The organism is Fibrobacter sp. UBA3629 (genome assembly GCF_002374005.1).
Classification (GTDB): domain Bacteria; phylum Fibrobacterota; class Fibrobacteria; order Fibrobacterales; family Fibrobacteraceae; genus Fibrobacter.
The window spans coordinates 58,733-116,403 of the sequence record NZ_DFLC01000019.1 but is presented as its reverse complement, the minus strand read 5'-3'; the positions used below and the strand labels follow the sequence as shown (position 1 = coordinate 116,403).

The 57,671-nt window shown below is 55.4% G+C and carries 40 protein-coding genes and 1 pseudogene (1 of these 41 cut by a window edge); 17 read left to right on the top strand and 24 right to left on the bottom strand.

Translation table 11 applies throughout. The annotated features are described in order from the left end of the window. From B2310_RS06965 to B2310_RS06955, 3 genes are all read right to left on the bottom strand, one after another. Window positions 1-3,024, bottom strand: the 5' portion of a protein-coding gene (locus B2310_RS06965; RefSeq protein WP_290729923.1) for a hypothetical protein. The gene continues 1,155 nt to the left of window position 1, outside the view; 3,024 of the gene's 4,179 nt are visible here — the first part of the coding sequence; its start codon is at window positions 3,022-3,024; its stop codon lies beyond the left edge, outside the window. A gap of 44 nt (window positions 3,025-3,068) precedes the next feature. After that, window positions 3,069-5,276, bottom strand: coding sequence for a fibrobacter succinogenes major paralogous domain-containing protein (locus B2310_RS06960; protein ID WP_290729921.1), 2,208 nt, complete (start codon window positions 5,274-5,276; stop codon window positions 3,069-3,071). 63 nt (window positions 5,277-5,339) lie between these two features. Next, window positions 5,340-9,710, bottom strand: coding sequence for an InlB B-repeat-containing protein (locus B2310_RS06955; RefSeq protein ID WP_290729919.1), 4,371 nt, complete (start codon window positions 9,708-9,710; stop codon window positions 5,340-5,342). A gap of 185 nt (window positions 9,711-9,895) precedes the next feature. Between B2310_RS06955 and B2310_RS06950 the strand changes: the two genes are divergently transcribed. Both B2310_RS06950 and B2310_RS06945 read left to right on the top strand, forming a co-directional pair. Continuing rightward, the gene (locus B2310_RS06950) at window positions 9,896-10,729 is read left to right on the top strand and encodes a transporter (protein WP_290726017.1); all 834 of its coding nucleotides are present in this window, start codon (window positions 9,896-9,898) and stop codon (window positions 10,727-10,729) included. 125 nt (window positions 10,730-10,854) lie between these two features. Beyond that, entirely contained in the window at window positions 10,855-11,454 is a 600-nt protein-coding gene (locus tag B2310_RS06945) for a porin family protein (protein WP_290729917.1), read from the top strand. Between the two features lie 138 nt (window positions 11,455-11,592). On the opposite strand, the pseudogene B2310_RS13350 reads toward B2310_RS06945, so the two are convergent. The 11 genes and pseudogenes from B2310_RS13350 to B2310_RS06890 all read right to left on the bottom strand — a co-directional run bounded on the left by B2310_RS13350 (window position 11,593) and on the right by B2310_RS06890 (window position 20,834). After that, window positions 11,593-11,881: pseudogene (locus B2310_RS13350) on the bottom strand (GIY-YIG nuclease family protein). 96 nt (window positions 11,882-11,977) lie between these two features. Beyond that, window positions 11,978-13,777, bottom strand: coding sequence for an extracellular solute-binding protein (locus B2310_RS06935; RefSeq protein ID WP_290729913.1), 1,800 nt, complete (start codon window positions 13,775-13,777; stop codon window positions 11,978-11,980). Between the two features lie 25 nt (window positions 13,778-13,802). After that, window positions 13,803-14,621, bottom strand: a complete 819-nt coding sequence (gene rnc / locus B2310_RS06930) for a ribonuclease III (protein ID WP_173382342.1) — start codon at window positions 14,619-14,621, stop codon at window positions 13,803-13,805. A 106-nt stretch (window positions 14,622-14,727) separates the two neighbouring features. Continuing rightward, window positions 14,728-14,970: an acyl carrier protein gene (gene acpP / locus B2310_RS06925; RefSeq protein ID WP_173382343.1), complete on the bottom strand. Its 243-nt coding sequence runs from the start codon at window positions 14,968-14,970 to the stop codon at window positions 14,728-14,730. Between the two features lie 47 nt (window positions 14,971-15,017). Continuing rightward, window positions 15,018-15,758 carry a 3-oxoacyl-[acyl-carrier-protein] reductase gene (gene fabG / locus B2310_RS06920; protein ID WP_290729911.1) on the bottom strand — a complete coding sequence of 247 codons (741 nt, stop codon included), beginning with the start codon at window positions 15,756-15,758 and terminating at the stop codon, window positions 15,018-15,020. A 25-nt stretch (window positions 15,759-15,783) separates the two neighbouring features. Further along, on the bottom strand, window positions 15,784-16,704 hold the full coding sequence (fabD, locus tag B2310_RS06915) for an ACP S-malonyltransferase (protein ID WP_290729909.1): 921 nt from the start codon (window positions 16,702-16,704) through the stop codon (window positions 15,784-15,786). A 142-nt stretch (window positions 16,705-16,846) separates the two neighbouring features. Beyond that, on the bottom strand, window positions 16,847-17,326 hold the full coding sequence (locus B2310_RS06910) for a hypothetical protein (protein WP_173382346.1): 480 nt from the start codon (window positions 17,324-17,326) through the stop codon (window positions 16,847-16,849). 293 nt (window positions 17,327-17,619) lie between these two features. Then, the gene (gene plsX, locus B2310_RS06905) at window positions 17,620-18,603 is read right to left on the bottom strand and encodes a phosphate acyltransferase PlsX (RefSeq protein ID WP_290729907.1); all 984 of its coding nucleotides are present in this window, start codon (window positions 18,601-18,603) and stop codon (window positions 17,620-17,622) included. Between the two features lie 36 nt (window positions 18,604-18,639). Then, window positions 18,640-18,828, bottom strand: a complete 189-nt coding sequence (gene rpmF, locus B2310_RS06900; protein ID WP_072813504.1) for a 50S ribosomal protein L32 — start codon at window positions 18,826-18,828, stop codon at window positions 18,640-18,642. 2 nt (window positions 18,829-18,830) lie between these two features. Next, window positions 18,831-19,361 (bottom strand): YceD family protein, encoded by a 531-nt coding sequence (locus B2310_RS06895; RefSeq protein ID WP_073113399.1) that lies wholly within the window; start codon window positions 19,359-19,361, stop codon window positions 18,831-18,833. A gap of 156 nt (window positions 19,362-19,517) precedes the next feature. Continuing rightward, a complete protein-coding gene (locus B2310_RS06890) occupies window positions 19,518-20,834 on the bottom strand; it encodes a GntR family transcriptional regulator (RefSeq protein ID WP_173382348.1) in 1,317 nt (438 codons plus the stop codon). A gap of 154 nt (window positions 20,835-20,988) precedes the next feature. Between B2310_RS06890 and B2310_RS06885 the strand changes: the two genes are divergently transcribed. From B2310_RS06885 to B2310_RS06860, 6 genes are all read left to right on the top strand, one after another. After that, window positions 20,989-21,870, top strand: coding sequence for a glycoside hydrolase family 26 protein (locus B2310_RS06885; RefSeq protein WP_290729905.1), 882 nt, complete (start codon window positions 20,989-20,991; stop codon window positions 21,868-21,870). 116 nt (window positions 21,871-21,986) lie between these two features. Further along, on the top strand, window positions 21,987-22,463 hold the full coding sequence (gene queF, locus B2310_RS06880; RefSeq protein ID WP_290729904.1) for a preQ(1) synthase: 477 nt from the start codon (window positions 21,987-21,989) through the stop codon (window positions 22,461-22,463). A gap of 1 nt (window position 22,464) precedes the next feature. Further along, a complete protein-coding gene (locus tag B2310_RS06875) occupies window positions 22,465-23,181 on the top strand; it encodes a queuosine precursor transporter (protein WP_290729902.1) in 717 nt (238 codons plus the stop codon). 156 nt (window positions 23,182-23,337) lie between these two features. Beyond that, the gene (locus B2310_RS06870; protein WP_290726038.1) at window positions 23,338-24,471 is read left to right on the top strand and encodes a glycosyltransferase; all 1,134 of its coding nucleotides are present in this window, start codon (window positions 23,338-23,340) and stop codon (window positions 24,469-24,471) included. Window positions 24,472-24,473: 2 nt separating this feature from the next. Then, window positions 24,474-27,020: a DNA topoisomerase III gene (locus B2310_RS06865; RefSeq protein WP_290729900.1), complete on the top strand. Its 2,547-nt coding sequence runs from the start codon at window positions 24,474-24,476 to the stop codon at window positions 27,018-27,020. Window positions 27,021-27,035: 15 nt separating this feature from the next. Continuing rightward, window positions 27,036-28,148 (top strand): glycoside hydrolase family 3 N-terminal domain-containing protein, encoded by a 1,113-nt coding sequence (locus tag B2310_RS06860; RefSeq protein WP_290729898.1) that lies wholly within the window; start codon window positions 27,036-27,038, stop codon window positions 28,146-28,148. A 9-nt stretch (window positions 28,149-28,157) separates the two neighbouring features. Here the strand turns inward: B2310_RS06860 and B2310_RS06855 are convergent, their stop codons facing one another. Together B2310_RS06855 and B2310_RS06850 are read right to left on the bottom strand one after the other, a co-directional pair. Continuing rightward, complete coding sequence (locus B2310_RS06855; RefSeq protein ID WP_290729896.1) at window positions 28,158-28,724, bottom strand: 3'-5' exonuclease; 567 nt, start codon at window positions 28,722-28,724, stop codon at window positions 28,158-28,160. 20 nt (window positions 28,725-28,744) lie between these two features. After that, window positions 28,745-29,335 carry a hypothetical protein gene (locus tag B2310_RS06850; protein ID WP_290726046.1) on the bottom strand — a complete coding sequence of 197 codons (591 nt, stop codon included), beginning with the start codon at window positions 29,333-29,335 and terminating at the stop codon, window positions 28,745-28,747. Between the two features lie 275 nt (window positions 29,336-29,610). On the opposite strand from B2310_RS06850, the gene B2310_RS06845 reads away from it, so the two are divergent. Together B2310_RS06845 and B2310_RS06840 are read left to right on the top strand one after the other, a co-directional pair. After that, the gene (locus tag B2310_RS06845) at window positions 29,611-30,480 is read left to right on the top strand and encodes a glutamate--tRNA ligase family protein (protein ID WP_290729894.1); all 870 of its coding nucleotides are present in this window, start codon (window positions 29,611-29,613) and stop codon (window positions 30,478-30,480) included. A 36-nt stretch (window positions 30,481-30,516) separates the two neighbouring features. Continuing rightward, entirely contained in the window at window positions 30,517-34,611 is a 4,095-nt protein-coding gene (locus B2310_RS06840) for a hypothetical protein (RefSeq protein WP_290729892.1), read from the top strand. A 42-nt stretch (window positions 34,612-34,653) separates the two neighbouring features. Here the strand turns inward: B2310_RS06840 and B2310_RS06835 are convergent, their stop codons facing one another. Together B2310_RS06835 and B2310_RS06830 are read right to left on the bottom strand one after the other, a co-directional pair. Further along, window positions 34,654-35,064 carry an SPOR domain-containing protein gene (locus tag B2310_RS06835; RefSeq protein WP_173365803.1) on the bottom strand — a complete coding sequence of 137 codons (411 nt, stop codon included), beginning with the start codon at window positions 35,062-35,064 and terminating at the stop codon, window positions 34,654-34,656. Window positions 35,065-35,134: 70 nt separating this feature from the next. After that, window positions 35,135-39,550, bottom strand: coding sequence for a fibro-slime domain-containing protein (locus B2310_RS06830; RefSeq protein ID WP_290729890.1), 4,416 nt, complete (start codon window positions 39,548-39,550; stop codon window positions 35,135-35,137). A gap of 294 nt (window positions 39,551-39,844) precedes the next feature. Here B2310_RS06830 and B2310_RS06825 point away from each other — a divergent pair, with 294 nt between their 5' ends. After that, on the top strand, window positions 39,845-40,726 hold the full coding sequence (locus B2310_RS06825; protein WP_173365801.1) for a GGDEF domain-containing protein: 882 nt from the start codon (window positions 39,845-39,847) through the stop codon (window positions 40,724-40,726). Window positions 40,727-40,738: 12 nt separating this feature from the next. Here B2310_RS06825 and B2310_RS06820 read toward each other — a convergent pair whose 3' ends face one another. After that, entirely contained in the window at window positions 40,739-41,884 is a 1,146-nt protein-coding gene (locus B2310_RS06820) for a hypothetical protein (RefSeq protein ID WP_290729888.1), read from the bottom strand. A 250-nt stretch (window positions 41,885-42,134) separates the two neighbouring features. Here B2310_RS06820 and B2310_RS06815 point away from each other — a divergent pair, with 250 nt between their 5' ends. Then, window positions 42,135-43,520 (top strand): MATE family efflux transporter, encoded by a 1,386-nt coding sequence (locus B2310_RS06815; RefSeq protein ID WP_290729885.1) that lies wholly within the window; start codon window positions 42,135-42,137, stop codon window positions 43,518-43,520. A gap of 3 nt (window positions 43,521-43,523) precedes the next feature. Here the strand turns inward: B2310_RS06815 and B2310_RS06810 are convergent, their stop codons facing one another. Both B2310_RS06810 and B2310_RS06805 read right to left on the bottom strand, forming a co-directional pair. Further along, window positions 43,524-44,009 carry a hypothetical protein gene (locus tag B2310_RS06810; protein ID WP_173382683.1) on the bottom strand — a complete coding sequence of 162 codons (486 nt, stop codon included), beginning with the start codon at window positions 44,007-44,009 and terminating at the stop codon, window positions 43,524-43,526. A 74-nt stretch (window positions 44,010-44,083) separates the two neighbouring features. Beyond that, window positions 44,084-44,863 (bottom strand): hypothetical protein, encoded by a 780-nt coding sequence (locus B2310_RS06805; protein ID WP_290729883.1) that lies wholly within the window; start codon window positions 44,861-44,863, stop codon window positions 44,084-44,086. Window positions 44,864-44,896: 33 nt separating this feature from the next. Between B2310_RS06805 and B2310_RS06800 the strand changes: the two genes are divergently transcribed. Next, entirely contained in the window at window positions 44,897-45,808 is a 912-nt protein-coding gene (locus tag B2310_RS06800; RefSeq protein ID WP_290729881.1) for a hypothetical protein, read from the top strand. On the opposite strand, the gene B2310_RS06795 is transcribed toward B2310_RS06800, so the two are convergent. Continuing rightward, window positions 45,789-46,652 (bottom strand): GRP family sugar transporter, encoded by an 864-nt coding sequence (locus B2310_RS06795; RefSeq protein WP_290726066.1) that lies wholly within the window; start codon window positions 46,650-46,652, stop codon window positions 45,789-45,791. The genes B2310_RS06800 and B2310_RS06795 overlap by 20 nt on opposite strands. Next, window positions 46,642-48,036, bottom strand: a complete 1,395-nt coding sequence (gene mnmE, locus B2310_RS06790) for a tRNA uridine-5-carboxymethylaminomethyl(34) synthesis GTPase MnmE (protein WP_290729879.1) — start codon at window positions 48,034-48,036, stop codon at window positions 46,642-46,644. The genes B2310_RS06795 and mnmE overlap by 11 nt, the downstream gene beginning before the upstream one ends. A 34-nt stretch (window positions 48,037-48,070) precedes the next feature. Between mnmE and B2310_RS06785 the strand changes: the two genes are divergently transcribed. The 4 genes from B2310_RS06785 to B2310_RS06770 all read left to right on the top strand — a co-directional run bounded on the left by B2310_RS06785 (window position 48,071) and on the right by B2310_RS06770 (window position 55,619). Next, window positions 48,071-49,039: an aldose 1-epimerase gene (locus B2310_RS06785; protein ID WP_290729877.1), complete on the top strand. Its 969-nt coding sequence runs from the start codon at window positions 48,071-48,073 to the stop codon at window positions 49,037-49,039. A gap of 150 nt (window positions 49,040-49,189) precedes the next feature. After that, window positions 49,190-51,484: a glycosyl hydrolase gene (locus tag B2310_RS06780; protein ID WP_290729876.1), complete on the top strand. Its 2,295-nt coding sequence runs from the start codon at window positions 49,190-49,192 to the stop codon at window positions 51,482-51,484. Window positions 51,485-51,713: 229 nt separating this feature from the next. Then, on the top strand, window positions 51,714-53,600 hold the full coding sequence (locus B2310_RS06775) for a T9SS type A sorting domain-containing protein (protein WP_290729874.1): 1,887 nt from the start codon (window positions 51,714-51,716) through the stop codon (window positions 53,598-53,600). Between the two features lie 156 nt (window positions 53,601-53,756). Continuing rightward, complete coding sequence (locus tag B2310_RS06770; protein WP_290729872.1) at window positions 53,757-55,619, top strand: glycosyl hydrolase; 1,863 nt, start codon at window positions 53,757-53,759, stop codon at window positions 55,617-55,619. Between the two features lie 10 nt (window positions 55,620-55,629). On the opposite strand, the gene alaS is transcribed toward B2310_RS06770, so the two are convergent. Continuing rightward, window positions 55,630-57,671: alanine--tRNA ligase (gene alaS, locus B2310_RS06765; protein ID WP_290729870.1), on the bottom strand; the 2,042-nt coding region annotated here is incomplete at its 5' end.

The following is a 57,671-nucleotide window of genomic DNA, read 5'->3' as shown; positions in this document are numbered from 1 at the left end:
ATCCTTCAGCTTGAGAGCGTTGCCGTCAAGCGAATTGTACCAGTAGCCGCGGCCCTGTACCAAGGAATCCTTGGGCGAAAGTTCCTGATACTGCCAGAACTTTCCCGCAGCATTCGATTCGTCCCACCAGTAGAAAATGCCATCATCCGACCACTTGTAACTATCGAAATCGACATTCCAGAGCGAAACCATGTGCCAGGAATCGGCCTTGCCTTCCGCGATTGTCGACTTCACCTCGAAATCCTGCATATAGGTCGCCTTTTGATCGCCATTGAAGATTGTCGCGGTCAGCAGGTAGTTTCCGAATGCCAGCGGGTACTTGGTCCAGCGCGTCTCTTCGGGCCACCAACTTCCGTTATAGATGGTATCATTTACGATCAGCTCGCCATCGTCATTTTCTATCATGATGGCAATAAAGGGGTAATCCTGCACATACCTAAAGTTCCCCGTTTGCGCGACAAACTGAATAGCGTTGCCGGAACTCAGGATTCGCGGCTTCACGATTTCGAGCAATTCAAATTCAGCATCGCCTTCCTTACCGGGCTCGTCATTGCCCGAATCGCCGGAATCCGTGATTCCGTTCGCCTTCTCGAAGCCTTCGGGATAGATGAGCACCGCAACGACGGGTTTCATTTCGCCCTCATCTTCTTGCATCGCCTTCTTGCCTTCGGGCGTTTTCAAAAATTCTTCCATAAGTTCGTCGTTCACCGAGCCCAGGTCGAAATAGCCGTTTTCGTCCGACGGGACAAGAATGCCCGCCCTCGCCCTTTCAAGCAGGACATCCTGATCAGTCGTGAGAGCAAGTGCGGCACGGAGTTTCCAGCCCTTGAACCTGGAGCCATCCGTAATTGCCGGCGTAGAGGAATAGATATAGATGACCTGGCCAATTTCGAAGAACATGGGGGCACTTCCATCGCTAGCCATGCTGCTCACTTCCGTCAATGTGCCCGTCGCCGAATCCTTGGAGAATGTCATGACAGTCACGGGCGACATCATGTAATCCACGCCTTCGCCAAGGAAAATCTCGGCTTCCGAAACCGCATTCGCATTGCAATCGGTAGAAAGCGTATAGTTTTGACTCTGCGTATAGACATTATCCACAGCAAACGGGATCTTGCCCCTGGACATCACCCAACATACGGGAGCGCGATCAGGATTGTCCTGCGTCAGTTCGTAGGCGAACTCGGCCCACTTTTGGTTGATGCGCCCATCATTCGTTTCGAACCTAAAGAGATTCTCATTAATATTGCTCATACGATAGTTGCCGTAGTTGGAAAGCATCCGCTCCTCACTTTCGGTGAGACAGCCAGATTCGACACAATCCATCAAGAAGTAGACCCAAACATCATCAACAATGACCTGACTCTGGTCAGCATACCCCGGCAAGCCCGAAATATAGGGAGTCGCAAGCTTGTCGCCATATTGCCACGAGAGATAGGACACTTCCGTGAAGAAGCGCCGACCGTAGGTGTCCATCGCAGCGGCAAAACTTGCCGACTTCATGGCAGAACTGGATATGACTCCGTTCATAAACTCGCTGCCATCGCTGCCATCCTCTTCCTCGATCCGTACCACATAGGAACTCGTATCGAAAACACCCGCCGTGAGATCGCCGACCGCATTGCGGAAATTGCCCCGGGCAACAGTCATAGGTTGCGGAGCCGTGGCCTGACTGTCTGGAGTCAGCGTGCCCTCGGTATTGAATTCATTCGCAGCCGTCTCTGGATTGGCAAGAAAATCGCTGCTAATTTCACCCATAAAGCCGGCGGCGTCACCGGAATTATCGGAATAATGATAGTTTGCATAGAAATTAAAGAGCCACTCATATTGGCTAGGATTCTGTCCCAACGCCATAGAACCTATTCCAAACCCGATTTCGCACGGTGTCGAGCCATCGCAGCGGATATCGCCCACGGTGAAAGTATTGGTCATCTGGATAGCATAGCCGGAAGTGCCAAACGGCAAAGGATCTGCATAACCCACAAGGCCACCGACTCGGCTTCCACCCGCTTCGGTCTGGTCCGCAACTTCAAGACCTTCTATAGCCACGTTCGCAAAAGTGCCTCCAGAAGCCTTGCCGACAAGACCCCCGATCGAAGCAAGGATAAGTCCATTTTCATTCCGACCATCGCTAAATTTCGCATCCCGATGATGCGTTACGGACAAATTCTTGACAACGACACTTTCCATAGAAGCAAGCGTATCCACTTTTCCAAAGAGACCGCCGATCATCACTTGGTCATATTCATTCGGATTTTCAGTCGCCACCGACGAAACGGAAATATTTTCGCCCTGGAAATTATAAACACTTACATTCACGGCCTGCGAAGCTAAGACCCCAGCAAAGGAATACGACTTGATAACGGCATCTTTCACGGAAACGTTCGTGTATACATACGAACCCACCCCGAAAGTCGAAGCAGTGCCCTGAGACGCTTCATTTATAAGAAGTCCCGCGTATTCATCATTCTCCAGATGGACATCCTCGAAATTGACATTCTCAAGTGTAATTTCGCCCCCATCCCTCCTTGCGACAAAGGCAGCGTAATCACTGGAGTATTCCGATATGCGGCAAAGACCTCGCACCGTGTATGTCTTGCTGTCCTTGCTCCTAATGATGATCGCACCGCTTACCCCTTCAAAAACAAACGGACGGAACTCCTGATTGCACTTTTGCTGCGATTCGTCATAGCCACCGAAGTCGACATCCGACGCCAAGAAGAGACCCATGATAGGGGCATCCTCCTGGTTGATAAGCTCATACAAGGTTTCGTAAATTCCCTGCTCTCCTCCGTCTTCAGGGCCAATCCAGAGAGCGCTGCATGTTTCACCTTCGGCAGGCTGATAGCCGGCCTGTTGCTGCGACAGCTGCACGTAGTATTCGCCGTCGTACCCGGTCCGCTTTACGCAATAGACCTTCCCTTCCTCTTCCTGGTTAGACGTTCCGGCCGCCCACGGCGACACAGCGAGGAGTATCGCAGAAAGCGCGACCGCTGTTTTCAAGAAGGCAAATTTCCTGTCCATACGGAAACTCCTGTTCAAAAAGCTATCCATAAAAAATCGACCCGTCATTCTTCGACCTCCCTGACGCAGCGGACATAATACGCATAGTCATCAATACTATCATAACTAAAGTTTATCACACTGCTATTGTTCAAAGGAAGGAAATAAGCATAGCTCAGAATATCCTTTCTTTCGCTCGTCCAGAATCCCGTCCTGTACCCCTCTTCATAGGAATGGGAATTGTACCGGTAGCCCGCCGGAATACCAGCAAACCCCACAGAATCAGAACCACTCCATCCATCGTTCCAACCGCTAGTCGTTTTCAACTTGGGGCCGACCTTGCTCGAGCCTCCCATAGCATCTACCAGTGTTTTATATTCCGCCTGGGTAGGCAAATGCCACCCCTCAGGGCATGCAGAGTCCACTGCAATTTGCCAGTCATACAGGCGTCCCGCCACCTTGCAATGATCAGCGTTGTCATCATAGCAGTAGCTACCCTCGACAGGCGCATAGTTCATATTCTGGGCCGTCCACTCCAGAGATCCGACAACGATTGTCCTGTACTTTTGTCCATCGCGAGAATCCGTCAGGGTGCCATAGCTTATATCCGGCCTTAAGCGGCTTTCCGTAGGAATATCCCAGTTCCATTCATCAAAATTCACCCAGCCGTTAGCCGTGCAGTAATACCTCACATTCCCCGTCACGACTCCATACTTAATATCACCGACATTTTTCGAAGCACAGTCCAGGCCATAGGTATCATACTCTATTTCCAGGGCTTCGTCCCAGCCGTCTGATTTGCAGATATAATAGGTGGTATATTCCTCGTCGCCAAGCAGAGCGACTTCGCCCTCGTTATCCGATGCGCACTCATGACCGTAAGTATCGTAATCCTGCTGCGATGCGCGCTTCCAGCCAATATCGGAGCACATGTAATAGGAATAGTCCATGTTGCTTTTCAGGACCAACCCTTTGCGTTTTTCCGTGCAGCCACCCAGCCCGAGCATATATTCGCGCGGGGTCGCAACCACCCACTTTTCGAGGGACTCATCGTATTTGTAGCAATCTCCGGTTTCGCTCCACCTGATAGAGCCATCTTCTACAGCCTCCCAATCTTCGAAATCCAGCCTGATATCCGCGACCCATTCGCCGTCGCTGCAAAGGAAGCGGTATCGCGACCCATAGTAGATGCTGAGCTCATTCGCAATCTCGACTCTTTTACCTTCATTTTTCGCATCGCATTTACCAAGTCCAAAGACATTGGCCCAGAACATGCGCACGTGCTTTTCAAAATTCGGAACCTCGTCCAAGCCCCACGCTTCCATGTTCTTGCGCACCGCGATAAGCTTTCCGCCCAGATCCGCCTGCATCGCCCAATCCGCCATTTCTGTCTTGACCGTCGAATCGTTCCATTTGCCCTTGCGTTCGATATCGCCCGCAAAATTTTTCAACCGGAGCAGAAGCTGCACGTCGCTCGCATCGCCCTGCATGATTACATCGACAGCCAGCAGAATGGCGCTGCCGTCATCGGAATAAGCAATATCCAGGTCCCCGAAATTTTCGACAGAGCCTTCAATGCCGAGAGCGTCCAGGATTTCGGATTCCGCCCGTTGTCTCGCGTCCGCGACACTCTTGCCCGACGCCACCAAGCTACGCACGCGCGCGTATTCCAGATGCGTCAGCAAGTTCACGTTCACCGAGCTGGTTTCAGAGAAATCCACCAAAGCTTTCAAGGTGACGGGAATGTCTGTCACGCTGCCCGATACCGCAAGGCGGTAATTGCCGCTAATTTCGACAGCAGCATATTGCGAAGCAAGCGTCACCCCATGCACCTCATAACCGCCGAGGCCGCCTGTAGACCATCCCCTGTATACGCGGCCCGTCTCTTCGAGCGTTTCGCCATCGAGTTCCAGCACAGAAACTGCCGTGAGGGTTTCAAACGGGCTCATGCCCGTAATAAACTCATCTTCAATCCCGCTTCCGCCATCGGACGAAGAACTCACCGCACTGCTGGAAGATTTTTCATCGCCAGACCGAGTCGTATCATACGCGATCCAGTTTCCGTTCTTGCAGACCAAGAGAGAATCGGCATCCTTCAGGTAGGCCGTCATGCCATCACGGTCTTCGTTGCATTCCTTGAGGCCGTCGGCATCGTCCACCACATAATCGGCAAGCATCAGCTCGTCCAGGATACTCTCGCCATTGTCATCACCGCAGGCCGCAAGAAAAAAAGCGACACCGAAAAGGGGCAGCAAACGACGGGCACAACTCATAACATTCTCCTTTTTTAGGAAGGGGCCTGCTACAAATCTATCTTTTTTCTAAAGAAAGAGGTACTATTTTAGTACAATTCTATGGATTCCGACTTGATTTTCAAGGCGAACCCGTACAAAGTAGAGTCCCTTAACGGATGTTGCGATGTAAGCGGTATTTTCGCCACGACGGGCCACCAGCCGTTCGCTTGCAACAACCTTTCCGTTCACCGAAACGATGTCAACGCGGCCTTCGCTGCCCGCCAGGCCGGGCGCCGCATCGAAAGACACGCCGACTAGCGAGCCCTGCTGCACAAAGCGGAAATTCGAGAATTTCGCCGCCCCCGCTACGGCCACGTTCTCCCTGGAAACACGTAGCGTCACGGGTTTGGCGTTTTTCTCTAGTGAAATTTCCATGGCCTTGCCGTCCGTGGCTTCGAACGTCCTGCCATCTACGACAACGAACACGCGGAGACCCGCGGCCACGACATCTTCGAGACCTTCGAAGGAGAGGGACGCCTTGCGCGCACTCGTGGCACTCGCCTCCATGTTCCATACAAATTCACAATCAACTTCTGCAGCACAGGAGCGGGCCTTCACGCTCTTTGCCAGGCGTTGGTTGTCTTCGACAATGGAGAGGTTCACAAAATCGCCCATGCCGGCAGGCGGTTCCGCCAGCGTCGATTCTTCACCCACGCCAATAAAGTTCCAGCTGTCGCGCTTGCCGTTTTTGTCGGACAGCATCACACGCAAATTCCAGCCACCATTTCCATTTGCGGACTTCGCAAGCATCCGCTTGGAAGCCCCAGCGACAGCAGGGGCCGACTTCGCAGCAGGTTTTGCCGGAATCCGAACCGTCACCGGCCTAGAGACCTTCGCCCATATGGCCTCGTAAGGCGCAAGGGTATCGGCAATTTCGTATTCGCTTGTTTCCGGATTCCACTGCCAGAACTTGACATCACTGTAATCATCCGCATCGAGAACGATGTTCCAGCTGTAGGGATTCGCCACCAGATTCCAACCACTGTAGAGGCTATCGAGTTCCCATTCGATATCGGAAGCCTCCTCGGGGTCGCTGTTCCGGAGTTCGATAGTCTTGCTTTCGAACGTTCCAAACCAGAATCCGCGAGTCGCATCGTAGTTCTCGGTTTCGTCATAACGGCGGTATTGCCAGTATTCGCCGATGGGATTGCGTTCGTCCCACCAGTAGAACGCCGATTCCTCGCCGAAGGATTCCATATCCTTAAATGCGGCGACACTCACCAGCTGCCAGGAATGGGCTTCCATCGTAATGTGTGCGGGTTCCACCGCCCGGTCGCTACTGGATTCCGGCATTCCGACTCCACTGCTCGATTCAGGGACTTCTTCGCTGGAGCTCGAATTTTCGAGCCTTTCGCCGGAACTGGATTCGGCAACTTCTTCGGAAGAACTTGCGGGCTGCATTTCGCTCGAACTCGAAAGGAGCACGCTCGAGCTCGACAGGAGCGAACTGCTCGATTCCGGCACGCTACTGCTAGAAACTTCGGCGCTGCTGCTCGAAACCGGGATTTCTACGGCACGGAAGGTCGCATGGTAAACCGCATCTCCCTTCACCGGCGCCAAAGCCGGTTCCCATCCCGTCCACGTCCACGTATGCAGTTCCGTCGCGGGCTTCGTCGGAGTTTCGCCATCGTACACGGGCATCGTCCCGTACTCGAATTCCTTTTCGAACAGTTTGCGTTCGCCTTCCTTGAACACCACCTTGTAGGTGTTGATCGTATAGCGGGCAGTCACCGTCAAGTCCGATTCCACATTGTCGAAAGCCTTGTCCCAGCCCGCAAAGGTGTAACCTTCGTGTTCCGGGGGCTCGGGCGCGACCGCGGCTTCGCCGCTCTTGACCGTCTGCGTCCCGACAAGCGTCTTGCCGTCCTTATCCATGAAATTCACATGGAAGGCCACCACGGAAATCGGTGCCACGGCCGAATGCGGACCCCACGCGATAAAGGGAAGGCTCCCATTTTCGCCTTGTTCAAAAGCCCACACATAGGGCGACTGGTCCGTATTCATGAACCCGGCGAAAGCGGATTTCTGCATCGTCGCAGAAACCTCCGTACCGTTGCTATTTTCGTCAAGCGACCGGACCGCGCCATTCCTGATCACGTAACCCGAAGCGTATTGGCCGTTCTGAACCTTCCAGGATGCAGTAGCATCGTTGCCGCTATACTTGAAGGCGCCATACGGATATTCCACCGCATCTTCGCCATAATGGTATGCGTAAAACACATCGACCTTCGCAGTGGCATCGAGCTTTCCGAAAAGGTATCCCGTCTTGACGGGAGCCGCATCGACGGAAACGAGGTTCCCCACATAGAAGGCATTCTTCATTTCGACGTCGGCATAGGTGACGGTCGCACCCACAAGGCCACCTGCCAGCAGGCTGTCCGTACCGAACGCGCCTTGAACCGCAATATTGCCGGAGGCTCCCGACTTCTGCATGCTGCGCAGCGCATAGCAATAGCCGCAGATGCCGCCCACCATCGAAGCGGAAGGTTTTTCGAAATTCGATCCCGAAGCGTCGATACGGATAAGGTTATCGTCCGAAGCATCTACCGTGACATCGCGGAACGACACGGACTTGGTTCCCCCGCTGACCGCCCTATTGAAGAACGCCCCCAGAATACCGCCCACGTAAACAGGGCTTACGCTGTCGGCCACCGAGATAGAGCCCGTATAGGTCGAATTCAAAAGTTCGAGGTCATTCTTGGTGCCGTTGCCGAGGATATCGGCAATCCCGAAGAACCCACCGACGAAAATGCTGTCGTATGCCGGGAAATAGCTATTGACCAGTTCGCCTTCATAAGAGGATTTCAGGTTCGAACGGATATCCACATCGCTACGGCATCCCAAGAGCCCCTTTCCGTTTACAGACAAAATAGCAATTCCCGCGAAACCGCCGAGGTAGGCGTTCACATCAAACCCGTCCCCTACCGCAGTCGCAGACCCTGCCACCGAGATAGAACCCTGCGCGCGGGAACCCACGATGGAGACAAAACTGTCGTCGGTGAGGTTAGCGGCATCGGTTTCTCCCGCAAGGCCCAAAAGCCCACCCGCATAGTAGGCATGCGAAACAGCGCGCGTCAAGGAATCCTTCACCATCACCTTCACCGTATCTTTCTGCAGCGAGAACGAAGCCCCCTTGAACACGGAGACCCGCCCGACAAGCCCGCCCGCAAAGACACTGTCCGCATTGCTTTCGCTGATTCCGACAACGCCCGCACTATTCACAATCGAAAGGTTAGCCACCGCCGAAGAAAACGGGCCATTGGTGCCATAGGTGATTCCCGCTTCGCCGAAGATACCGCCCATCGCCATACCGCCCGAAATCTTGGTATACGCCTTGCCGCTGTCGCTGGAATCGAGCTTTATGTTGTCCATAACGACCGACGAACTATCCACCGTCGCATCGACAAAGCCCGCATACGCATAGAGCCCGGCAACGCCACCGAGAGCAGACAACGTTGCAGCCGAAGAGGAATCCTGCACCTTGGCACGGACCGTCAGATTCTTGAAGTCCACCTGGAAAGCAAAACCGGCAATTCCACCCAGGAACACGGAATAGCGGCTGCCCCAGTCAAACAACGTAGAGCCCGCAAAGTTCCCTTTTTCATTCGAGAGTTCGAGCACGTTGCGAATAAGGATGTCGTCGTTCGCCGTAATGTCCGAAACCGTCGATGCGCTGATATTGCCCGCAAGGGCCCCCGCTACGGGCGCCTGGATATCCACATCCTGTAAGCTCACGCGACGCACCGTCGACATCCACACATAACCGGCAAGCGCACCGACCGGATAGTAGTCCGCGCCCGCTTCCGCCACATCGCGGTCCGCACGCGAATCCGACACCACCATGCGAACATTCTTGAAGTTCACGTTCACGGCCTCGTGCTCCTTGATGGAACTGAAGAAACCAGCCGGCTGCGTCATCGCTCCAGACGCGACATCGTGCACATAGCAAAGGTTTTTTACCCAGAACCCGTTGCCGTCGAAAATCACATGCGCTGTCGAAAAATCAAGCGGCACGTGGTTCATAAGGCACGTCCCGGCGGGAGTCGTCTCGTCAAATTCGTGAAGGTCGATATCGGAAGCAAGCATCAGGTTCTTCTCGGCATTGCCCCAATGTTCCTGGACCAAGTCGTAGAGCGCCTGCGGATCCCCGTCATCCGCCACTCCCAGACATTGACCACCCGACGCCTGGAAAAAGCCGCCATTGCCGCTGATTCCGTGGGGACCGCCCGTGTAGGACGCCATGTTCACCACGATCTGCCATGCGGGATCGTTACAGCCCGCGTTCGCATTCTGGGAAAGATACAGGTTGCCGGGGCTAGAGTTCAGGGAAAAGAGGCTATAGAACCCACCCGCAAACGCCGGAAGCGCTACGGAGAACAGCGAAATTGTAAAAAAACGTGAAAAAAATGACATCTCAACCCTCTATTTGCCAAAAGATATATTATATGTTCCCGAATTTAAAGCGACGGACATCACACCCCCGCACGGCAGTGAGCGTGCGCACCCTTTATCGCCCAAAAGACAATCCCCTATATTCCAACTTGGAATAAGAGTATGCATTTTTCTAAATTTTCGCAAGATTCATCAAGGAGTAAAAGATGTTCAAAAAATTCATCCTGGCAGTCGCCCTGCTCGCAGGCGCAAGCTTTGCCACCTGGGACTACTACCCCATCCCGGATTCCTCTCACGGGAGTTTCGAAGCGGGACTCTACTACGACAAGGACCACAACTGGTCTCAGGCTGGCCTCAAGGTCGGAGGCCGGTTTACGATGATCAAGAGCCTCGAAATCTCCTTTACCAGCTGGGGCTACCAGTTCTGGAACGAAGACGACTGCGCCGGCTGCGTCAACGGCGGCGAAGGCCTCCGCGACCTCACCATCGGCGGCCGCTACCAAGTCGCCCCCATGGTAACCGCATTCCTCGACTTCAACCTCCCCGTAGGCGAAGACGAATATGACGGTCCTGGCACGCACGCCCCCTCGAACGGCGAATTTTCCATGTACCTGGGCGCCCAGTTCTCCGTGCCGACCAAGCTCAAGGGATTCAAGTTCGGGACCGAAGGCGGCTTCCTCTGGGGATTCGAATACGACGACCATGAACGCGGGCTTGACCTCCACCTCGGTGCCGAAGCAGCCTACACCATCCCCAATGTCGGACTCACCCCCTACCTCGGATTCCTCCTCAAGTACCGCCTTTCCGAAAGCGAATACTACGTGAAGGGCGAAGACAAGTACCACGGCTACGGCGACCGCAAGTCCCGCCAGTTCAACCTGTGGCTCGGCGCCTCGTACGCCATCAACAAGATGATCGAAGTCAAGGCCGAGTTCATCTTCCGCCACGAAAAGTACAGGGGCTACGAAACTGTCGAGAGCCCGTTCCACCTCGGCGGCAACGCCGACGGCGTCTACATGGGCGTCATTTTCAACTTCTAGCGCAAAAATTCAAGAAAAATGAGAGCGTCCGCACATGCGGGCGCTTTTTTTGCGTCCAACCCGTGCCTTTCGCTTACTTTTATATTATTTTTGTTAGCATACAAACAAAACCAAGGAGTATCCTAATGTTCAAGAAAATCATCCTGGCAGCAGCACTCGCGGCGACCGCCTCCTTCGCACAACTCAGCTTCGGTGTTCACGCCGGCGGCGACCTTAACAACGTCTGGGGCGACGACACCGACAACTCTGAATCCGGCATCGGTTTCAACTTCGGTGGCGCCATCAAGTTCTCCCTGCCGCTCCTGCCCCTCACGGTGGAAGCGAACGTCCTGGCCGACATGCGTAATTACGAATTCGAATACGGCATCACCGATTACAGCGTGACCCAGTGGAACATCGACATCCCCGTGCTCGCTCGCTTCTCCCCGCTCCCGATTATCTTCATCGAGGCCGGTCCGCAGTTCTCCTTCAACATTTCACAGTCCGCCGAAGACGCTTCCGATGACGAAATCAAGAACTTCGACAAACTCCTGCCGATGAACTCCTTCGAATTCGACCTCGTGTTCGGCCTGGGAACCGGGATTATCCCGTTCGTGGATGTCGACTTCCGCGTGGTGCTCGGCATGACCAACATCTACGACGATATCGATGTACCCCTGGTCGGTTCGGACGAAATCAACGCCTCCAACCTGCAGTTCGTGCTCGGCGCCACCTACTGGTTCTAACCGAAACTGCTAGCGCATAGCATTTAAAAAGACGTGCAGCGATGCACGTCTCTTTTTTATACTCGAATGGTCCTGTGGAGCAAGGCTCTGATTGATTGTCACCCTGGAGGGAGTCCGCAGGACGACCGATAGGGTCCACTACAATTTAAAGAACAAGTCCTCCCACTCGGGATTCATCGACTGTATCAGGTCAATCTTCTTTTCTCGGAGTAAGTTTTTCATGGATTTTTCACGTTCTATAGCATGCCGCATATCCGTATGCTCCTCAAAATATCCCAATTTATCTACGCCATATTTTTTTAGTAAAGCCATCATAGACCTTCTCTTTATGTTGCATTACTCGATTTTTCAAATCGCTTGTAACACCAACATATAAGGTCCCATTTTTCTTATTAAATAGAATATACGTATATCCTTTCTTCTGCATAAGCGGGAAAGTACAAAAAAAGACCATTGAAAAACAATGGCTTTAAATGGCTTGGATTCTATCGGCCCCGAAGGGGCCTCCAGAATGACAAGAAGGTTATTTCACGTCGTATTCGGGAATCGGCAGGCTTTCGCCCGCTTTCATGGCCTTGTCGAGGGCGGCGGACTTTTCCGGGTCAAGCCACCAGTAGACGGGGATGGCGTCTTCGCGGTTGAAATGGTCCAGCACCTTTTCGGGCATGCCGTAACGGTTCCAGTAGAGGATGCGGTGGTGGTCGCACTGCCACATGAGCACATACGGCACGATTTCGGCAAGGCGGTTATCCAATGCCTTCAAAATCTCGTTCCGCTTGGCCAAATCAAATTCCGTCTTCTGCAAGTTGATGAGGCTATCGACCACCTTGTCCTGCACGCCGGCGAGGTTGTTCGTGCCTTTCTGCAGGGCCGTTGCCGAAGACCAGCTCGCTTCCGGGTCGCGGAGGCGGCCAGCGCCCCAGTTCACCCAGTAAAGGTCAAAGTCGGCATCGTCCAGACGCTTGCGCAAAGTACTCTGCGACATCTGTTCGATGGTCGCCACCACGCCCACCTTCTTCAGGTCTTCCTGGAACAGCGTGAGGTGGCGCAAGTCTTCCTGGCTCGTGATGAAGTTAATCGCAAACGGCTTGCCATCCTTCTCGAGCACCCCCTGGCCGTTCACCTTGTAGCCCGCCTCCGCAAAGAGGGCGCGGGCGCTATCCGGGTTGAACGTGTAAAGCGGCGCTGTCGGGTTCTTGTTGCCTTCCCACAGGTCGGGGTAGTAGCTGTTCAGCAGGAAGTACTGGCCGAACATGTACTTCTCGTTCATCGCCTCGCGGTTCAGGAGCATCGAAAGAGCGCGTCGAACGCGCACATCCTGGAACTGCGGCTTGCGCAGGTTGATGGCCATGCCCTGAAATCCGATGGGCTCCTTGTTAAAGATTCTCTGCTTCACGGCCCAGCCCTTCTTCACAGCGTCGAAGTCGGTCTGCTTCATCCAAATACTGCTGGTGTAGATGGCGTAGGCGTTGAAATCCTGCTTCTTGAAGGCTTCGAGCGCCTTCGTCTGGTCGTTCATGAAGCGGTAGCGGATTTTCTGGAAGTTGTACTTGCCGCGGTTCCAGTTCTTGTGGAAGCCCCACCAGTCAGCCCGGCGTTCCAGTTCCACGTAGCGGTCCTCGCGGAAGGTCTTAATCTTGTACGGGCCCGAGACTACCGGGAACTCGTAGCGAATCTGGTTGAAGTCCTTCCCTGCCCAAACGTGCTTGGGGAACGCGAGCATGCCCGCGGCTTCCCAGAAGTTGCCCCAGTGGGATTCCTTCGCAGTCATCTTGATGGTCAAGCTGTCCACGACTTCGGGGCGGTCGAAACGGCTAAGCCCGACCTTGAAAATCGGCGTGAGGTTCTTCTCGTCCATGATGACGTCGTAGTAGTACTGCACGTCCTCAGCGGTGACGGGCTTGCCGTCGCTCCACCGGGCCCGCTCATCCACGTGGAAGGTGAACGTCTTGCCATCTTCCGATACGCTCCAGCTGTCGGCGAGGATACCGACTTCGCGGTCCTCGGTGGAATGCAGGCTCACGAGCGGTTCAAACATCATGCCCATGAGTTCGGCGGAGAAACTATTGTAGTCTTCCCACATGTTGAAGGACTTCGGCATCGCGGAGCCCCAGAGGGTAATCGTGCCGCAGGGGCGGGCGTCCTTGGAGGCAATCGGGTCGAACTCGCCCGTGGCGGTGGAATCGACCGGCAGTTCCGGGCAGTTGAGCTCGCTGCCCGCAGCCTTCGCGGACTTGGAGGCGCCCTGCTCGTTGCAGGCGGTAAGGGCCATCGCAGACAGCATCAACGTCGCGGACACGGCAGCCACACGACAAAAATTCATTTTTCCATTCTTCATCTTTATCTCCCTACGGTCTATAATACCGCTTGGGTTTTACGGGTTTCACAGGCGCCACCTCGGCCGGAACATCCTTCGCCTGCGCCGCCTCTTCAGCCTTCAACATTTCAAGAGTCTTGTGGGCCGCTTCCTGTTCGGCCTTTTTCTTGTTGCCACCCTGGCCACGGCCATAGACCTTGCCGTTCACGTGCGCCTCGACGGTAAACAGTTTCTGGTGCTCCGGTCCGGATTCTTCCACCAGAACATATTCAGGAACCGTATGGCGCTTCCCCTGCAGGTATTCGAGCAAGGCGCTCTTGTAGTTCACAAAGTCATCGTCGACAATAATTTCTTTCACACGCGGGAAATGGAACCTGTTGAGGATTGCGCGGACCTCGTCGAGCCCGCCATCGAGGTAAACCGCCCCGAGCACGGCCTCGTAGGCATCGGCAAGAATACTCTCCTTGCCGCGACCACCCATCTTCGCCTCGGCCTTCCCGAGCTTGATATACTCGCTCAAGTCCCATTCCTTCGAAGACTGCGCACAGGCATGCCCCGAAACGATGGCGCTCTTGCGCTTCGAGAGTTCGCCCTCCGGGTCATCGGGATACGTCTTGTACAGGAATTCCGTCGTTAGCATGTTCAGCACGGAATCGCCCAGGAATTCGAGCCGTTCGTTGTTTTCTGTGTAGGGCAAATCCGTTCCGGTCAGGTAAGACCGGTGGACCAGCGCCTGAACCAAGAGTTCCGGTTCGCGGAACCGATATCCAAGCTTCGCCTCAAGTCCGCCGTCGGGCTTCTGGCGAAACCAGAATTTCAGCAATTTCTTCAATACGTTTTCTTCTGGCAAAGGCATCTCCTTTCTGTCTGCGAAAATAGAAAAAGCCCGGCCGCAGGGGCCGGAGCAAATTTCATCGAAAGCCCCAGCGCCATTGCCAGGGCGTTTGCAGAAGCGATTACTTCTTCTTTTCGGCCATGAAGGCAACCACGTCGGCAACCTTCTGGAACTTTTCGGCATCGGAATCGAGGATTTCGACTTCGAATTCGTCTTCGAGAGCCATCACGAGCTCGACGCGGTCGAGAGAGTCGGCACCGAGGTCGTTACCGAATTCAGATTCCATCTTCACGTCTTCGGCCTTGACTTCGAGCTTGGCGACGATGACGTCGGTAATCTTCTTGAAAATTTCTTCTTGTGTCATTGTTTACTCCGTTTGGATTGTTTAAGTTTAAATTTAGTAAAAATTGGCTAGGCGTTCAACCCACCATCTACGCCCAAAATCTGACCCGTGATGTAGCAGGCGTCGTCAGATGCCAAAAAAGCGACCGCATTGGCCACGTCTTCGGGCTTTCCGATACGTCCGAGGGGAATCTGGGCTGCATATTTTTCCTTGGTGGCATCGTCCATGGCGGCGGTCATGTCCGTCCCGATAAAGCCGGGGGCGATGGCGTTCACCGTAATGCCGCGGGAAGCGAATTCCCTGGAATTGGAACGGGTCATGCCGATGATACCCGCCTTGGCGGCAGCGTAGTTCGCCTGGCCGGCCTGGCCACGCAGGGCGTTGATGCTCGAAATATTGATGATTCGGCCGGCGCGCTTGCCCATCATGGTGCGGGCCACGGCGCGGGTGCAAAGGAACACGGAACGGAGGTTCGTGGCAATCACGGCATCAAATTCCTCGTCCTTCATGCGCATCAAGAGGCCGTCGCGGGTGATGCCGGCGTTGTTGACCAGGATGTCGACCGTACCCATGTCGGCAATAATCTGCTTGAACACGTTCTGCACCGTTTCGGAGTCGGCCACGTCGCAAGCATAGCTCTTGACCTGCACCCCAAGTTCGGCGGAAAGTTTGGCGGCCAGTTCTTCCTTGACCGATGTGGAAAGGATAGCGACGTCGGCACCTTCGCTCGCAAGCTTGGTGGCGATGGCGAGACCGATACCGCGGGATGCGCCGGTCACGATAGCCTTTTTACCTGTAAGTTTACCCATTTTTTGTTCCCTGTAATTGAAAGGTTTATCCCTTAAGAGCCTGGAAGGCTTCGATGGTTTCGACCGGCGTGACCTTCACGTCGCGGCTAATCTTCCTCATGAGGCCCATGAGCACCTTGCCCGAGCCCACTTCCACACCCTGGGTAACACCGAGGGAGATGGCCTTGTTCATGCAGTCGTTCCAGCGGACCGGAGATACCAGTTGCTTCACCAAAAGTTCGGCAAGTTCGGCACCCTTCGTGACCGGTTCGGCAATCACGTTGGCGATAACCGGCTTTTCGACATCGTTGAACTTGGTTTTGGCAATCGCTTCGGCGAGGCCTGGCTGGGCAAACTGCATCAGCGGGCTGTGGAACGCGCCAGACACGGCAAGCGGGATGGCCTTGATGCCGGCGGCACCGCAGTTTTCGACGAGCTTGTTCACGCCGGCGACGGCACCGGAGACAACGATCTGGCCCGGGCAGTTGATGTTCGCGGGCACCACGGCGCCCACGTCCTTCACGGCTTCGCAAAGTTCAAGAATCTTGGCTTCGTCCTGGCCCATGATGGCAGCCATCGCACCCGGGTTCTTGGAACCGGCACTGGCCATGAGTTCACCGCGGGTACGCACCAGGCGGAGGCCCTCTTCAAAGCTGAAACCGCCAGCAGCGTAGATGGCGGAGTATTCACCGAGGGAGTGCCCGGCCACGTAGTCGAACGCAAAACCTTCAGACTTGAGGAGTTCCATCACCATCGCGGACACGGTAAAGAGGGCCGGCTGCGTGTTGTCGGTGCTCTTCAAAACATCTTCGGGGCCTTCGGCCATGAGCTTCGAAAGCGAGAAGCCGAGAATCTCGTCGGCCTGTTGCATAATCTTCTTGGCCGGTTCGAAAGTGGAAGCAAGGGTCTGGCCCATACCTACATACTGGGCACCCTGGCCAGGGAAAAGCAAAATCGTCTTAGACATTTCAATCCTTTGCGGAAACCCGCGAAAATTTTCACCCCTAATTTAGAAAATACACCCCCGTTCCAAAGGTTCCCGGAGCAAAAAGCACTATTTCCCCGCAAAAGAAAGATAAAAGGAATATTTTTGCAAGTTTAGAGCCCTACTAGGGGCATTGAGCAGCATCCTTATATAAAGCCGAATCAATGGTATACCTTTTGAACCGGAATCCATCGGCATCCGTCGGGTCAATAAATTCAGAAAATTTTTCTGAACGTATATCATTCTGCTCATCGACATCGCCCACAAAAGAAACACATTTGGCAGGTAAAACATCAAATTCTATATAAGCATCAAAGGTCCCATCAGGATAAGCCAAATTGAAATCTTCCACAAAAGTCTCTGCCAGGTGACCTACGGATTCCGGCAAAACAATTGTATCTCCTTCGGCAACGTCCATCAAGACGGAATCCCTTTTTTCATCATATTGCCATAAGAATTTTACTTTCACATCATAGCCAGAGTTGTTTGCAATTTCATGAAGCAGTGAACCTGTTCCTTCATAGTCGCCATGGGCAACATCATAACCCGAGCAACCAACAAGCAAGGCGTCAAGCAACACTAAAAATAAAAACATTTTTCTCATAGCCACTCCTTCCAAAATTCAAACAGATTCTTTAAATTCGTTTTCGTATAAGACCGCCCATCTTTGCCCGATGGCAATTTATCTAAAATTGCTACATGCCACAATAAACAAAGCCATTACCATATTGGCAAAACAACTATTCACCTTATCGCCTCTTATAAATTTATTTTAAATAACAAAGTAAATTCATTCGAAAGCGAAATCAACAAAATAATTGTTTACAAAAAAAAGACGGAACCTTGCGGTTCCGTCCTCAAAAGCCTTTTACAGACAAATTAGTGTCGGTCAAGCACTTACTTGGTTTCGGCAGGTTCGTCCTTGATGGCGGCAAGGCGTTCGTTGACGTTCTTAGCGACACCCTTCTCGGCGTACTTGGCGGCGACTTCCACAGCCTTCTCGATAGCGAGAGCATCGGAACGACCATGGGCAATAATGCCCGTGCCGTTGAGGCCGAGGAGCAAGGCGCCACCCGTCATACGGTAGTCCCACATCTCGTCGAAGCGACGGCCGTTGGGGGTATCGATGAAACCGAACATCTTCTTGTGGAGTTCGTAGAAACCTTCGAGCATCTTCAGGACAACGTTACCCGTGAAGCCGGAGGTCACCACCACGTCGGCGACACCTTCGATAAGCGTTTCGCCTTCGATGTTGCCGATGAAGTTCACCGGGGCGGACTTCAACAGCTGGTGCGCTTCCTGGAGCACAGCCGGACCCTTGTGTTCTTCTTCGCCCATGTTCAAAAGGCCGACCTTCGGGTTCTGATATCCGAAGTAGGTCTCGGCGAATGCGGAACCCGCGATGGCGAAATCCACCAGCGTGGAGGCGCGTTCATCGACGTTCGCGCCGGCATCGACCAGGATGATCGGACGGTCGGCGGTCGGAATGACACAACCGATAGGCGGACGGCTGAACTTTTCGCTCGACTTTCCGAGAAGCATGAGGCAGCTAGCCATCATGGCACCGGAGTTGCCGGCGCTCACGGAAGCATCGACCATGCCCTTCTTCTGCAGGGCGACACACGTCACCAGGCCGGAGTGGGGCTTCTTCTTGAGAACCTGAACAGGGTGTTCGTCCATGGCGACAGGGTCCGGAGCGTCAATGACCGAAATCCCGTTGCCGGCGTAACCGAGCGACTCGAGTTTAGCCTTGACCACGGCCTCCGGTCCGCACAGGACCACATGCAGGTTTGCATTCTTGTTGACGGCGTTTACCGCACCTTCAACCACGACGTCGGGAGCGAAATCGCCACCCAGAGCATCAAGAGCAACTTTTACCATGAACATCTCCTTGCAACTGAACGCTGCATCAACAAATTAGGCTTCGGCATCCTTCATGTTGACAACTTCGACACCATTGTAGTAGCCGCAAACCGGGCACACACGGTGCGGGCGCTTTGCAGAACCGCAGTGGTCGCAGGTAGCCATCGCGGGCACTTCCATCTTCCAGTGGGTGCGGCGCTTGTCACGACGGGCGGTCGAGGTTTTTCTTTTAGGTACTGCCATTTTTAACTCCTATTTTCCATTTTGCTCTTGAGAGCCTTGAGTTTCTCCCAGCGCGGGTCCATGGGCTTTGCGGCCCCGTCGGAACCTTCGTCGGGCGGATTGTTTGATACAAAGATAAAATCTTCGTCAGGATTTTTCACGGGCGCGACCGGTTCTTGCAGTAAAACCAGCTGTCGGATGCACTCGGATACATCTACGAAGTCCTGCCCCTGGGGAATCTTGTAGGCGAAGACATCTGCATCGTCCTCGTCCAGCTCCTGCTTTGCGATGGGGAGCCTCTCGACCTCCGCCACGATTTCGGTCGTAAACGGGCGGTCGAACAAGTCCAGCGTCCTGGAACAGGTCAGAGTTTGCACTCCGGAGAGCGTACCGGTCACGAGACACTTACCGGGGCCTTCGGGGCTCACCAGCACCTCGGCTACCAGATCGCCCTTGAGGTGCAGTTCGTCGAAGATTTCGGGAGCGTCGGCATGGGACCAGACTGCTCGGCGGTCTTCGGGTTCAGTAAGTTTCTGTGCGATATCGATTCTCAAAGTGGCCCAAATTTAATAAAAAACAAGACTGATTTCAACATTCAGGCTTAAACAATATGCGGGAGGGCGGACAGCTCGGAGTTTTAGCCGTTCTATTTGCTCGGGTCGGGCTGGTCCCAGGGGTAGGCCAGGACCGCAGAATCGGGCGGCAAACCGCTACTTTTCCACGACGGAGCCCGAAAGTTCGCGGAAGTCGTCCTTCTTGTAGAGCGTGACCCCGGGCGACACGATGTGGAATACCGACTGTTCGGCTAGCGTATCGAGATTGAATTTGAAGGAATCCAGACGGATGCGGTAACTGTCCACCGTATTGTCGAACGACACCATGTAAGGCGGGCGCTTGATTTTATGTTGTACAAACATCCGGTGGAGTGCGCAGCCCACTTCGTCGTTCACTACGACCCAGGCATCGGTGTCTTGCGGGACACTCCCCGCAAGGCGCGCGACCACTTTTTCAAAAAAAGCCGGAGGTTCCTTGCTGAACTCGAACGGACTCGCGCGTTCGGCATCCACCGCTTCGAAGACATGCAGTCCCGACTTTTTGAGGCCATTCAGGCGGTCGATGGACCAGGAACTCAAATGATACGGCGAAATGTAGACGATGTTCTTGCAGCCCCGTTCCCGGAGAAAGCGTCCCACCGCCCTTCCCGGGAACTCACCGAAGGCGAGGTTGAAGAAGGCGTACCGCGGTTCTTTCTTGAGGGCACGCGGGATTTCAGAAAGCGGATGTTCCCACCACACCGATATCGGGAATCGGGTCCTCGCGAACAGCGAGAATAGGCGCTGGGGTTTAAAAACGAGCATCGTCGAAAGGATTGCGCCGAACGCATCGCGGAATGTCTCCGGCAACACGGCATTGCCCGCCGAATCCAAGAACTTGCCTGAATCCTCGTGGTAACCCAGCACATGCACGCGCAGCTCGCGCTTTTCAGCCTCGGCGTAAACCTTCTGCATAAATTCCAGTTCACGCTCCCCCAGGCAATAGAAATCCCCCGTCGGGTTCGAACGCATCACCAGGAGGATTTCCTTCGCCTTCGGGGCTTGCGCCGTGCGAAAATAGAAACGCCCTCTGCCCCGGCGTGAAAGGATTCCCAACGCCTGCAGCTTTTCGAGCGTGCGCCTCATGGAACCGACCGACGTCTCGTATTGCAAACAAAGTTCCTTGATGGTCGGGAGCGGGGCATCCGCCGAAAGCCTGCCGGATTTCCAGTCTTCCTGGAGCAATCGTTCCAGCCGTTCAACCACCTGTTCTCGCACGGGAGGTTCCGGCATGGCGACCTTGGCCGCACCCCAGAAATAGCCGTTGCCCTGTTCCCCATAAACCTTCTTCGCGTCAATCAGCTTGCGGTAGGCGCGAAACACCGTGCAAGTCGATGTAGAAAGACGCTCCGAAACACTCCTGACCGAAGGGAGCCTGTCGCCTTCCCTGAATTTCGAAGCCTCCAGCCACTTACAAATTTCTTCCACAGTCATCAAATCCTCCTTCGTTCGATACGCACAAACTCATTTTTTTAGTGTTCCAAATCACACTCGTTTAAAACACTAGATACACTTTGGAAAATACTAAAAAACAAAGGCTTCGTCACCGACTCCCAATGAAATATCTTTGTTTTTGACTGGAGGTTTCATGCAAAAAGAATTCCGCATAGGGGCATGGGTCGGCGGCAACGAACTGCACCCGCAGCCCACGAAAGAAAACATTCAAGCTTTCCAGGCTCTTCAGGGAAGGAATGTCGATCTCGTGAGCCTGTTTGCGCTATTCGATATCAACACCTGGAACTGGGTAGAGCCCTTCGCCGAAACAGCTCGCGAGAACGGTTCAACGCTCGTTGTCACGTGGATGCCCAACGGCTACAACGCAAGAAGGATAAACGAGGGCGAGGCAGATTCCTTCATACGGCACTTTGCAAAAAGCGCCAAGGAATACGGACACGAAATTTGGCTCCGTCCGCTCCACGAAGCGAACGGCGACTGGTACGACTGGGGAGTCGGCAAGCAGGGCGCCGGCAACACCGACGAGAACGTTGCCGAAGCCTTCCGGCACATCGTGAAAATTTTTCGCGAAGAATCCGTCACAAACACCAAGTGGGTTTGGACGACCAATTCTTCGAACGTGGGCGAAAACACGACCTTCACGGGAACCTACCCCGGCGACGATTTCGTGGACTACATCTCCATCGACGGCTACAACTGGGGCGATAAGAAATGCTGGTCCCGCTGGAAAAGCTTCTCGGAAGTTTTCAGGAAGTCGTACAATGCGCTCGCGGGCATCGACAAGCCCATCTTTATCGCCGAGACATCGTGCACGGAATCGGGCGGGAACAAGGCCGAATGGATAGCCGACATGTTCAAGGTACTGCCCGTGGAATTTCCGAGGATTTTCGCCATCATGTGGTTCAACCAGAGCAAGAGCTTCGAAGCGGACTGGGCGCTCGACACATCGAGTGCGGCAGTGGATGCTTGGAAGGCGGGACTCAACGCACCCCACCGAGCTATAACATCACGGTGATGCTGTAGCCGAATTTTCCCGCTTCATCCGGGCTTTGAAAAAAGCCCGGATTTTTTTATCTTTACGCCAGTCAGTTCGAGACCCATCCTGACTTAAAACAAAACTAGGAGACTTCCATGCGTTCAGAAGCAGAACTCGAAGGCGTCACGCTGCTTGGCAACAACAAGACCCAGTACAAGACCACCTACAGCCCCGAAGTGCTCGAAAAGTTCCCGAACAAGCATCCGGGCAACGACTACATGGTCACGTTCAACTGCCCGGAATTCACGAGCCTCTGCCCGAAAACCGGCCAGCCCGATTTTGCCGAAATCAAGATCAACTACATCCCGGACCAGTACCTGGTGGAATCGAAGTCGCTCAAGCTCTACATGTTCTCGTTCCGCAACCACGGGGATTTCCACGAGGACTGCTTGAACATCATCATGAAGGACCTGGTGAAGCTTTTGGACCCGAAATACATCGAAGTCGAAGGAATCTTCATGCCCCGCGGGGGCATCTCGCTCTACCCGTTCGCCAACTACGGCAAGCCGGGCACCGAATTCGAATCTATCGCCAAGACCCGCCTGTTTGCGGCCATCGACCGGAGAAAGTAAAGTGCCGTTCCAGAACGAGATCATCCTTGTCGCCTCCGTCTTCGCGTTTTTCGGAGGGCTCGTCGCCTTCTTCCGCTTTTTCGGCAAGCAGGGCCTTTTCGCGTGGACCGTCATCTGCACCATCGCGGCAAACATCGAGGTGCTTATCCTGGTGCACGCCTTCGGGCTCGATACCACGCTCGGCAACGTCATCTTCGCCTCTTCGTTCCTCGCGACCGACATCATGAGCGAAATCTTCGGTAAAAAAGAAGCCAACCGCTGCGTGAAAATCGGAATCCTCGCAAACATTACCTTCATCCTGATTTCGCAGAGCTGGTTCCTCTACATTCCGGCCGACGGCGACACGATGGCTGGCCCTATCCGCACCGTATTTGCGAACACCCCGCGCGTGATGCTCGCAAGCCTGTTCGCCTATGCCGTCTGCGAGATGTTCGACGTGTGGGCCTACCACGCCTGGTGGAAATGGACCGAGAAGAAGTTTGGCGACAAGCGCAAGTTCCTGTGGCTCCGCAACAACGGTTCCACCCTCGTAAGCCAGCTTATCAACGTGGTGGTGTTCAACCTGCTCGCGTTCGCGGGCGTATTCCCGTGGAACACCATCGGCGAAATTCTCATCTTCGGGTATGGCATCTTCATCGTGACCTCCCTGATGGATACGCCTTTCGTGTACCTCGCCCGATGCATCGCCGAAAAGCACCCGGAACTCGTGAAAGAATAGCGTTCACCCCCAAAAAACGCGTTTTTTCACCGAATTCGCGAATTTTTGCTTCCGTCCGACACAATAACATATATATATGTATCGAGAAATCGACGTCCCGTTCCGGCACCCGCAGTCCCAAATCAGGGTGCGATGAACTAAATTTTGCCCGAAAAAATGTTCTGGACAGTGCTCACATACCTGGTCATCGGCCTTTTGTCCGTATCGGCGCTACTCTACATAGCCCTCGAAGTGCGGCTTTTCCGCGCCCTGGGCACGGTGCGCGACGGGCAGTCCGACGTGGAACCCAAACCGCGCGTAAGCATCCTGATTTCGGCGAGGAACGAGTCGGCGGGCATCCGCGCGACACTCGATTCCGTCCTCGCACAGGAATATGACGGCGAATGGGACGTATGGGTCGCCGACGACCGCAGCGACGATGACACCCCGAAAATCCTCGCGGATTACGCGGCACGCTACCCGCGGCTTCACATTCTCACCATCAACGACATTCCCGACGGCGTCAGCCCCAAAAAGCAGGCCCTTTCGAAACTCGTCGACATCTGCGACGGCGACATCCTCTGCCTTACCGACGCCGACTGTATCGTGAAACCCACCTGGATTGCCGGAATCGTGCGCGAATTCGAACCGGGAATCGAACTCGTGGCTGGGCATTCCTACATCCCGACCGTTCCCGGCAAATCGAGCGTGCTCATATGCATGCAGGCGGTCGAGACGCTCATCTACCGCGTGGCGGGGACTGCCGGCATCGCGATGCACCTTCCGCTCACGAGCACCGGCAACAACTTCGCCTACCGCAAGAGCTTCTTCAAGAGCGTCCACGGATTCGAGAACGTCCTCAAGATCCAGAGCGGCGACGATGACCTCCTGATGCAGAAAATCGCTGACGACCGTCCCTGGGCCATGCGCTACTGCGTTGCCGAATCGACCTTCGTCACCACGAGCGGCAAAGAGACCCTCAAGGAACTGTGGGAACAGCGCAAGCGCTGGGCTTCGGCAACCATATACTATACGCCGAAAATCGTATTCGTGCTCAGCATGGTATTCCTGTTCCTCGTGATGCAGTGCGTCTCGGCGGCACTTTCGCCCTTCAGCTTCGAAATTCTCATCGCGACAATCGTCGCATCGGTCGCCAAGTGCATAGGCGACCTGGTATTAATACTCCGCGGGCTCCGGATTTTCCGGCAGGAGCACCTGCTCAAGTGGTGCATCCCCGTTGAATTCATCCACGCCCCCTTCACCGTGCTGGCCGTGCTCTTCGGCCTGTTCGGACGCTTTAAATGGAAATAACGATGGCAACTACGACCAAGAAAACGACTAAGACAGAATCCACCGCAAAGACTACGGCAAAGGCCTCCGCCAAGACCACGGCGACAAAGAAGGCGACAAAACCCGCCAGCGAGGGCATAACCCTCATCATCGCAGAAAAACCGAGCGTTGCGGCCGACCTCGTGAAAGTTCTCGGTGCGAAGTCGTTCAAGAAGAACAACGGATATTACGAAAGCGATTCGACCATCGTAAGCCACGCCATCGGCCACCTGGTAACCATCGCCGACCCGAAAGATATCGACGAGCGCTACAAGGCATGGGACATGAAGACTCTCCCAATGCTCCCCGAAAAATTCCCGCTCGTTGCCACCCCCTCCACGAAGGCACAGCTTTCCATCGTCAGCAAGCTCATCAAGAGGAAGGACGTGACGACCATCGTGAACGCATGCGATGCGGGCCGCGAAGGTGAACTGATTTTCTTCTATATCCTCGACTACGTGCTCAAGGGCAACTTCAAGAACAAGACCATCAAGCGCCTGTGGATGCAGAGCATGACGCCTGCCGCCATCAAGGACGCGTTCGAGCACCTGCGCACCGCCGAAGAGATGGAAAACCTGAAAAACGCGGCCCTCTGCCGCAGCGAGGCCGACTGGCTCGTGGGCATGAACGGGAGCCGCGGGCTCACCGCCTACAACAGCAGCATGGGCGGGTTCCAGATTACGCCATGCGGTCGCGTGCAGACCCCGACGCTCGCCATCATCGTGAAGCGCGAGGAAGAACGCCAGCAGTTCAAGCCCGAAAAGTTCTGGACTATCGACGCCGACTTCGACAACGGCGGCGTGAACTACCAGGGCAAATGGTTCGAGGGCGACGGCAAGGACCGCAAGAAGCAGATTTTTGACGAGAAGAAGGCAAACGAGATTCTCAAGAAGTGCAAGGGCAAGCCCGGCAAGATCGAGGAATCGACAGCGCCCAGCCAGCAGAAGTGCGGGCAGCTCTACGACCTAACCACGCTCCAGCGCGAGGCGAACAACCGCTTCGGCTTCAGCGCCAAGACTACGCTCTCGATTGCGCAGGCCCTATACGAACGCCACAAAGCAACGACCTACCCGCGTACCGACAGTCGCTGCCTGCCCGAAGACTACGTGGCCCCCGTGAAGGCGACCCTCGGGAAAATCGAAGGCCCGCTCGCCAAGTTCGCGCAGGAGGCACTCGACAAGAACTACGTGAAGCGCACCCCGAAGGTCTTCGACAACACGAAGATTTCGGACCACTTCGCCATCATCCCTACGGGAGTCACCCCGAAGGGACTCTCCGAAGCCGAAGAGAAAATCTACACGATGGTGTGCCAGCGTTTTATCGCGGTATTCTTCCCGCCGGCGCAGTACCTCAACACGACGCGCATCACGACCGTCGAGGGCGAGACGTTCATTACCGAAGGCAAGATTCTCGTGGACCCGGGTTTCAAGGCGGTCTACGGCAAGGACAGCGACGACGAATCAAACGTGCCGCCCCTGAAGGGCAACAATGCGAAGACGCTTGACATGCGCAGTAACGAGGACTTTACCAAGCCGCCTGCGCACTACACCGAAAGCACGCTCCTTTCCATGATGGAAAGCGCAGGCAAGCTCGTCGAGGACGACGAGCTGCGCGACGCCATGAAGGAGCGCGGGCTTGGTACGCCTGCGACACGCGCCGCCATTATCGAGAAACTGGTAAGCGACAAGTATGTTGTCCGTGACGGGAAGGAAATGATCCCGACGGCGAAGGCTTTCGACCTTATCAAGGTCCTCTCGGCCATGAACTGCGAGGCGCTCACGAGCCCGGAACTCACCGGCGAGTGGGAATACAAGATGGACCTCATCAGCAAGGGCAAGGAATCCCGCGAGAACTTCATGAAGGGCATCGTCGACATGACGAAGAACATGGTGAAGAACATCAAGGGATTCAAGGAAGAGAACACCACCGGCGAGGCGAAGTTCAGCCCCGTGAACGGCAAGAAGGTGTTCGAGACCGTGAGCCGCTACACCACCGAGGACGGCATCGTCATCCGCAAGATAATTGGCGGTAAACACCTCTCCGACGAAGAAATCGTGGAACTCCTCACCAAGCGTAAGATTGGCCCCTTGTCCGGGTTCCGCAGCAAGCGCGGTGCGGAATTCACCGCGGTGCTCATCATCAACGACCAGAACAAGATCGAATTCGTATTCGAAGAAAAGCCCGAAGAGATTGAAATCGGCGAAAAGATAGGGGTATCCCCCGTCGACGGGACCAACGTGTTCGAAACGCTCACCGGCTACGTGAGCCAGAGCTACATCGACAAGCAGCCTTCGGGTCTCAACCTGCCCAAGGTGCTCCTCGGAAAGGAAATCCCGCTCGAAGAAATCAAGAACCTCCTTGCAGGCAAGAAAACGGCGCTCATCAAGGGCTTCCGCAGCAATAAGACGCGCAGGCTCTTCGACGCCTACCTCACGCTCGAAAAGGGCAAGATCAAGTTCGACTTCCCGCCGCGCGACTTCAGCAAGGGCAGACGGTTCTTCAAGAAAGCTCCCGCCAAAAGCGAAGGCTAGCACCACGAGGCCAGCATGCGCCTGCGAATTTTCTTTTTCTGTTTGCTTGCCGCATTCGCCTGTTCTTTCGCCGCGGAAGCCCCCCGCGGGCTTCCCAAGGAACTCCGGCCGCTCTGGAATTCGCTCACGCTCGAAGAGAAAATCGGGCAGATGATCATGGTCTACATGGCACCGCCGAATTTCACCGTTACAAACAACTTTGGCGGAATTCTCGTAATGAAGCCGCACCTTTCGAACATGAACCTGTTCCGGAAGAACCTCGAAAAGATTTCTTCGCGCATCAAGGTCCCGCTGCTCGTCACCATCGACCAGGAAGGCGGCACCGTGAACCGGGCCGTGAACATCGACCGCAAGTGGGAAAAGACCCCTAGCGCAAAGGAGATGCGAGAATCGGAGCCCGCAGCAATCGAGCGCACGGCACATGAAGTCGGCAAGACGCTTCACGACGCGGGCTTCAACCTGAACCTCGCCCCCACCCTCGACCCCGCATTCGATTCGCACGGCAAGGAAACCTTCATGGAGCACTGGAACCGCTCATGGAACGGCATCAAGAATGCTGAGAAGGTCCGCGCATTCGTGAAGGGAATGCGGGCTTCCGGCATCATCAGCGCATCGAAGCACTTTCCCGGCTATGACAGCAACAAGAACAGCGACTTGCAGATGGCCGAAAGCGATGCGAGCGAATCTAGAATCAAGGAATACGTCAAGTTCTTCAGGGCTCTCTCCCCGGACATTCCTATCGTCATGATGAGCAGCGTCCGCTACACGAAAATTTCAAACGCTCCCGCCGTATTCGAGAAGAAACTCGTGAAGATGGCCCACGACCTCGACGACGACATCGTGGTCCTCACCGACGACCTCTGGGGAAGCTCCCTGCGCGGCTGGATCAGCGGCCCCGGAACACCGCTCAACGACCCCTACCCCGCATCCGAATTCAAGAAAGTCGTGACAGCCGCTCTCGATGCCGGCAACGACATGTTCATCATCACCTACCCCGCCAAGGCGGTTGATATCAAGAAATTCATTCTCGATCGCGCCATGAACGACAAGGCATTCCTTGCAAGAATCGAGAAATCCGTCGTCCGCATTCTAAAGATGAAACTTCGCGCAGGGCTGCTCTCGCCCTAATAGCGTCAGTCATCTCACAACGTTCGCTTTTTTCGCTTTCGTGAGGTTCTTCACCTCTTTCAATATCTTTCCCGGCCCGACCTTGTTGTAGGCCAGTTTCAGGATTTCTGCACAGGCAAGCGTATCATCCATCGCACGGTGATGCCTAAAGTCGCTGAGGCCAAGAGAATCCGTCAGGTTGTGCAGGCTGTAGCTCGGCAGTCCCGGAAAAAATTTTCGCGATATCTTTACGGTGCAGAGCCTCGGCGGGTCAAACTTCACGCAGCTGCGCTTGAGTTCCGTCAGAATCATGCGGCAATCGAACTGCACATTGTGCGCGACAAAGATTCTGCCCTCAAGCATCGCGGACACTTCTTCCGCTATTTTCGAAAACTGCGGAGCCCCGTTCACCATCTCGTCGGTAATGCCCGTAAGGTTCTTGACAAACGGCGTAATCGGCACGCCCGGATCCACCAGGCTGTGGAACTGTCCCACCTGTTCCATGCCATCGAGCAGGACAATCCCGATTTCGGTAATGCGGTTCGATTCACCCGCACCGCCAGTCGTTTCTACATCGACGACGGCGAATTTCAGCATATCCTCTTGCGGGGCGGTCATCAGCGAATCGGGATATCGATATCGAGCGTGGCATGGTTCTTGCGGTCTTCGACTCTGGCCTTCATGACCTTTGCCTTCGGGCGACCGTAGATAGGGACCACCAACAGATTCGAGATGCCGGCATCTTCACTCGCCGTCGCTTCCGAATCGCGAACCGTCTTCGTAAAGATGGCGTTCTTGCCCGTATCGTAAATAGAATACGTAAGTTCGCGCACAAGGCCGGGTTTAATCTGCTTCGTCGGCACCTGGAAGTAGACATAGCCGCCCTTCGGCACCTTGCGGAGGCTATCCCTGATTTCTTCCTCGGTCGCGAAATCGGCCTCAAGCGCCATGCGCACATTCTTCTTCACCTTGTCCGGACTCTCATAAAGCACGGAAACCTCGAAACGGGCATCCTTCGGCACGGCGGATTCGCGCACGTCCCTGATATTCGCGTTGTTCTGATAGTATTCCCAGCGGCCATTGTCGTGAAGGATGACCGTCGAACCGTTGGAGGTCGTCGCGACAATATCTTCAGCGAAGGAGAACGCCGTACAGACCGCCATTGCGACGAAGGCCAACTTAAAAGCGCGCTTAAAATTCATTTGCATAACCCAAAATCCTGTTTGTGGGCCAGAAAGCCCTCACGCCCTGAATATAAATAAAAAAAGCGGATTCTGCGTCAAAAAAAACACCAAAAGCCGAAAATTGGGGATTAAACAATCTTTTTTCACCCCATCCAATCCCCATTTTATTACTTTGTACGCAACGTATGCGTGAAAAAAGCCCGCACAGTGGGGATAAAAAACCATTTTTTAGCCCAGTTTAATCCCCAAATCCACCAAAAACAGCGCACGCACCCCCTGCTTTTATTACATTTTTGCGCATGGACGGTAAAATCCGCTTTGCGCCAAGCCCCACGGGCTACCTTCACGAAGGCCACCTGCTTTCGGCGCTTTACGTTTGGGCTGCGGCCCGCAAGTGGAACCTGCAAATACACCTGCGCATCGAGGATCACGACCAAAGCCGTGCACGCCCCGAATACATCGAGAGCATCTACGAAGACCTGAAATGGTTCGGATTCCGATTCGACAGCGATAGCATACAAAGTAAGCACCCGGAGCGTTTCGAAGAGGCGCTCCAAAAGCTGCAATCCCAGGGTTTGGTCTACCCCTGCTACTGCAGCCGCAAACAGCTGGAAGCAGAGAACCCCAAAAATTCCACCGGCGAAGTAATCTACCAGGGCAAATGTCGACAGCAGGCAAACCCGGAGGCAATGTCGGACCAGCCCCATTGCCTCCGCGTCTCCATTCCGAACAAAGTCGTGCACTGGCACGACAAGTTTCTCGGAGATTTCGATGAAAATCCGCAACAGCAATGCGGGGACTTCCCGATCCGCGACCGCGACGGACAGTGGACATACCAGTTCGCCGTGTGCGTCGACGATATCGACGAAGGAATCACGCACGTGGTTCGCGGCGAGGACATTCGAAATTCCACCGCAAGGCAAATCGCCCTCATGCGCCTGCTCGGCCGCGACGTTCCACCGATATACCTGCACCATCCGCTCATCGTGGATGCCGCAGGCAAAAAACTCTCGAAACGCGAACGCGCCCACAGCCTGCGTCAGGACCGCGACGCCGGAGTGTCAGCCGAAAAACTGCTGGGCCGGGTATGCTACAGGGCCTCGCTTGTAGCCCAAGACACCTCCCTCTCGCTAGAAGAGGCGATTTCAGTCGTAGCCGGCAAACTGTAAATACTAAAAAACAAAAAAATAACGTATATTCTAGGCATGGCGCACAATACACCGTCATCCACCGTCATGAAAGTCCGACAGGAGGCTGCCCTTTTTGATTCCAAGGACAGGCTGCTGCTCTTTTCGACGAAGAACGAATTTCAGACTCCGCTCCTGCGCGAAGCGAGCGACACTTTCTACGAAAAGTGGAAGCAATCCGCCAACGCTATCCCGCTCGACTCTTTTATCCCGGTATCTGCAAGCTTCACGCCTCAGCAGAAGAAACAGTGCGAGACTCTCTTCAAGACGGTATTCAAGGAGAAAGCCGAGGACTTCGGTACGCCAGACCTTTACCTGCTTGCCGGATTCCTCAAGTGGGACGGCAACGCGCTTGCACCGAGCCTGCTCATCCCGCTCGAGCCCAGTGCAGACGGGAACTCCATAAACCTTTCGAACAGGCCTCCCATCGAGAACACGGTCCTCTCCGAGAGGCTTGCCGGAGTCCAGCTTCCGCGCATCGAAGACGCAACGCTCGACGGCCAGTTCAGCATCCAACTTTACTTTTCCCTGTTCGAAAAGGCCATCGCCGCCGAAAAGAACTGGAAGTTCACGCGCCATGGCATCTGCCTTGCCTTTTTAAATAGCAGCAGGCTCCGCCTCAAGATGGCGATGCGAAACCTCGGAAGCGAAAAGAAAATCGACAGCAACCCCTTCCTCTCCTCGCTCTTCGGCGAAGATGGATTCCAGGTTCGGGAATCCGTATTCGAGGAAGCGGACTTCGACCAAATCTACAACCCGGCCGACCACCATTTCCTCTACACCACGGACTCGCACACGACCAAGGTGACCATCGACGCGCTCGACGAAAATGCGCACGGCTACGCCATCCAGGCGCTGCCCGGCACCCAGAAAGTAAAGGTCGCAACTAACATCGTCGCCGAGGCCCTCGCGAAGGGACATGACACGCTAGTGGTCACGCGGCGCGCCATCTCCAGGCAGACTTTTACGCAGGCATGGAAATCCGACTTCCGCTCCTACAGCGGCCGTCCGCGCGCAGAAGTCGCCGCCGATATCAACAAGACGCGGCAATTCTTTATCAACTACTACAAGGCGGTCAACGGGAAGTCTCCCTCCGACAGCACGAGCCTGACCGACATCCTGCAGTTCTTTGCGCAGGCGCCCAAGCCGAAGGCGAAATTCGTCGAATCCATCTTCCAGGAATCGAACAATCTCCCCTTCAAGGAATTTTCGAACCTGCAGCGGCTCCTGCAAGAAATTTCCGACCTCTATTTCAACAAGGGCGGAATCGCAGCGCGCAAGCTCCTCGAAAACATCAAGGCCGAAAGCCTCACCCAAGAAGCGAAGGCCGAAATCGCCAAGAACATTGACGATACCATCCAAAAAGTCGAAGTCATAAGGCCGCTTGTCGACCTGTTCAAGGAAGAAGGGTTCTTCCCCACCGGCATCTACCTGCCCGCGCTATCCGAAATCATTTCGCTTATCCGCAAGAACTTCGACGAAAACACGCCCGAATTCGAAGGCTGGGATCTCTGTTCCAACAGTTGGAGCGCCTACCAGGATTCCCTCAAGGAACTGCCCGAAGCAGGCGACAAGTGGGTCCGCTACCGCAGGCAGACCTCCGACATATACACGGACGACGCCGTCGACGAGAACATCCTCGCCGCCCGCGAGGAATTTGCCGACAGCCTCAAGGTCACGCTCAAGGGCCTTTCCGACCGCTACCGCAATTCGCGCAAGCGCCTCATGAAGGTGCTCAAGCATCCAAAAGAAGTTTCTTCGGATGCGCACCTGCTCGACCTCATCGATACCCTCCTGGAGCTGCAAGAAAACAAGCGCGCCTACAAGGACACGGCCGTTCTCGGCAACCATCTGCTGGGTCGCGACTGGCTCTACGAAAAATCGAACTGGGTCAACCTGAACAAGAAGATTACCTACATCTACGACTTCCGCGAAAAGCATGCGAACAGCCCGCAGTTCAACCTGATGCTCACGGTTCTCGAGCACTGGCACCAGATCAAGCCGATGCTCCCGCGGTTCGAGGAATTCGACAAGGCCGTGCAGGAACTGCTTTCGGGCATGCGGGTGCTCTCCAAGGAACTTGTTCTCGACATTCCGCTCGACAGTCTCGACCTCGACAAGAGCCTCGAAGAAATCAACCTCTGGAAAGACAACTGGAACGTCCTCAACACGCACCTTAAGCTTTCCTCGCTGTTCCGCGAACTCGAGAGCACCGGTTGCAAGACGCTCCTGCGCTTTGTCCAGAATCCGGCGGCTGTCAACAGCGAACTGCCCCAGGCCACCGCATATTACTGGGCGACCTCCCAAGTCCAGCGCTTCAGCAAGGAATTCCCCGAAGTATTCTCCTGCGCCCCGAAAGTCCATTCCCAGCTCGGCAAAAAATACCGTCTGCTGCTGGACGAATTCTGCAACGCGAACTTCCGCGAAGCGCACGCCACCGCAACCGAGAAACTTTCGGTATTGAGCATCGAAGACGCCCTTGTCTGCGAAAAGAAATTCGACACCATCGTCCTTCTGGACGCAGGCAGCATCTCCGTAGCCGAATCCATCCCGCTTGCATTAAAGGCAAACAAGGTCATCCTCATCGGCAACCCGCACGCACCGGCCCTAGAGCCGTTGCCTTTTGACGCCTACCTCGACATCGATCCCGTACACACGGCGTTCTTCCAGGAAAGCATCATGACGGCCTCGTTGCGCCGCGGCATCCCGACCCGCGAACTCTGGTTCTCGGACAGCTATTCCGATCCGTCCCTTGTAGAATTTGCGAACGAGCACATCTACAACCACGGCATCCGCCAGCTGCCGCCCCCGGTTCGCGATTCCGGCAAGAGCGATTCCATCCAGACGGTTGCAGACAAAGTCATCGACATTGCAAAGGCAGCCATTCACCATGCCGAGACGCATCCGGGGCAGACTCTCGGAATCATCGCATTCCACCAGGTGACATGTCACGAAATCGAGTCGACCATCAAGGCGCTTCTCACCAAGGATGCCCCCTGCGCCAGATTCTTTGCAAACAGCGACCTCTCGACCGGATTCTATATCAAGACTCCAGAAAGGGCTACCGAAAAATACCGTGACGTCATATTCGTCTGCGCAGAGCCCGAAGCCATGGACAAGAGCTCCAGCGAAGGGAAAATCGCCATCAGCGCGACACTCGCACGCCACAAGCTCAAGATTTTCATGACCGAAGCCGACAAGCAAAAGATGACCACCGCCAAGTCTGCCATGCTGCGTGACTGGATGGCCCATCTGCTTCGCAAGGCGAAACCTTCCGACTTCGAAATCAAGCCGGCAGATTCGGCACTCCGCTCCCAGGTCATCGCGCTCCTGCAAAACGAGGGCATCAACGTCTTGCCCAGTTTCGCTTCCGGAGCCATACCCGTCGGCCCTGTCGTCGTGGACGCGAACAACCCCAAGAGGTTCCTCGCCGTCATCGAAGACGACTGCACCACGGAACGCTTCCGCGAATCCATCGAAGACCGCGAATACGTGCGCCCCGTGCTCCTGCGCCAGCTAGGCTGGAAGGTCCTCAACATCTGGACTCCCTTCTGGTACATTTCCAACGCAGACGAAGCGAGCCATATCATCACGACCATCGCCATCGAACAGAGCGTCGCACCGCCGCCTCCCGAAGAACCCAAGGCCGAAGTGGGCACAGCCGAGAACGATTCCGCGGTCGCCGAAATCCAGACAAAGCCCTACCAGGTGGTCCACCCGAAAATCGAAGGAACCGCCCACGACAAGCCCATCGCGGAACTCTCCGCGCTTTCGCTCATCGTGCAGCTCAAATTCTATGTCGATCACGAGGCTCCCATCCACGAGGAAGTGCTATTGTCGCGCCTGCTGGAACTGCACCATGTCGATCGCGCAGGCCCGATGATCCTCCAGGCTCTGAACGACGCCATCAAGCAAGGTTTCCAGCGCCACAAGTTCATCAAGACAGGCAAGTTCTTCTACTCCACGAAGAACCCGCCCGTAGTGTTGCGGGACAGGAGCATGCGTCCGCAAAACGAACGCAAGTTCATCTACGTCTCTCCCGAGGAGAGGGCCCTGCTTCCGGCATCCATGGACGAATTTGCGCAAAAGCAAGCACTCGGGCTCCTAGACTAGGGACCCGCCCATTACGCGGAATTCAGCGAAACAGCTAAAAAGCTACTTGAGCTTCACGACAAGCGCGTTGATGTTGTAGATGGAAAGCTCGCGAGCCTTATCCTCGGCCGCCTTCCTTGATGTCCATCCACCGCCACGCAGCTTGTAGAACGGGGCATCGAACACCACCTGGATGTTGTAGCCCGTCGATGCAGAAATCTGCGCCTTACGACGCTGGGCGGCATCGAAATCGCCCACGGCCTCGAACTGCAGAACGTAATAGCCATTTCCCTTGGATTCCTTTCCGGAACCCTTCGATACGGCGAGAGCCGAAATGTCAGTCGTGTCGCGCAGCGAAGAGCTCAGTTCGGGCTTGTATTCCTTGCCGCGGAAAAGGGAGTCGATATCCGTAGGGTCACCCGCCCACGACAAGGCTATCGCAGCGAGGCAAATCAGGAGGCTAATCTTTTGCATGGTCCAAATGTAGAAAAATCCCCGCCCTCAGGGCGGGGATGCAAGTTCATTTTAGACCGAAGAAGCGCTATTATTTCTTAACAACGCCCGTGCCACGCTTCACGCCCCAGACCTCGGTCTTTTCCTTCTTGCCCTTGGTTCCGACGGAGCCGAGCTTCACGAAGGACGAGTACTTGGTGATATAGGCGCCAGTACCCACGAGGCGGTGCTTGTCAGAGAGCATGTTCCATGCGACGAAGAAGTTGCGCGGGTTCTTCACGCAGTCGCCCACGGCACCTTCCTGGGTCGGGTCGGCCGAGAAGAACGCATCGTCACAGTAGATCTTTCCACTCTGGTGAGCAACGAACGAGCCGAGGTTCGTGTAGTAGTCAACTTCGTAGAAGAAGTAGATGTCATGCGGATTGTTCTGGTACACCCTCGTGAAAGATGTATCGGCACCGATGATGGAACCCATGTCAGACTGCACGAAGTGGCCGAGCGTATTCGGGTGGGCCGACTTGACATCGTCCATATTCTCGCTCGTCTTGACCGGGAAGACTTCGCCCACCGGGGTATTTTCGTCCACGGCCGACGGATCCGCAACGTTATACGGAATCGTGGTCACGTCGATCTTCGCATCACCCACAACCTGCACCCACGGAGACGGCAAGCGGTCCGTAGCATTGTAGTTCGTCGGAGAATTCCAGTGCCAAGAAGCATCGTCGGCAGGCCTGAGCGTATCGGCACCCGGAGCGGCCCCATTCGAGGAGTCGGCCCACACAACGTTATCGGCACGGAAACGGATGTAGTCACCCACGTGCGGAGTCGGCTTCAGCTTGTCATCGTTGTAGTAACGGAGCGTAAGCGTATCCCTCTTGTTCTGGGGAGAGTTCTGGGATTCCACATGGATATACTTGGCTTCTTCTTCCTTGAACGCTTCATCGACAGCAGAGTTCAGATAATAGCTGAATGCCGAGGTCGCCACGGAGCCATCCAGAACCATCACCGGTTCGGAAGCGACAATCTTCACCTGGTCATACACGCCACCGTCTGTTTCTGCCGAAGCGCGAGCCGAAAGGATAATCGGAGCCATACGGTCGGTCAGGTGACCTTCGAAGAACGATTTCACGGTATCGCCCTTCCACTTGTAGGTCGTAAACGATGCAATCCTGTCTTCGTTCAGTACCAAAGTCTTCACATCGGCAGTGAACGGATCGTCGACAGCAAACACGAGCGTCTGGCCGTTATCCGGGCTCTTGTCATAGGCTTCCTTGATTTCGGCAGCACTGAACTGCGTGGAGCAGAACATTTCCTTGTCCTTCGGGTTAGTAGAATAACCCAAATCATAAGGATTGATCTTCACCAGGTGCTTTTCGTCGAAGTTGAGGCACAGGAAGAACGGGATGGAGTCCGGATGAATGGCACGGTCATAGATAACCGCCATGGAGTCCGCCCTACCATCCAAGTAGTCCGCCGATTCCTTGTAGAACTTAGACGAGATGTTCATTTCGCCCGTGGGAGCGCCCTTCACGTCGAACATGTCGACAATGAGCGGCATCGGTGCAGGCGGTTTGTAGAAATGCATGTTGCCATAGGGAGCCGCGACTGCGTTGTTCGCGACAGCACCCACAAGCATGGTCGCCGCGGGCTGACTCGGGTCATCGTAGACCTGGCTCGAACGGATACGCACCAAGGCGACACCGTCTACCAGAGCGCTGACAGCACCCGAAACTCCGCTGGAGGCATCCAGGATATCCAAGGCAAAATTACATTCCGTGCAGAGGGCTCCCGTCGCCGGGTTACGGACAATGAGGTAGAAGTCCACGTCGGCATTCACCCAGTGGAAGTATTCATCGCCATCCTCATCCACATCGGGATCCTGATCCATCGTAGTCCATTCCGTGACGTTGCCGAGGGAGTCGGTCGTCTTGGGCTTGGCAAACGACAGCTGCGGGGCGAAGAACGAGAGTGTCGCGACAGCGTTGCGCACGGAAGCCGTAACCTTCGTTTCGGCGGCAGTCAAACCAGCGAGCGGAACTTCCACCCAGAGGGTATCGATACCGTTCTCGTCAATCTTGCCATTGTAGGGCACAGAGAGCGGAGTCGTATCTTCCTTGTTCTTGTAGAGAGTGGCACCCGCAGAAAGCGTGAGCGTGTAGGTCTGGTTCGCTGCAGAAGCGAGGTCGACCGTGCCCTGATCGTCCGGAGCGGATACATAGATCGGGAGGCGCGTGCCGGCAAGGCCCATGCCCTCGAACTTCCACTTGGTTCCGGCCGGGTAGATGTTGACATCCCCGTCGGTATTCGGGAATTCGACATCCTGCGTCACGATATCCAGGTTACCCTTGATTTTGAACTTATGGTAGGCAGTCTTGCCATCCACGGTAATGGCGAGGTAGTAGGTTCCGGGAGGAAGCCCGTTCATCTTTTCCTGGTTGAACTTCGGCACCTTCGGGTTCGTGAGGTCGATACCGCCATGGTTGATGGTTCCCGGAGTCAAAGCGGCACAGTCGCCACAGCCCTGCACCGGCTCCTTCTTGCGGGTGACAATCTTGAAGGCAATCTCAGTTTTAATACTATCTCCACATTCTTCGGAACCTTCATCGGTACCGGCAAGCACGGAGGCACAGTCGCCACCGCCGCTCGTGAGCACGCAGACATCAAGTTCGAGGCCTCCATCGCCCTGCGGTTTGGGGTCAATCGTGATACCGGTCGACTGCTTGATGTACATGTTCGTCTTGATACGCACGTTACTCATGTCGGTACGGCGGTCACAGAAGAAGATGTCGATTTCGTAGTCCGTTCCGGCCACGAGGGCGCCGCTAGCTCCTGTAAACTGATCCAGGTTAACGTAGCCCGGGGCGGCCAAGTGCGTACCGCCAAGGTCCACGGCAAGCTTGTTGTCGATAAACACCCAGATGTCATCGTCACCACGGAACGAGAACTGCATTCCCGGACGGTAAGTGAACTTGGCATGGGATTCGAAGCAGAACATCTGGTTGTTGCTGCCCTTGATTCGGGTATCCCAGGTGCTGTTGTCGTAAACGTTAGGATGGGTACCATCGCCGAATTCACCGGCAGAGACAGGGTAAAGGTCAATGTACGGAAGGCCGGTCGTCGGTTCGATAGCGGACCAGTCCGCCACGACGCCCAACGTCTGCAGAGCCTTTGTAGAAATGTTCCTATCTGGGTTGTTGGCACCACCACCGTCGCCGTAACCGACGTTTCCGAGACCATCACGGCGTGTAGACGCAGCCACACAAGTAGCATAATTGGGATCATTCGCAGCACAAGTCACATCATTCAAGATGGTAAAGGCGCCAGTCGGTTCGTTATAGCTGTCGTATTCCCACAGGCCATCCTTGGTGAGTTTGAAGGTGACGTCGCGGCAGTGCTGGTAGTTCACGCCCGGAGTGGGCTTGAACATCACGTCAAAGGCTTGCTGGCTCACGAAGCAGCCACTCGCCGGATTGTAGGTCGGTTTTTTCGTCTGCGGGTCAAGCAAGTCAGCAACTATTCCCGGAGTCACGCCGATACAAGGAACCGTGTTGGCCCCCCCGTTGCCACCATAACCATAAGGCGCCGTAGCAACATAGCACTTGTTAGCACCAGCTTGCGGGTAAGCGTCACAGGTAAAGGCGCCGTGCAAGCTAGCATCGGTATCGTAGAGGATTGCGGCCAGGTTGTAGGAGCAGTTTCCATCAAGGCCCGGGTCCGTAATCGAAATCTGGTCGACGGCGCTTTCTGCGGCCAAGTCAACATCGGCAATGAAGTAAACCTTGTTAGTATTATATTGGTTATAGATGACTTCCATCGGAATCGGGATAAGCACATCCGCTTCCCAACCGTCCAAGCCAATGGCATCTTCCAAGTCTGCGTCATCGTCCTTGAAGAAGATGAAGGATGTCGGCAGGGGTTCGTCCATCCACACGGCGTAGTACCATCCGCACATACCCGGCGCGACCTTGAACGGCTGGCGGCTCGCGTAGGTTCCATCGGGAGACCACATCGGGACGGTCGCCTTCCACTCCGCTTCGTCCGGCACGAGCACATACATGTACTTGATATTCGGTTCGGTATAGGAAACTAGGGTCTTGCCCGCCTGCTTCGGGTTTTCCAGAACCCAGACATCCGTCGTGCCCTTGGTGCTCGGGCATGCGATATCGCGGTTGTTCCTCGGAAGGCTTGCATCATAAGCAGAATGGCCATTCCACTGGGCAGCAAGGATGTAGTCGAGCGGGTTAGTCGAAGAGTTTGCCAAGCCGAAAGCCGTTTCCTGGGCTTCGCCAAGGGCGTTCGACAAGTCGTAATCATAATAACCCGTCGTGGGGTTCTTGTTCGCCGCCGTAACTAGTGCAGACTTGTTCTGCATGGTCACATAGAAAGAAGCGGGCCATTCGTCAGGCTTCTTAAAATGGAGCGTACCCGTACATGCGGCTGCAGCGCTCTGCACGCCAACAAACAGCATGCAGGCACCCAAAACCCACTTCCACAGGGAGATCTTCATGTATTTCATCATTTTTGTTTCCATCAATGGTTTTCCTTCCAACTAAGCATACCAAAAAGACCGGCCTTTTTAATATGCCACACCGACCTCAAATTTATTCTTTTCTTTGAAAAAAAGCCAACTCTTTTTTTATTTTTTGTTAAAAATACGTTTACTTCGGTAAAAAACCGGCCAGTCAACAAAAGAAAGTGCAAATTATCACAAGATATCATAAGAAAAAAGCGCCGTTTTGTAAATGAATTTTTACATATTTCCTATCTAACTTTTCTATTTTTACCCTAAACCGGAGTTCCTATGCAAGATTTGGACCAGACCATCGTGACCCCAGGCAAGACAATCAAGTTCGAGAGGCTCGAACTGAGGCCGCATTTGATAGTGCTCTACCCGCAGGAACAGTTCCGGCAAATCGCCATTGAAAAAGGTACGACCATCCTCGGCCGCGGGCAGGATGCCGGAGTCCGACTCGACGACGAACTCGTGAGCCGCAAGCACTGCGCCATCGACTTTGACGGGGTCCACGTGACCGTGCGCGACCTCGGCAGCACCAACGGCACCTTCGTGGACGGGCAGCCCGTGCAGATTGCAGAACTCGATTCCGAAAAGCGCCTGCAGGTCGGCAAGATGGTCTTGAAGGTGGAATTCAAGGACAAGAGCGAAGAAGCCTTCGACCGCGCCCTCTACGAAGCAGCCACCATGGACCCGCTCACCAAGATTAGCAACCGCCGCAGCTTTATGGACCGAAGCCTCGGAGAACTCGCGCTCGCCCGCCGCAGCGGGGAATTCGTGCACACCATCATGGTGGACGCAGACCACTTCAAGCGCGTGAACGACACCTGGGGCCACCAGTGCGGCGACATGGTTCTCAAGGAAATCGCGCGAATTCTCAAGGAAGAGAAACGCGAATCCGACCTGCTCGCCCGTTACGGCGGCGAGGAGTTCCTGCTGCTGCTCTCGAACATTTCGCCCGAAGACGCGCAGAAGAGCGCCGAACGCCTCCGCAAGGCCGTGGAACGCCACAAGTTCTCGTGGAAGGATACGGTCATCCCGGTGACCATTTCGCTCGGGCTCTGCTCCAAACAGGGAGAGGACATTCCGCAAATCGAAGCGATGATCGCGCAGTGCGACAAGATGCTCTACGTGGCCAAGGAAAGCGGCAGGAACCGCGTGGCCTTTTAAGACGCAGGGCCCTTAGCAGCCCACGTCGCCGTCACGGTCTCCACCGCAAGTCTCACAAGAGGAAGTGTTCCCGCAGGGCAGCAGTTCCTCGGCTTCGTCAACCGGCTTGATCTTCGATTCGTTCGAGTACTTGATGTACTTCACGTCGGCAAATGTCCCGCTAAGAGTGAACGTGATGACGCCCATGGAGCCGCCGGTCGTCGTGCATCCCGGATACAGGATGGTAGCAACCAGGGTATCGCCCCTGAGTTCGGCATTGAGCCCGTTGAAAGTGCAAAGGTCGTCCACAAGCACACCATCGTCACGGAAGGTAACCGCGCCGCTAGCGCTTTCCACCTTCACGACGCGCGGAGAAACCGCCGGACCGCCGCGATACATGGCCGAGACGTCGGTCGCCTTTTCATTAATGTACGTGGTCGGAGGCGGCAGGTACACCCACTTGTTTTCAATGCACTGGTAAGCGCGGCCAAAGAACTCCAGCAGGGTGTCCGTGTCGCAGGGCTCCAAGTCAGGCCTGCGAATTCCGTCGGGGATGCCGTCGCCGTTGCAGTCGCCACCCGGAAGGCAGACAACATTCATGACACTCCAGTAATTATCGACACACTTGAATTGCTGTTCGGTCACGCAGTCGGTAACGACCTCACCGTTTCTCCCGACGCAGTTTCCTTCTGCGCTCATCCCGTCGTAATCGGTAATATGTTCGCAGGTAGACTTTATCTGCCTCCAGAGTCTGTCGCTGCATACATAGTCAGGGCCACCCTTGCAGTCAGGAGCCACTTCGCCGTCTACATCGCAATGGTTGCAGGCCACATTTGTCACAGGGCAAAAGTCACCTTCACAAGGCGGGCACATCCCATCCATGTCGATGCACGCTTTGAAGATGCTAGAACTAGAGCGTTCCTCCAGGCTAGAGCTGGACAGCGTTTCCGGCAAGGAACTGGAGCTTTCCGCAACGTCGGAGCTGCTTTCGGGAGCCGTCTCGCTAGAAGCGGGCTCATCATTGCCCGAAGATTTCGCATCGGAACTCTCGACAGCAGAAGACTTCTCGTCACCGCCGACCGGGGCGCTCGGACTGTCTTCGTCGCAGGCAGCGAACATGAACGCGGCAAGGGCCACCGCAGCAATGCTACATGTCGATTTCAAAAGTTTCCTTTTCATACCATTCTCCTTTTTTCTATTAAATATATGTTCGATTCTTTTCCAAATATACAACCCTCATTCAAAAAAAGCAATAGTTTATAAAACAAAATCAATAAAATTTAATCAAAATCACAAACTTTTTGTTTATTTTACATATTTTATCCCTATATGCAACAGTCGTTTCATATGCAGGCCGGACACCAGTGTTCGGGAAACAAGTTTTCACGCCTTACCCGTCTTGCGCGCTTTTCCTATATTTGGCGCCGAAATGTCGAAACTGAATTCCGAGCGCCTCAATTCCTTTGGTACCGCGAGCATCCCGAAACTGGTATTGCAGTTCTCGGTGCCCTCCATCGTGAGCATGCTGGTGAACGCGCTCTACAATATAGTAGACCGCCTCTTCGTGGGCCACGAAGTCGGAAGCCTCGGCATCGCGGGCATCACGCTGTGCTTCCCCATCATGCTGTTCATCATGGCGATGTCGATGATGATTGGCGTAGGCGGCAACACGCTGTTCGCCATCCGCCTCGGGCAAAAGAAGTACATCCAGGCAAGCATCATTCTGAACAACTCGTTCTCGCTCCTGTTACTGATGGCCGCCACCACGTTCACGCTCGGCGAGATATTCATGGAGCCCCTGCTCCGCCTGTTCGGCGCAAGCGATCAGACGCTCCCCGTTGCCAGTAGCTACATGCGCATATTGCTTTGCGGTGCGGTATTCCAGACGGTCGCCCCGGGCATGAACCACTTTATCCGTAGCATGGGTCACCCCAAGACGGCCATGTTCCGCGAAGTCATCGGAGCTGTCACGAACATCGCGCTCGATTGGCTGTTCATTGTGCAGTTCCGCTGGGGCATAGAGGGCGCCGCGTGGGCCACCATCGGTTCACAGCTGGTGGCGGCATCGCTCATCACGCAGTTCTTCGTAAAGAAAGATACCCCCATCCGCATCCGCTGGCGCCACATGAAGTTGCGCTTCGCGTACGTGAGGAAGATTATCATCCTCGGCATTCCGCCCAGCATTATGCAGGTGTGCAACAGCCTGATGAACGCCATCCTCAACTGGAGCCTCACCACCTATGGGGCGATCAGCCTGCACGATACGGGGGCTCTCTCGGGCGGCGACCTCGCGATTTCCGCATTCGGCATCGTGAACAGCATCGCCTCGTTCATATTGCTCCCGCTGCTCGGCTTTGTGCACGGGACGCAACCCATCATCGGGTACAACTTCGGCGCGCGCCTCAACGCCCGCGTGAAGGGCACCCTCAAGTTCACGTTCATCTACGCGGGGAGCTTTATGCTCGTGGCGTGGGCGATACTGATGTGGAAGACCGAAGTGTTCGTGGCCCCCTTCGCACCTACCGACCTCAAGCTGCAAGAAGTCGCCGCGTGGGCCATGCGGATTTTCGGGGCGGCGTTCTTCATGATTCCGCTCGGGCTCGTTTCGGGCAGCTTTTTCCAGGGTACGGGAAAGGCGCTCAGGTCCATGTTCCTGAACGCCTGCAGGCAGGTGATTCTGCTAATTCCCTTTTTGCTCGTGCTCCCGCACTTCTTTGAACTGAAGGGCGTGTTCATGGCGCAGCCCATCGCCGACACGGGTGCGGCCATCATCGGCGTGCTCATGCTCCGGCACGAACTGAAGAAGCTGAAATAAACCTTAGAACAACTTCTTCGCGTCGGTCAGCTGGCCGTCCTTCTCGTGGAAGAGGATGACGGAGCCCCCTTCGAGGGTCTTGAAAACTTCGACCAGGCGGTTGACAGTCTTAGTCTCGTCAAAACCGATTTCGTTCTTCGCGGCCTCGTTCACGACTATGCCGAAGTTCACGGCGTTCGGGGCGGAACGGCGGAGATAGGCAATGAAGTCGGCACCGGATGCAATCACGTCGGTACGGCCCTTCACGTCGATGTTCATCGGGTCTCGGATGCTGGCCGAAAGCGGGAAGAGTTCCTCGTTCACGGTCTGCTTCGCGTTCAGGAAGAACATGTTGCCCACATAGAGGCTGATGGTATCGTCGAGCACCTTGCCCACTTCGACGGACACATCGCACGCAGACGACATTTCCTGAATTTCGAGTTTGGAAGGTCCGCAGGCAATGAGGGCTGCGGAAGCGAGGATGGCGAAAGCGGCCAGAATCTTTTTCATATGGGACTCCTTATGTTCCTGAAATGCTTAAAAATCCCCGCCTGTGCGGGGATGACGATAAAACAAATATATACTTATTTCGAGAGGATACCAAGCGCCTTGGACACGAGTTCGGGCGAAAGCCTGAAAATTTCGCTCAATTTTTCAACCCTTTCGGGTTCGGCGATGCGTTCCATGCGGCTGCCGTTTGCGTCGCGGGTCACGAGGTTGCCCTTCTGGTAATAGTACTGCACGCCGCGCTCGCGGTCGAGGCGGTTCAACACCGGGTAGGTCATCATCTCGCGGTAGAAACTTTCGGACCAGTGCTGCTTAAACTCCTCGACGCTCACGCCTGCCACCGGGTATTCGAAACGCAACTTCATCGGGGAGCTGAGTTTCCCTGCACCATTGAGCGCGCCGCCGGTCCAGAGTTCCATGGAATCCATGTCGGGCCGCACGAGGCGCACGCTGTTCGGCACCAGCGGGAAGAACACCTCCCCTGCACCGAAGGGCTTCGGGAGCGGGATGGGGAGCGGGTCGAAGATGAGGTAGCCGGGGTCGAAGAGGAAATCTGAATCCGCATCCGGTAAAATCAGCGCGCAGTGGATGTTCCTCTCCTTGCGCTTGTGGCCCATCACGAGCCGCGGGTTGAACCCCATGTCGCGCAGGCTCTGGTACAGGTGCCAAGTCATGCTGAAGCAGGTGCCGCCGCCCATCCAGGTATCGATATCGTTCTGGTCGCTGTCGTCGAGGTTGCGCGCGGCCGTAGCGCTGCCGGTAGATTCGAGGCGTATGATTTTCGTGAGGTTCTCGTACGTGACGTTCGAGAGCCTGTTGCACAGGTCGAGAATCTTTTGCCAGGTTGCGCTTTCCATAAACGCAAAGATAGAAATTGCTATATTATGCACATGCTCGGAATTGAACAGAAAAAAGGAAACGATGATAAGCTTTGCGGCAGGATGATTGCCTACGCAAGGATTTTGCCCACGCCCGACGCCGAAGAAAGCAACTCTCCGTTCGATGACATGATCAAGAACGGGCTCTTGACGCTCGAAGGCGATTTCCGCAAGTTCAACCCGACCGTACCCTCGCGCCACCGCAGGAACCAGGTAATGGACGAGCGCCTGAACGAACTCCTCGAAACGATGGAGGAGAACGGCGTCGAACTGCCGGAGAACCTCGACGTGGAAACCATGCGCGACAGGCTGCATGAACTTTCGAACATGGAAGTCATCCCCATTCCGGCGCGTATCGGCAACTTCACCAAGGAAGAAGACATCCTGAACGAAGACGCGGACATCTACTACGTCGGTGAATTCATCGGCGCGAACCAGGCGCACTTCTGCCTCACGACGCTCCCCATCTACTACCAGGCGCGTTACCGCGAGCAGACGAAGAAGCACGAGATGGAACTCCTGAACGACATGCTCTCGCAGTTCGAGAACGGGCAGTTCCTCGACAACGACGACATCATGAGCGACACGGTGGAGCTGTTCCCCGAAGGAGCCTCGCTGAACACGTTCGTGGGCGACCTCGGGAACCTGCTGAACGTGAAGGTGATTCCCTTCCTGCTCGCCTGCGAAACCGACGAGGATTACGACCGGCAGGTGAAACTGCTGTACAAGTTCATGAAGGACTACCCCGAGCCGCTGGACGTGAAGCGCATCGACGCATCGCTGCGCATGCTGCGCGAGCAGGGCGACAACGAACTTGCCCGCAAGGTTCTGGAACTGAGTACAAAAAAAATCTGCGCCCTCTACAACGAGGACGCAAAATCCGCCGAAGCATTCGAGTCGGAAATTACATCTTTGAAAGTGTAAGCAGGGCTGCACCTGCAAGGATAATGACCGTCGACGCGGCCAGTTTCAAGCGTTCAGTGCGGGTCGCATATTCCCCGAAAGCAAAGACTCCCCACATCTGGTTTACAACCAAATTAAGTTGCAGGAGCGGGTAGCCCACCGCATATCCGAACATGCCATCGTCGGCGATGGCCCAGAATATGGCGAGTGTCCCGAGCATCCAGAGCATGCCGGCAGCAAAGGCGAAAAGCGACGGTACCGCAGGCATTTCAAAACGCTTGCCGCGGGCCAGAGAGAGCACGATAAAGAGAGCGACACTCCCGACGCACACGCCCACCGAGAACGGGAACAGGAATTCCATGTCCCCGAGCCCGCTTAGCTTGTACGGGATAAGGTACGAGCCGAACACCGCTCCCGAAAGGAGCGAGCGCCAGTTCTTCCAAATGTGCTTGATGTGCCCCGCCGGAATCCAGATACCCACGAGCATGCACACGATGGCTGGGATAGAGAAGTAGAAAAGCGAGTGCTCGGCGAACAGCGTGACACCCGTAATGAACGAAAGCAAGATGCTCACGCTCATGGAGCGCAGTCCCGTGCCCGCGAGGTCCGCCTCGGCCTGCACCGCCCAGAAGCAGAGCGCACCGCCGACAACCCAGAGGAGCCCGCAAATCACGCCGACGGGTTGCAGGTTGAACTGTCCGGTGACGCAGGCGATTATCGCAGAACAGGCAAGCGCCCCCACGGCCATCATGGCGAGGAACGCCCACGAAGAATAGTTCGGGTATTTCTTGAGCGGGACCATGTATGTCCCGAACGCGAAGACGCCGATTAGGACGCCGATAATACTGAGAGCACTACTTTCCAATGCAGAACCCCGCGAAAATAGATTGTAAAATGTCTTCGGACGAAATTTCGCCCGTTATGCTCTGGAGCGCACGGCGCACCACCTGCATCTCGAAGGCGAGCAGTTCCACCGCCGGATTGTTCCGGAGCAGGTCGAGCGCGCGGTCGATACCCGCGAGGGCATCTTCGAGGCAGGCCTTCTCGCGTTCGCTTGTAATCCAGAGGTCTTCTGCGTCCGCAGATTGCTTGAACAGGGAGGCGTTCATCGCTTGGCGAAGTTCCGCAAGGCCCTCGCCTGTCTTGGAAGAAACGCTCAGTCCACCATCGGGAATCGGGGATGCGCGCAGGTCGGACTTGGAATAAACGACAAGGTCCGCGTTATTTGTCATGTCAGCGAAAGCGGACATCCTAAGATTCTCGCCTTCGCGAGAATGACGAGATGCTAATTCGCCTTCGCGAGAATGACATTCCTGCGAGCTGCTGTCCACCACGAGAATCTTCATGTCGGCTTCTTCGAGAATTTCCCTGCTCTTTTTCTGGCTGAGCGCGTCGAGCTCGTCCGTTGCCTGCGCAGCGATGCCCGCGGTATCGACCAGCCGGATTTCGCCACTGGGCAAGAACAGGCGCACTTCCACAAAGTCGCGCGTTGTACCCGGGACGTTGCTCACAAGCACGCGGTCTTCGCCCAGGAGGGCATTCACGAGGCTAGACTTGCCCGCATTCGGCGCGCCGTAGAGTACGGCCAGCGGGAGCCTGCTGAGCGAAGCCTTCCCGTGGAAGCTGTTCAAAATTTGCTGGATAGATTCACGGACAGCGACAAACCGCGCCTCCCAGCCCGCAAAGTCCGGGTCGGCCTCCTCTTCCGCGAAATCCACATCAAGTTCCAGGCGCGCGGAGATATCCTTCACCTGCTCGGCGAGCGTAGCGACTTTCTTCGAGAGGGCGCCCCCCAGAAGGCGATGAGCGTTCTCGAGTTCTGCGCGGTTCGCGCTGTGAATCACGTCGGCCACGGATTCGGCCTGCGTCAAGTCCATCTTGCCGTTCAGGAAGGCGCGGCGCGTGAATTCCCCGGGCTCGGCAAGACGCACGCCATCGAGCCCGCGGATTGCCTGCAGCAGGTCGCGTACGATAAGCGGGTTCCCGTGCGGGTAGAGTTCCAGCACGTCTTCGCCGGTATAGGAATTCGGGCCTTCGAAGAAGATATACAATAGGCTATCGATAAGCTTGCCCGACTGCGGGTCACGCGCACAGCCGAGATTTGCCATACGCGGTTCAAGCGCAGCTGCACGCTTTTCGCCAAACAGGGTTCGGACAACTTCACGCACCTTCGGACCGCTCACGCGAAGCGCGGCCACGGCACTCACGCCGGCAGGTGTCATCGGGGCGACTATCGTCTGGGAATCCATGGCGGGAAAAATAGCATTTTCTATCTTACTGCACATGAGCAACTTCAAACTGATTTCCCGCCCTATCGGCACAGTGCAGTGTTTTGTCCTCCAGCGCGACGACGGCGCTGAATTCGAAATCCTTTCGGGCTACGGCGGCGGGCTCAACGCCTGGCGCATCCCCGCCTCCGGCAAAAAAACGCTTGACCTGCTCTTCGGTTACCGCGAAGGCGACGACATCTTCAAGATGGGCCCCGACACCAACGCGGGCTGCAGGCTAGCCCCCTACCCCGGGCGCACCGCCTACGCGAAGTTCACCTGGAACGGGAAGACCTACCAGCTCATCAACAACGTAAGCTGGGCCCCGCACGCCCTGCACGGTTTTTTGCAGAACCAGGAATGGAAATTCGAGCGTTTCGAAAGCGATAACGAAAGTTGCTCTGCCGTTTTTACCTGCGACTGGCCGGGTGCCTTCGCGGGATTCCCCTTCCCGTTCCGTGCTACAAACAAAATAACATTCTCCGGGAACGCGTACAAGGTCGAATCGACCGTCGAGAACATGGGCAACACGGACATGCCCTATTCCGAAGGCTGGCACCCGTACTACATGCTAGGTGAAAAAATCAACGACCTGGTAATGACACTCCCCGAATCGCTCCTTGCGGAACTTGACAGCGCCGACCTCCCGACAGGCAACTTCCATGCGGACACGCGCTTTACTGCAGGCCGCAAGATTAACGACGAGTTCATCAACGACTGCTTCTGCCTCGTGGACAACAGCAATCCGAGAGAAGCAGGAAGAGGCATCGTTACGCTCGAAGGCAAGAACGGCAAGCTTACCCTCTGGCAGGACGCCCGCCTCGGGCAGTACAACGCCATCCAGATATACACGCCCCCGACCCGCGAGAGCATCGCCATCGAGCCCATGACATCGGAGCCCGACGCGCTGAACCATCACCGCGGACTCATCGTCATCCCGCCCGGCGAAAAACGCACGTTCACCTTCGGCGCAGAGTACAAGTAATCCTTCGGCAAACGAAGTTTGCCATTTTTACGCAAATTTCGCCATTTTTGTTGTTGTGATTTACCCAACATCTTTTTGCAGCGACCCCAAAAAAGGGGGCCGGGACACCCACTATTAATATATATTCAAGAAAAACAAAAAAGGACGTGTATGAAAATCACAAAATTTGCATGGATGTTTGGTCTCGCCGCGGTCAGCAGTTTCGCCGCACAATACGAGGCCGAAGACGGAACGATTACCAAAGATGCCGCTGTCGCTACCAGCACAGCGGCCTCCGGCGGTAAGTATGTCAAGATGAACGGCGGCGATATCACATTCCCGACCGTGACTGTCGATGCGGCAGGCCAATACACGGTCGTCATCCACTACATGAACAACTACGGTGGAGACAAAATCAACAATGTCGGTGTCGGAAGCACCTCCGCGCAGGTTTCCTTCCCCGTTACGGACAAGGACAAATTTGTGGACGTTGAAACAGTCCTCGCCCTTGCCGCAGGCGCAAATACAATCGCCATCACCAATAGCTGGGGCTGGATTGACGTGGACTATATCGAAGTCAAGCCTTACGAAGCGAAGGCTTTCGATCTCTGCAATGCGCCCGTCACAGCAAACGCGACCCCCGCTGCCAAGAAACTCTACAACTTCCTCGTCAACAACTTCGGCAAAAAGACCATCTCCGGCGTGATGACCGGTAATATGGATGCCTACACCATGGGCGATGCCACCCAGCACGAAGACGTGCAGGCAGTTTACAAGGCCGGTGGCAAGTATCCGGCACTCATCGGCGCCGACCTCATGAACGCAACCGGCGCGAACAAGGACGAAGGCTGGTTCCAGCAGTACACCGAAAAGGCCATCGACATCGCGAAGACCACCTGGAAGAAGGGCGGCATTCCGGCTTTCACGTGGCACTGGCGCCCCGGTGACGAAGTGGAATTCTACGTGAAGGGCGCACACGAAACCTACACTGAATTCGACTTCACCGAAGCGTTCATAAAGGGCACCACCACCTGGGATACCCTCTCGGCAGCCTACAAGGCGCTCGTCGGCGATATTGACCGCGTTTCCGAAATTTTCCTCGGCCTCCAGACAGAAGGTGTCGCCGCCATCTTCCGCCCGCTGCACGAATCCGGCGGAAACTGGTTCTGGTGGAGCACGCACACGGGCAAGCAGTTCGCTGCGCTCTACCAGTTGCTCTACGAACGCATGGTGTTCAAGAACGGCGTGAACAACCTTATCTGGGATTTCAACCCGCAGGACGCCTCCAAGATTTCCTGGACTCCGGGCGAAACCTACTACGATGTGTTGAGCGTCGATATCTACAACAAGGCTAATGACCACCAGAGCAACAGCGCCGCATTCATCGACTTTGCCAACAAGGGCGGTACGAACAAGCTTATTTCCCTCAGCGAAAACGGCCCCATCCCCGATGTAGACAATATGTACAACGAGGGAGCAACCTGGAGCTGGTGGATGCCGTGGTACGAATCCTGGGGAAGCGCTTTCGTCAGCCAGACCGCCGCAAGCGTATGGCAGAAGAACCTCGCCGACGAACGCATCATCACGCTTGACGAAATGCCCGGCTGGGACAACTACAACGAGGCCGCCTCCGCAACGAAGGTTTGCCCCACCTCTACAGAAAATGCCAAATACGGAGCAGGTAGCGGTTCTTCGGAAGACTACAAGAACATGATGATGGCCGTGACCTACAAGACACTCGGAGAGGACGGTGCGAACATCGAACTGCAGAAGGTGCCGGATCTGACTGGCGCATCGACAGTCTCCGTCAAGATTACGAACAATGGTTCGGGCGGTGCAGACGGTGGTGTCTGGGTAGGCCTCGCCTTTGTGCGCAACGGCATGAAGGATAGCCTCTGGACCTGGGAAATGTCCCCCTCTACCGGATGCTGGCTCAACGACGGAGCCTCCTCTACTTGCGAATTCGACATCACCAAGTACGAAGACGATGCTGGCGTGGAACATCCCACGGACCTCGACAACCTCTTCTCCGTCACGCTGATGGTCGCCGCCGTGGGATTCTCGGGCACCATTACCTTTGACGACCTCGTCGCCGACAACGGGAAGGTGATTTCCGCATTCGACAAGAAGACGGAACTCTTCACGACCGCCACCCAGAGCAAGGATTTCGTCTCGAAAATCGAGCTCGTGGACGAGAACGGCAATTCCGACGCCATCAAGACCGTGGCCGCCTCTGCCGCCAAGTTCGGCATCCAGGGCAACACGATTTCGCTTTCTACCGCGAAGGCGGGTATGGTATCGGTCGACGTGTTCGGCCTGAACGGCAAGCGCGTCGCGACACTCTACAAGGGCAACCTCGCCGCGGGCAGCTATGCGTTCAGCCTCGAGAACATGCCGAAGGGCAGCTACATCGTGCGCGTGAAGGGCGCGGGTATTGCCGCTACCAAGCCGATTCTCGTCAAGTAAAGTTTCCTCCTAACTCCAAAGCCCTGCAGGTTTTCGCCTGTGGGGCTTTTTTCGTATAGAAGCCGCAAAACAAGCGCAAGATGGCCGCAGGTTCAGCTTTTTCGCGCTCGCCCGGTGTGGACAAATCCGGCGGTTTTTGTCAACACCCCGAGGCGAAAAATGTCCTTTTTGCGCCAGCGATTTATAGTTTTCGGGTAAACGCCTCCGAAGGGGCGTTTTGAGGAGTTATATGAAAAAATTGAGTTTTGCGGCTCTTTGCGGGGCCTTTTTGCTCAGTGGAACCGCTTTTGCGGCTCCGGGCCTCACGGTGAGCGGCACCGATTTGCTCTATAACGGCAAGAAAATCTTCTTTTCGGGCACAAACCTCGCCTGGAGCGACTACAATTCCGACGTGGGAGCTTCCCCGCTGAACGAGAACGCCTGGCGCAAGGCTGTGGAAGGCACGCGCGCCGCGGGCGGTAACGCTATCCGCTGGTGGCTTTTCAACAACATGAGCCAGAGCCCGGAAATCGACCAGACGACGCACCTGGTTTCGGGCCTCAAGGAAAACACCATCAACAACATGAAGAAGGCTCTGGACATCGCCGAGGAATACGGCGTGATGGTCTCGATGTGTCTCTTCAGCCACAACCTGATGGAACCCAACCAGTGGGGACTTTACGACGAAAAGCTCGACATCACCGCGAATACGAACCTGTTTGAGGACGAGGGCACGCAGGCGTTTATCGACAACGCGCTCATCCCGGTGGTGAAGGCGATTGGCAACCACAAGGCGCTCATGACCTGGGAAGTTTTCAACGAGCCCGAGGGCATGACGAGCGAATGCAGCGGCTGGACCTCCAAGAAGATGGCGCTTTCCAAGATCCAGGCATTTACGAACAAGGTAGCGGCAGCCATCCATACCGAAAACCCGGAACTGCTCGTTTCTACGGGTAGCGTGAACATCCAGTATCAAAAACACTGGAACGACGCGGCCCTCGTGGCGGCGGGCGGCAAGGCGAACGGCACGCTCGACTTTTTCCAGACGCACTACTACCCGTATTACCAGAACGATGCGGTGAGCCCGTTCGTGAATACGGCAGCCCAGATGGCGAGCAAGTACGGTTACGATAGCAAGCCGATGATTATCGGCGAATTCCCCGCAAGCGGCTGGAAGGGCGATACCTATACCGCAAGCATGGCGGCAAAGACCCAGATTTCGACCGAGGAATGCTACCGCAAGGCGTTTGACGGCGGCTATGCGGGCGCACTCGCCTGGCAGTACATCGGTGACAAGACCGAATCGAACTTCGGCGGCTACACTTACACGATTGACCCCGCGCTTGACGCCATGAAGGCACTCGCCGCAACGGAAGAGGCGAGCATCAAGATTAAGGATGTGTCGATTAGCGAAGAAGGCGGCGACGGCAAGATGTCGGTGACCTACGGTGGCGACAACGCGCAGATCGAATACCAGAAGACATGGGACCTGAGCAAGGCCAGCACGTTCACGTTCGAGGTAACGAACACGGGCGCCACCAATGCGCAACTGCACCTGATTTTCAAGCTGACGGATGCTTGGACCTGGACTCCGGTGAACGACGATGCCAGTGCTTGCGTTGTGCCCGCGGGCGAATCGACCGTCTGCTCCTTCGATATTTCCAGCTTTGCAGATCGCAACCAGACTCTGAGCGTCGTCATCGCGAACTACGCCGCAGGCTATACCGGCACGCTCCTTTATGACAATTTCAAGGCGGGCGACCAGGTTCTCTGGGACTTCAACGAAGACAAGTACGATGCCTTCAGCCGCGGTTTCGAGAACACTGAAGAGATGATTCCCGAAATCAAGATCGTATTCGGCACAACATCCATCGGGAAAGAACCGCATGTGGCCGCAGTCAAGGCGGGAGCATCTTTCAAAATTTCCGGCAGCACGATTTCGCTTGTGACCGCGAAGGCGGGCGACGTGAGCGTGGACGTTTACGGCATGAATGGCAGGCGCATCGCAACCCTCTTCCACGGCGCGCTTGCGCAGGGCAGCTACGCGTTTAGCCTCGAGAACATGCCCAAGGGAATGTACATCGTGCGAGCGAAGGGAGCGGGCATCACCGCGACGCAACCCGTACTTGTGAGATAACGGATTTCTGACTCCTCGCCCCTGCGGGTTCACGCCTGCGGGGGCATTTTTTTTGACATTGTGCGCCACGCAACAGGTTTTCTTTCTTTTTTCTTGTAAAAAAACAACCAGCCCTTTTTTAGGATATATTTAGAGCATAAGATGTATGGAGTGCTTATGGAATTCAAGTCTTTTGTGGCAATAGCCGCATTCTCCGTGGCGGTATCCGCTTTTGCCGCCCCCACTGTCTACGAAGCCGAAGCGCAGCCGGGCGTAAATGCCGGAGACGTCTCGGCGGATTCCACCGGAGCGAAGTTCGTGACGAAATCCTCCGGGACCGAGTTCACCTTCACGGTCAAGGTCGAAGAAACCGCGATGTACGACATCACGACCAAGGTGCTCATCAAGCAGTACGACTGGACGACCTCCAAGATCCTCGTGAACGGAGTCGAGGCGGGCTCGATGCTCACCACCCCGCGCAACTGCGATTCCAGCTACGTGGTGGCGGCATCCGCCAAGATGCGTGCCGGCGAAAACACGATTACCGTAGGGAACGGTGCCATCGGCGTGGACTACATTACCGTGGAACGCCATCCTGACCCCGTTTTCAACATCAGCGAATTGCCCGTAACACCAAACGCAAGCGGAAGCGCCCAAAAAGTCTACACGTTCCTCCGCAACAACTTCATGAAGAAGACCGTAAGCGGCATGATGATTAGCGACCAGAACTTCAACTACGACTACGGCAACATGAAGCTTTTGAAGGCAGGCGAATGCACTCCGGCGGATTCCTGCAAGTTTAGCGACGAGGAAGTCTCGTGGAAGGGTCAGACCGACATCGCCGAGTTCTACAAGCGCAGCGGCCACTACCCTGCCGTGGGCGGGTTCGACATGCTCTTTGCCGCGGGCGGGCATCACGAGGAAGGCTGGTTCCGGGGTTATACCGAGAACAACCTGGTGATGACCGAGCAGCTGTGGGAAATGGGCGGCATCCCGACCTACACATGGCACTGGAAAGTCGGGGAAGACACGATTTTCTACACGCAGCAGGAAGGCTACAGGAATGCGGGTTGCACCGAAGGCGTCACGAAGACGGCCGACAACAACACCTGCTTCAACTACACGAAGGCCTTCAAGGATTCCACCTGCAAGGAGATTGACTTGACTTCGCAGGTCTACAAGGACATCGTCGCCGACGTGGACATTGTCTCGGGCTATTTCAAGGAACTCGAGGGAAAGGGAATCTCCGTCGTGTGGCGCCCGCTGCACGAGGCCAGCGGTGGCTGGTTCTGGTGGGGCACGGCTAGCCCCAAGTGCTACGTGCAACTTTACCGACTCGTATTCGACCGCATGGTGAACACAAACAAACTCACAAACCTCATCTGGGTATGGAACATCAACACCGACCCGAAATTCGGTTACGACTACAGCGCGCTCAATGCGGAATGGTACCCGGGTGACGAGTACGTGGACATTGTCGCGGTCGATATCTACGACCCGCTTAACAACCACAATTCCGCCGCCAACTACTTCAACAAGATAGTGAGCGACGTCGGAACCAAGAAACTCATCGCCCTGAGCGAAAACGGCGCCATTCCGGATATCGACAGCATCGCCGAAGACAAGGCCTATTGGAGTTACTGGATGACCTGGAGCCAGACGTGGAGCGGAAACTTCCTTGAAAAGACTCCTACCGACATGTGGAAAAGGAACCTCGACGACGAACGCATCATCGCACTCGACGACATGCCCGGCTGGGACAAAGTAATCACCCCGGACGTCATCCGCGCAGGCCGAAACATTGTCAGAAAAGCAGAAATCTCCTTGCAGGGCAAAGACCTCGCCATTGCATTACCGCAAGCGGGCGTAACCGCCATCGCCATTTTCGACATTACGGGACACCGCATCAAGACGCTGAACATAGGCGTTCTCGATGCCGGCACGCACGCATTCTCGCTGCAGGGCCTTGCACAAGGCAGCTACATCGTGCAAGTCAAATCCGGCAACGAGAGATTCGCGCAGAAGATTCAGATAAAATAAGGAAGCCTTATTAGGCGCCGAGCTTCGCGCGAATCCAGTTGTTGGCGTTCGCAATGGCACCGGCAATCTTGTCGACTTCCTTGGTGCCGGCCTGAGCACGGTCCGGGCGTCCACCGCCGCGGCCACCGCAAGCAGCGGCAAGGTCCTTGACGAGGTCTCCGGCCTTGATGCCCTTGGCCTGAACGTCCTTGCCCACCATCACGGCGATGCTTCCGTTACCGTTCACCTTGTTCGCAATCACGGCAACGCTGTCGGTTGCAAGCTTGTTCTGGATGCCGTCGAGCAAGTCCTTGTACTTGTCTTCGGGCATGTTGAGTTCGCGCACAAACAGGTTCACGCCCATCACGTTGATGCCACCGTTCAACACTTCGGCCGCAATGAGGGTCGCAAGTTCGAGCTTCACGGACTGCAGGCTCTTCTCGAGGCTCTGCGTCTTGGAGAAGGTCTGCTGGATGCGGTCGAGAACTTCGACGTCCTTGCAGCGGAGCTGTTCGCGGAGAGCGGTCAAAATCTGCGTACCGGCGCGGAGCAGCGAGAGCGCGCCACGGCCAGAGACTGCTTCAATACGGCGCACGCCAGCGGACACGCTAGATTCAGAGATAATCTTCACGAGGCCGATGTTACCGGTGTTCTGCACATGCAAGCCACCGCAGAGTTCCTTGGAGAATTCATCGCCCGCGCAGCCCATTTTGACCACGCGGACTTCGTCGCCGTACTTTTCGCCGAACAGTGCCATGGCACCACTGGCCTTGGCTTCGTCGACGCCCATCACCTGGGTGTTGACCGGCAAGCATTCCATCACCTTCGCGTTCACGATGTCTTCCACCTTCTGGATTTCTTCGGCAGTCATGGCGTTGAAGTGGCTGAAGTCGAAGCGGAGGAGTTCGTTCGAGACAAAGCTACCCTGCTGCTGCACATGAGTGCCGAGCACCTGGCGGAGCGCCGCCTGCAGCAAGTGAGTGGCGGAATGGTTCTTGCGGATATCGTTACGACGGTCGTTATCGACGGTTGCCATGAACACGGCTCCCATCGTCGTTTCGTTGGCCGTACCCTTCTTCACCTTACCGCGGCAGAGGGCGGTGTCGTTCACCTTCACGGTGTCGAACACGTCAATTTCCAAATCGGCAGAAACGAGCGTTCCCTTGTCGCCGACCTGGCCACCCATTTCGGCGTAGAACGGAGAGGTTTCAAGCACGATGGAGAGGACTCCCTTGTCTTCACGCCAGCGCACAACCTTCGTTTCGCAAGCGGAGAGTTCATAGCCCACGAACTTGGTGCTTTCTTCGCTGTACTGCGTCCAGCCTTCGGTACCCATCGTATTGATGCCCTGCTTCATGTTGGCGCGGGCACGGGCCTTCTGTTCTTCCATGCACTTGTTGTAACCTTCTTCGTCAATGGCCAGGCCCTTTTCTTCGGCGAGGATGCCGGTGAGGTCCGGCGGGAATCCATAAGTATCATAGAGGAGGAACACCTTGTCGCCCGGAATCTTGTCGCCCTTCTTGAGGTCGGCGGAGATGGCAGCGAAGCGTTCGAGGCCGGCGTCGAGCGTGCGGATAAAGCTTTCTTCTTCGCTCTTGATCACGCTTGCGACGAATTCCTTGCGTTCGCGGATTTCCGGGAAAGCATCGCCCATGGTGTCGGCGAGCACCTGCACCAGCTTGTAGATAAAGGCTTCCTTCTGGCCCAGCAGGCGGGCAAAGCGGCTAGCGCGGCGGAGAATGCGGCGGAGCACATAGCCACGGCCTTCGTTGCTCGGGAGAGCGCCATCGGCAATAGCGAAAGAAATCGCGCGGATGTGGTCGGCAATCACGCGGTGCGGAGTACCGGCTTCACCGTCGTTGTAAGGCACGCCACTGAGTTCAGCGATTTTAGCGATAATCGGGGTGAACACGTCGGTGTCGTAGTTGCTGGTCTTGCCCTGCAGAATAGCGCAGATACGTTCGAAACCCATACCGGTATCGACGTTCTTAGCCTTCAGCGGAATGAGGCTGCCGTCGCTCACGCGTTCGTACTGCATGAACACGTTGTTCCAAATTTCAATATAGCGGTCGT

Coding starts and splice junctions, on each gene's coding strand:
- B2310_RS06960 (WP_290729921.1), bottom strand. CDS start 5,276: ATGAGTTGTGCCCGTCGTTTGCTGCCCCTTTTCGGTGTCGCTTTTTTT.
- B2310_RS06955 (WP_290729919.1), bottom strand. CDS start 9,710: ATGTCATTTTTTTCACGTTTTTTTACAATTTCGCTGTTCTCCGTAGCG.
- B2310_RS06950 (WP_290726017.1), top strand. CDS start 9,896: ATGTTCAAAAAATTCATCCTGGCAGTCGCCCTGCTCGCAGGCGCAAGC.
- B2310_RS06945 (WP_290729917.1), top strand. CDS start 10,855: ATGTTCAAGAAAATCATCCTGGCAGCAGCACTCGCGGCGACCGCCTCC.
- B2310_RS06935 (WP_290729913.1), bottom strand. CDS start 13,777: ATGAATTTTTGTCGTGTGGCTGCCGTGTCCGCGACGTTGATGCTGTCT.
- acpP (WP_173382343.1), bottom strand. CDS start 14,970: ATGACACAAGAAGAAATTTTCAAGAAGATTACCGACGTCATCGTCGCC.
- fabG (WP_290729911.1), bottom strand. CDS start 15,758: ATGGGTAAACTTACAGGTAAAAAGGCTATCGTGACCGGCGCATCCCGC.
- fabD (WP_290729909.1), bottom strand. CDS start 16,704: ATGTCTAAGACGATTTTGCTTTTCCCTGGCCAGGGTGCCCAGTATGTA.
- B2310_RS06910 (WP_173382346.1), bottom strand. CDS start 17,326: ATGAGAAAAATGTTTTTATTTTTAGTGTTGCTTGACGCCTTGCTTGTT.
- plsX (WP_290729907.1), bottom strand. CDS start 18,603: ATGGTAAAAGTTGCTCTTGATGCTCTGGGTGGCGATTTCGCTCCCGAC.
- rpmF (WP_072813504.1), bottom strand. CDS start 18,828: ATGGCAGTACCTAAAAGAAAAACCTCGACCGCCCGTCGTGACAAGCGC.
- B2310_RS06890 (WP_173382348.1), bottom strand. CDS start 20,834: ATGACTGTGGAAGAAATTTGTAAGTGGCTGGAGGCTTCGAAATTCAGG.
- B2310_RS06885 (WP_290729905.1), top strand. CDS start 20,989: ATGCAAAAAGAATTCCGCATAGGGGCATGGGTCGGCGGCAACGAACTG.
- queF (WP_290729904.1), top strand. CDS start 21,987: ATGCGTTCAGAAGCAGAACTCGAAGGCGTCACGCTGCTTGGCAACAAC.
- B2310_RS06870 (WP_290726038.1), top strand. CDS start 23,338: ATGTTCTGGACAGTGCTCACATACCTGGTCATCGGCCTTTTGTCCGTA.
- B2310_RS06865 (WP_290729900.1), top strand. CDS start 24,474: ATGGCAACTACGACCAAGAAAACGACTAAGACAGAATCCACCGCAAAG.
- B2310_RS06860 (WP_290729898.1), top strand. CDS start 27,036: ATGCGCCTGCGAATTTTCTTTTTCTGTTTGCTTGCCGCATTCGCCTGT.
- B2310_RS06855 (WP_290729896.1), bottom strand. CDS start 28,724: ATGCTGAAATTCGCCGTCGTCGATGTAGAAACGACTGGCGGTGCGGGT.
- B2310_RS06850 (WP_290726046.1), bottom strand. CDS start 29,335: ATGCAAATGAATTTTAAGCGCGCTTTTAAGTTGGCCTTCGTCGCAATG.
- B2310_RS06845 (WP_290729894.1), top strand. CDS start 29,611: ATGGACGGTAAAATCCGCTTTGCGCCAAGCCCCACGGGCTACCTTCAC.
- B2310_RS06840 (WP_290729892.1), top strand. CDS start 30,517: ATGGCGCACAATACACCGTCATCCACCGTCATGAAAGTCCGACAGGAG.
- B2310_RS06835 (WP_173365803.1), bottom strand. CDS start 35,064: ATGCAAAAGATTAGCCTCCTGATTTGCCTCGCTGCGATAGCCTTGTCG.
- B2310_RS06830 (WP_290729890.1), bottom strand. CDS start 39,550: ATGAAGATCTCCCTGTGGAAGTGGGTTTTGGGTGCCTGCATGCTGTTT.
- B2310_RS06825 (WP_173365801.1), top strand. CDS start 39,845: ATGCAAGATTTGGACCAGACCATCGTGACCCCAGGCAAGACAATCAAG.
- B2310_RS06820 (WP_290729888.1), bottom strand. CDS start 41,884: ATGAAAAGGAAACTTTTGAAATCGACATGTAGCATTGCTGCGGTGGCC.
- B2310_RS06815 (WP_290729885.1), top strand. CDS start 42,135: ATGTCGAAACTGAATTCCGAGCGCCTCAATTCCTTTGGTACCGCGAGC.
- B2310_RS06810 (WP_173382683.1), bottom strand. CDS start 44,009: ATGAAAAAGATTCTGGCCGCTTTCGCCATCCTCGCTTCCGCAGCCCTC.
- B2310_RS06805 (WP_290729883.1), bottom strand. CDS start 44,863: ATGGAAAGCGCAACCTGGCAAAAGATTCTCGACCTGTGCAACAGGCTC.
- B2310_RS06800 (WP_290729881.1), top strand. CDS start 44,897: ATGCTCGGAATTGAACAGAAAAAAGGAAACGATGATAAGCTTTGCGGC.
- mnmE (WP_290729879.1), bottom strand. CDS start 48,036: ATGGATTCCCAGACGATAGTCGCCCCGATGACACCTGCCGGCGTGAGT.
- B2310_RS06785 (WP_290729877.1), top strand. CDS start 48,071: ATGAGCAACTTCAAACTGATTTCCCGCCCTATCGGCACAGTGCAGTGT.
- B2310_RS06780 (WP_290729876.1), top strand. CDS start 49,190: ATGAAAATCACAAAATTTGCATGGATGTTTGGTCTCGCCGCGGTCAGC.
- B2310_RS06775 (WP_290729874.1), top strand. CDS start 51,714: ATGAAAAAATTGAGTTTTGCGGCTCTTTGCGGGGCCTTTTTGCTCAGT.
- B2310_RS06770 (WP_290729872.1), top strand. CDS start 53,757: ATGGAATTCAAGTCTTTTGTGGCAATAGCCGCATTCTCCGTGGCGGTA.